56 protein-coding genes and 1 pseudogene are annotated in these 51,390 nt (G+C 60.8%); 41 read left to right on the forward strand and 16 right to left on the reverse strand.

Annotation, left to right across the window (positions count from 1 at the left end; all coding sequences use genetic code 11):
• The 31 genes and pseudogenes from J4E53_RS09320 to bfr all read left to right on the forward strand — a co-directional run.
• Positions 1-80, forward strand: a pseudogene (locus J4E53_RS09320) (elongation factor Tu); the annotation flags it as partial.
• 155 nt (positions 81-235) lie between these two features.
• The gene (gene rpsJ / locus J4E53_RS09325; protein WP_003186070.1) at positions 236-547 is read left to right on the forward strand and encodes a 30S ribosomal protein S10; all 312 of its coding nucleotides are present in this window, start codon (positions 236-238) and stop codon (positions 545-547) included.
• 80 nt (positions 548-627) lie between these two features.
• A complete protein-coding gene (gene rplC, locus J4E53_RS09330; RefSeq protein ID WP_003186059.1) occupies positions 628-1,263 on the forward strand; it encodes a 50S ribosomal protein L3 in 636 nt (211 codons plus the stop codon).
• A gap of 12 nt (positions 1,264-1,275) precedes the next feature.
• The gene (gene rplD / locus J4E53_RS09335; RefSeq protein ID WP_003186057.1) at positions 1,276-1,878 is read left to right on the forward strand and encodes a 50S ribosomal protein L4; all 603 of its coding nucleotides are present in this window, start codon (positions 1,276-1,278) and stop codon (positions 1,876-1,878) included.
• On the forward strand, positions 1,875-2,174 hold the full coding sequence (rplW, locus tag J4E53_RS09340) for a 50S ribosomal protein L23 (protein ID WP_002555488.1): 300 nt from the start codon (positions 1,875-1,877) through the stop codon (positions 2,172-2,174). The genes rplD and rplW overlap by 4 nt, the downstream gene beginning before the upstream one ends.
• Positions 2,175-2,188: 14 nt before the next feature.
• Positions 2,189-3,013, forward strand: a complete 825-nt coding sequence (rplB, locus tag J4E53_RS09345; protein WP_003186055.1) for a 50S ribosomal protein L2 — start codon at positions 2,189-2,191, stop codon at positions 3,011-3,013.
• A gap of 16 nt (positions 3,014-3,029) precedes the next feature.
• Positions 3,030-3,305, forward strand: a complete 276-nt coding sequence (rpsS, locus tag J4E53_RS09350) for a 30S ribosomal protein S19 (RefSeq protein WP_002555486.1) — start codon at positions 3,030-3,032, stop codon at positions 3,303-3,305.
• Between the two features lie 11 nt (positions 3,306-3,316).
• Positions 3,317-3,649, forward strand: a complete 333-nt coding sequence (rplV, locus tag J4E53_RS09355; protein ID WP_003103908.1) for a 50S ribosomal protein L22 — start codon at positions 3,317-3,319, stop codon at positions 3,647-3,649.
• Positions 3,650-3,662: 13 nt separating this feature from the next.
• Entirely contained in the window at positions 3,663-4,349 is a 687-nt protein-coding gene (gene rpsC, locus J4E53_RS09360; protein ID WP_003176422.1) for a 30S ribosomal protein S3, read from the forward strand.
• A 12-nt stretch (positions 4,350-4,361) separates the two neighbouring features.
• The gene (gene rplP, locus J4E53_RS09365; RefSeq protein WP_025215754.1) at positions 4,362-4,775 is read left to right on the forward strand and encodes a 50S ribosomal protein L16; all 414 of its coding nucleotides are present in this window, start codon (positions 4,362-4,364) and stop codon (positions 4,773-4,775) included.
• Complete coding sequence (gene rpmC / locus J4E53_RS09370) at positions 4,775-4,966, forward strand: 50S ribosomal protein L29 (RefSeq protein ID WP_002555481.1); 192 nt, start codon at positions 4,775-4,777, stop codon at positions 4,964-4,966. Before rplP ends, rpmC begins: the two co-directional genes overlap by 1 nt.
• Before the next feature lie 2 nt (positions 4,967-4,968).
• Positions 4,969-5,235, forward strand: coding sequence for a 30S ribosomal protein S17 (rpsQ, locus tag J4E53_RS09375; protein ID WP_003194644.1), 267 nt, complete (start codon positions 4,969-4,971; stop codon positions 5,233-5,235).
• A 23-nt stretch (positions 5,236-5,258) separates the two neighbouring features.
• Positions 5,259-5,627, forward strand: coding sequence for a 50S ribosomal protein L14 (gene rplN, locus J4E53_RS09380; protein ID WP_002555479.1), 369 nt, complete (start codon positions 5,259-5,261; stop codon positions 5,625-5,627).
• 11 nt (positions 5,628-5,638) lie between these two features.
• Positions 5,639-5,953 carry a 50S ribosomal protein L24 gene (gene rplX / locus J4E53_RS09385; protein WP_003186046.1) on the forward strand — a complete coding sequence of 105 codons (315 nt, stop codon included), beginning with the start codon at positions 5,639-5,641 and terminating at the stop codon, positions 5,951-5,953.
• Between the two features lie 20 nt (positions 5,954-5,973).
• Positions 5,974-6,513 (forward strand): 50S ribosomal protein L5, encoded by a 540-nt coding sequence (rplE, locus tag J4E53_RS09390; RefSeq protein WP_003186044.1) that lies wholly within the window; start codon positions 5,974-5,976, stop codon positions 6,511-6,513.
• Between the two features lie 13 nt (positions 6,514-6,526).
• Entirely contained in the window at positions 6,527-6,832 is a 306-nt protein-coding gene (gene rpsN / locus J4E53_RS09395; protein WP_003186042.1) for a 30S ribosomal protein S14, read from the forward strand.
• 210 nt (positions 6,833-7,042) lie between these two features.
• On the forward strand, positions 7,043-7,435 hold the full coding sequence (rpsH, locus tag J4E53_RS09400; RefSeq protein WP_017848802.1) for a 30S ribosomal protein S8: 393 nt from the start codon (positions 7,043-7,045) through the stop codon (positions 7,433-7,435).
• Between the two features lie 12 nt (positions 7,436-7,447).
• On the forward strand, positions 7,448-7,981 hold the full coding sequence (gene rplF, locus J4E53_RS09405) for a 50S ribosomal protein L6 (RefSeq protein ID WP_003186039.1): 534 nt from the start codon (positions 7,448-7,450) through the stop codon (positions 7,979-7,981).
• A 10-nt stretch (positions 7,982-7,991) separates the two neighbouring features.
• On the forward strand, positions 7,992-8,342 hold the full coding sequence (rplR, locus tag J4E53_RS09410; protein WP_003186037.1) for a 50S ribosomal protein L18: 351 nt from the start codon (positions 7,992-7,994) through the stop codon (positions 8,340-8,342).
• Positions 8,343-8,345: 3 nt separating this feature from the next.
• On the forward strand, positions 8,346-8,846 hold the full coding sequence (gene rpsE, locus J4E53_RS09415; RefSeq protein ID WP_003186035.1) for a 30S ribosomal protein S5: 501 nt from the start codon (positions 8,346-8,348) through the stop codon (positions 8,844-8,846).
• A gap of 2 nt (positions 8,847-8,848) precedes the next feature.
• The gene (rpmD, locus tag J4E53_RS09420; RefSeq protein WP_003176408.1) at positions 8,849-9,025 is read left to right on the forward strand and encodes a 50S ribosomal protein L30; all 177 of its coding nucleotides are present in this window, start codon (positions 8,849-8,851) and stop codon (positions 9,023-9,025) included.
• Between the two features lie 3 nt (positions 9,026-9,028).
• A complete protein-coding gene (gene rplO / locus J4E53_RS09425) occupies positions 9,029-9,466 on the forward strand; it encodes a 50S ribosomal protein L15 (RefSeq protein ID WP_003186032.1) in 438 nt (145 codons plus the stop codon).
• Entirely contained in the window at positions 9,467-10,795 is a 1,329-nt protein-coding gene (secY, locus tag J4E53_RS09430; RefSeq protein WP_003186029.1) for a preprotein translocase subunit SecY, read from the forward strand. It abuts the gene before it with no gap.
• Positions 10,796-10,825: 30 nt separating this feature from the next.
• Entirely contained in the window at positions 10,826-10,942 is a 117-nt protein-coding gene (rpmJ, locus tag J4E53_RS09435; RefSeq protein WP_002555468.1) for a 50S ribosomal protein L36, read from the forward strand.
• Positions 10,943-11,072: 130 nt separating this feature from the next.
• Positions 11,073-11,429: a 30S ribosomal protein S13 gene (gene rpsM, locus J4E53_RS09440; RefSeq protein ID WP_003186020.1), complete on the forward strand. Its 357-nt coding sequence runs from the start codon at positions 11,073-11,075 to the stop codon at positions 11,427-11,429.
• Positions 11,430-11,459: 30 nt separating this feature from the next.
• The gene (gene rpsK, locus J4E53_RS09445) at positions 11,460-11,849 is read left to right on the forward strand and encodes a 30S ribosomal protein S11 (protein WP_002555466.1); all 390 of its coding nucleotides are present in this window, start codon (positions 11,460-11,462) and stop codon (positions 11,847-11,849) included.
• Positions 11,850-11,867: 18 nt separating this feature from the next.
• A complete protein-coding gene (gene rpsD, locus J4E53_RS09450; protein WP_003176404.1) occupies positions 11,868-12,488 on the forward strand; it encodes a 30S ribosomal protein S4 in 621 nt (206 codons plus the stop codon).
• A gap of 22 nt (positions 12,489-12,510) precedes the next feature.
• The gene (locus J4E53_RS09455) at positions 12,511-13,512 is read left to right on the forward strand and encodes a DNA-directed RNA polymerase subunit alpha (RefSeq protein ID WP_003186012.1); all 1,002 of its coding nucleotides are present in this window, start codon (positions 12,511-12,513) and stop codon (positions 13,510-13,512) included.
• A gap of 42 nt (positions 13,513-13,554) precedes the next feature.
• A complete protein-coding gene (gene rplQ, locus J4E53_RS09460) occupies positions 13,555-13,941 on the forward strand; it encodes a 50S ribosomal protein L17 (RefSeq protein WP_003186009.1) in 387 nt (128 codons plus the stop codon).
• A gap of 223 nt (positions 13,942-14,164) precedes the next feature.
• Positions 14,165-15,613 carry a catalase gene (locus J4E53_RS09465; protein ID WP_103308225.1) on the forward strand — a complete coding sequence of 483 codons (1,449 nt, stop codon included), beginning with the start codon at positions 14,165-14,167 and terminating at the stop codon, positions 15,611-15,613.
• A gap of 157 nt (positions 15,614-15,770) precedes the next feature.
• Positions 15,771-16,235: a bacterioferritin gene (gene bfr, locus J4E53_RS09470; RefSeq protein ID WP_003186005.1), complete on the forward strand. Its 465-nt coding sequence runs from the start codon at positions 15,771-15,773 to the stop codon at positions 16,233-16,235.
• Positions 16,236-16,392: 157 nt separating this feature from the next.
• Here bfr and uvrA read toward each other — a convergent pair whose 3' ends face one another.
• Positions 16,393-19,227: an excinuclease ABC subunit UvrA gene (gene uvrA, locus J4E53_RS09475; RefSeq protein WP_072410491.1), complete on the reverse strand. Its 2,835-nt coding sequence runs from the start codon at positions 19,225-19,227 to the stop codon at positions 16,393-16,395.
• A 179-nt stretch (positions 19,228-19,406) separates the two neighbouring features.
• Here uvrA and J4E53_RS09480 point away from each other — a divergent pair, with 179 nt between their 5' ends.
• Positions 19,407-20,804, forward strand: a complete 1,398-nt coding sequence (locus J4E53_RS09480) for an MFS transporter (RefSeq protein WP_053125859.1) — start codon at positions 19,407-19,409, stop codon at positions 20,802-20,804.
• A gap of 9 nt (positions 20,805-20,813) precedes the next feature.
• Positions 20,814-21,335, forward strand: a complete 522-nt coding sequence (locus tag J4E53_RS09485) for a single-stranded DNA-binding protein (RefSeq protein WP_003206078.1) — start codon at positions 20,814-20,816, stop codon at positions 21,333-21,335.
• Positions 21,336-21,459: 124 nt separating this feature from the next.
• Here the strand turns inward: J4E53_RS09485 and J4E53_RS09490 are convergent, their stop codons facing one another.
• From J4E53_RS09490 to J4E53_RS09500, 3 genes are all read right to left on the reverse strand, one after another.
• Positions 21,460-22,080: a hypothetical protein gene (locus tag J4E53_RS09490; protein ID WP_177431683.1), complete on the reverse strand. Its 621-nt coding sequence runs from the start codon at positions 22,078-22,080 to the stop codon at positions 21,460-21,462.
• A gap of 146 nt (positions 22,081-22,226) precedes the next feature.
• Positions 22,227-23,081 (reverse strand): hypothetical protein, encoded by an 855-nt coding sequence (locus tag J4E53_RS09495; protein WP_103308226.1) that lies wholly within the window; start codon positions 23,079-23,081, stop codon positions 22,227-22,229.
• A gap of 171 nt (positions 23,082-23,252) precedes the next feature.
• Positions 23,253-25,178: an MAC/perforin domain-containing protein gene (locus tag J4E53_RS09500; protein WP_060740396.1), complete on the reverse strand. Its 1,926-nt coding sequence runs from the start codon at positions 25,176-25,178 to the stop codon at positions 23,253-23,255.
• Positions 25,179-25,389: 211 nt separating this feature from the next.
• Here J4E53_RS09500 and J4E53_RS09505 point away from each other — a divergent pair, with 211 nt between their 5' ends.
• Positions 25,390-28,689 (forward strand): AAA family ATPase, encoded by a 3,300-nt coding sequence (locus tag J4E53_RS09505; RefSeq protein ID WP_103308227.1) that lies wholly within the window; start codon positions 25,390-25,392, stop codon positions 28,687-28,689.
• 81 nt (positions 28,690-28,770) lie between these two features.
• Here the strand turns inward: J4E53_RS09505 and J4E53_RS09510 are convergent, their stop codons facing one another.
• Positions 28,771-29,325 (reverse strand): cysteine hydrolase family protein, encoded by a 555-nt coding sequence (locus tag J4E53_RS09510; protein WP_103308228.1) that lies wholly within the window; start codon positions 29,323-29,325, stop codon positions 28,771-28,773.
• 98 nt (positions 29,326-29,423) lie between these two features.
• Here J4E53_RS09510 and J4E53_RS09515 point away from each other — a divergent pair, with 98 nt between their 5' ends.
• From J4E53_RS09515 to J4E53_RS09525, 3 genes are all read left to right on the forward strand, one after another.
• Positions 29,424-30,419 carry a GlxA family transcriptional regulator gene (locus J4E53_RS09515; protein ID WP_103308229.1) on the forward strand — a complete coding sequence of 332 codons (996 nt, stop codon included), beginning with the start codon at positions 29,424-29,426 and terminating at the stop codon, positions 30,417-30,419.
• Positions 30,420-30,751: 332 nt separating this feature from the next.
• Positions 30,752-31,855 (forward strand): DUF3182 family protein, encoded by a 1,104-nt coding sequence (locus J4E53_RS09520; protein ID WP_103308230.1) that lies wholly within the window; start codon positions 30,752-30,754, stop codon positions 31,853-31,855.
• Positions 31,845-32,603: a S9 family peptidase gene (locus J4E53_RS09525; protein WP_060740401.1), complete on the forward strand. Its 759-nt coding sequence runs from the start codon at positions 31,845-31,847 to the stop codon at positions 32,601-32,603. The genes J4E53_RS09520 and J4E53_RS09525 overlap by 11 nt, the downstream gene beginning before the upstream one ends.
• Positions 32,604-32,735: 132 nt before the next feature.
• Here J4E53_RS09525 and J4E53_RS09530 read toward each other — a convergent pair whose 3' ends face one another.
• Genes J4E53_RS09530 through J4E53_RS09545 form a run of 4 tightly spaced genes read right to left on the reverse strand, consistent with a single transcriptional unit; the run spans position 32,736 to position 36,751 of the window.
• Positions 32,736-33,737, reverse strand: coding sequence for a lysylphosphatidylglycerol synthase domain-containing protein (locus J4E53_RS09530; RefSeq protein ID WP_103308231.1), 1,002 nt, complete (start codon positions 33,735-33,737; stop codon positions 32,736-32,738).
• Positions 33,724-35,022 carry a cardiolipin synthase ClsB gene (gene clsB / locus J4E53_RS09535; protein WP_103308232.1) on the reverse strand — a complete coding sequence of 433 codons (1,299 nt, stop codon included), beginning with the start codon at positions 35,020-35,022 and terminating at the stop codon, positions 33,724-33,726. Before clsB ends, J4E53_RS09530 begins: the two co-directional genes overlap by 14 nt.
• A complete protein-coding gene (locus J4E53_RS09540; RefSeq protein WP_103308233.1) occupies positions 35,019-35,828 on the reverse strand; it encodes an endonuclease/exonuclease/phosphatase family protein in 810 nt (269 codons plus the stop codon). The genes clsB and J4E53_RS09540 overlap by 4 nt, the downstream gene beginning before the upstream one ends.
• Complete coding sequence (locus tag J4E53_RS09545; RefSeq protein ID WP_103308234.1) at positions 35,825-36,751, reverse strand: DUF72 domain-containing protein; 927 nt, start codon at positions 36,749-36,751, stop codon at positions 35,825-35,827. Before J4E53_RS09545 ends, J4E53_RS09540 begins: the two co-directional genes overlap by 4 nt.
• 257 nt (positions 36,752-37,008) lie before the next feature.
• Between J4E53_RS09545 and J4E53_RS09550 the strand changes: the two genes are divergently transcribed.
• Positions 37,009-39,096: a mechanosensitive ion channel family protein gene (locus J4E53_RS09550; protein ID WP_103308235.1), complete on the forward strand. Its 2,088-nt coding sequence runs from the start codon at positions 37,009-37,011 to the stop codon at positions 39,094-39,096.
• A 126-nt stretch (positions 39,097-39,222) separates the two neighbouring features.
• On the opposite strand, the gene J4E53_RS09555 is transcribed toward J4E53_RS09550, so the two are convergent.
• Positions 39,223-43,536 carry a DEAD/DEAH box helicase gene (locus tag J4E53_RS09555; protein WP_103308236.1) on the reverse strand — a complete coding sequence of 1,438 codons (4,314 nt, stop codon included), beginning with the start codon at positions 43,534-43,536 and terminating at the stop codon, positions 39,223-39,225.
• Positions 43,537-43,829: 293 nt separating this feature from the next.
• Between J4E53_RS09555 and J4E53_RS09560 the strand changes: the two genes are divergently transcribed.
• Positions 43,830-44,714: a sugar nucleotide-binding protein gene (locus tag J4E53_RS09560; protein WP_060740408.1), complete on the forward strand. Its 885-nt coding sequence runs from the start codon at positions 43,830-43,832 to the stop codon at positions 44,712-44,714.
• A complete protein-coding gene (locus tag J4E53_RS09565; RefSeq protein ID WP_060740409.1) occupies positions 44,707-45,636 on the forward strand; it encodes an NAD-dependent epimerase/dehydratase family protein in 930 nt (309 codons plus the stop codon). The genes J4E53_RS09560 and J4E53_RS09565 overlap by 8 nt, the downstream gene beginning before the upstream one ends.
• A 119-nt stretch (positions 45,637-45,755) precedes the next feature.
• Here J4E53_RS09565 and J4E53_RS09570 read toward each other — a convergent pair whose 3' ends face one another.
• The 5 genes from J4E53_RS09570 to J4E53_RS09590 all read right to left on the reverse strand — a co-directional run bounded on the left by J4E53_RS09570 (position 45,756) and on the right by J4E53_RS09590 (position 49,955).
• Positions 45,756-46,454 (reverse strand): OmpW family protein, encoded by a 699-nt coding sequence (locus J4E53_RS09570; RefSeq protein WP_060740410.1) that lies wholly within the window; start codon positions 46,452-46,454, stop codon positions 45,756-45,758.
• Between the two features lie 248 nt (positions 46,455-46,702).
• Positions 46,703-47,221, reverse strand: a complete 519-nt coding sequence (locus tag J4E53_RS09575) for a DUF3299 domain-containing protein (protein WP_025215734.1) — start codon at positions 47,219-47,221, stop codon at positions 46,703-46,705.
• An 11-nt stretch (positions 47,222-47,232) separates the two neighbouring features.
• Positions 47,233-48,498, reverse strand: a complete 1,266-nt coding sequence (locus J4E53_RS09580) for an ABC transporter permease (RefSeq protein ID WP_060740411.1) — start codon at positions 48,496-48,498, stop codon at positions 47,233-47,235.
• A 1-nt stretch (position 48,499) separates the two neighbouring features.
• Entirely contained in the window at positions 48,500-49,210 is a 711-nt protein-coding gene (locus tag J4E53_RS09585; RefSeq protein ID WP_103311299.1) for an ABC transporter ATP-binding protein, read from the reverse strand.
• A gap of 157 nt (positions 49,211-49,367) precedes the next feature.
• Positions 49,368-49,955 carry a DUF2796 domain-containing protein gene (locus J4E53_RS09590; RefSeq protein ID WP_103311301.1) on the reverse strand — a complete coding sequence of 196 codons (588 nt, stop codon included), beginning with the start codon at positions 49,953-49,955 and terminating at the stop codon, positions 49,368-49,370.
• Positions 49,956-50,075: 120 nt separating this feature from the next.
• On the opposite strand from J4E53_RS09590, the gene J4E53_RS09595 reads away from it, so the two are divergent.
• Positions 50,076-50,426, forward strand: coding sequence for a hypothetical protein (locus tag J4E53_RS09595; protein WP_103311303.1), 351 nt, complete (start codon positions 50,076-50,078; stop codon positions 50,424-50,426).
• A gap of 107 nt (positions 50,427-50,533) precedes the next feature.
• Here J4E53_RS09595 and trxA read toward each other — a convergent pair.
• Positions 50,534-51,390, reverse strand: an 857-nt coding sequence (gene trxA, locus J4E53_RS09600; RefSeq protein ID WP_207268130.1) for a thioredoxin, incomplete at its 5' end; no start/stop codon positions are given.

Raw genomic sequence — 51,390 nt, forward strand, 5'->3', positions numbered from 1 at the left:
TGGAAGACGGTCTGCGTTTCGCTATCCGTGAAGGCGGTCGTACCGTCGGCGCTGGCGTCGTAGCCAAAGTCATCGAGTAAGTCTCTTTTAGAGTCAGCTTGATGAGTTGAAAAGCCCCCGCTTAGCGGGGGCTTTTTTATTGGGTTGACACCTATCAGGGGCGTCTATAGAATTGCGCCTCCTTTTAACGGGCGTATTGCGCCCGGTGGGAATAGCAGCCGGAGTCTGAAATCCAATGCAAAATCAGCAAATCCGTATCAGGTTGAAGGCTTTTGACCATCGCCTGATCGACCAATCCACCCAGGAAATCGTGGAAACCGCGAAACGTACTGGTGCTCAAGTGCGTGGTCCAATTCCACTGCCTACCCGTAAAGAGCGGTTCACCGTTCTGGTCTCCCCGCACGTCAACAAAGACGCGCGTGACCAGTACGAGATCCGTACTCATAAGCGCGTTCTGGACATCGTCCAGCCAACGGATAAAACCGTTGATGCTCTTATGAAGCTTGATCTTGCGGCCGGTGTGGAAGTGCAGATCAGCCTCGGCTAAGACTCGGTCTTAGTCGTGTAACGCTCTGAAATGGGCGGCCATAGCGGGTGAAAGCCCCGTACACTCATGAGGTTTACAACATGACTATTGGTGTAGTCGGTCGTAAATGCGGTATGACCCGTATTTTCACCGAAGAAGGTGTCTCCATTCCGGTCACGGTCATTGAGATCGAGCCGAATCGCGTCACCCAGTTCAAAACTGAAGAGACCGATGGCTATCGTGCAGTGCAAGTCACTGTCGGCGAGCGTCGTGCTTCGCGTGTAACAGCAGCTCAGGCTGGCCACTTCGCCAAGGCGAACGTTGCCGCTGGTCGTACCGTAATGGAATTCCGCCTTGAAGAAGGCGAGTACCAGGCCGGCGATCTGATCAACGCTGAAATCTTCGCCGCTGGCCAACTGGTTGATGTAACCGGTCAGTCCAAGGGTAAAGGCTTCCAGGGTACGATCAAGCGTTGGAACTTCCGCGGGCAAGATAACACCCACGGTAACTCCGTATCCCACCGCGTTCCAGGCTCTATCGGCCAGTGCCAGACTCCTGGTCGTGTATTCAAGGGCAAAAAAATGTCCGGTCATATGGGCGCTGAGCGCGTGACCGTGCAGTCCCTCGAAGTAGTGCGCGTGGACGCTGAACGCAATCTGTTGTTGGTCAAGGGCGCTGTTCCTGGCGCTACTGGCGGCAACTTGGTTGTACGTCCAGCAGCCAAGGCTCGCGGTTAAGGGGAAGCTGACATGCAATTAAATGTAAATGACGCTCAAGCGATCGAAGTTTCCGAACTGACATTTGGCGGCGAATTCAACGAGACGCTGGTTCACCAAGCAGTCGTGGCCTACATGGCCGGCGGCCGTCAAGGTAGCAAGCAGCAAAAGACCCGTTCCGACGTTTCCGGTGGCGGCAAGCGCCCATGGCGTCAGAAAGGTACTGGCCGTGCTCGTGCCGGTACTATCCGTAGCCCAATCTGGCGTGGCGGCGGTACCACTTTCGCAGCTCGTCCTCAGGATCACTCCCAGAAGCTGAACAAGAAGATGTATCGCGCAGCAATGCGTTCCATCCTTGCTGAGCTGGTGCGTACTGATCGTCTGGTCGTGGTTCAGGACTTCGCTGTTGAAGCACCGAAAACCAAAGATCTGCTGAACAAGCTGAACGGCATGGGCCTGACTGACGTCCTGATCGTGTCTGACGCTGTTGATCAGAACCTGTACCTGGCTGCTCGCAACCTGCCACACGTCGACGTTCGTGACGTGCAGGGTTCCGATCCGGTCAGTCTGATCGCATACGACAAGGTGTTGATCACCGTGTCGGCCGTGAAGAAATTCGAGGAGCTGCTGGGATGAACCAGGAACGCGTATTTAAAGTTCTGCTTGGCCCGCACGTTTCCGAGAAGGCTACGGTTCTGGCAGACAAGAAAGGCCAGTTCGTTTTCAAGGTTGCTACCGACGCAACCAAGCTGGAAATCAAGAAGGCCGTCGAAAGCCTGTTCAGCGTGAAAGTAGAGCGCGTGACTACCCTGAACGTTCTGGGTAAAAGCAAGCGCACTGCTCGCGGTCTGGGCAAGCGTAATGACTGGAAGAAGGCAGTTATCTCCCTTCAGCCAGGCCAAGATCTCGATTTCAGCAGCAGTGCTGAGTAAGGAAGGGGTGCATCATGGCAATCGTTAAATGCAAACCGACTTCCCCTGGCCGCCGTTTTGTGGTCAAGGTGGTCAACCAGGAGCTGCATAAAGGCGCTCCTCACGCACCGCTGCTCGAGAAAAAATCGAAGTCTGGTGGTCGTAACAACAATGGCCGTATTACCACTCGTCACATCGGTGGTGGTCATAAGCAGCATTATCGTCTGGTCGACTTCCGTCGCAACGACAAGGATGGCATCGCTGCCACCGTCGAGCGTATCGAATACGATCCAAACCGTACTGCTCACATCGCTCTGCTGCTGTACGCAGATGGCGAGCGTCGCTACATCATCGCCCCTAAAGGCGTGAGTGCTGGCGACCAGCTGATCGCAGGTGCCCTGGCACCGATCAAGCCGGGCAACGCTCTGCAACTGCGTAACATTCCAGTTGGTAGCACCGTACACGGCATCGAATTGAAGCCAGGTAAAGGCGCACAGATCGCTCGTTCCGCTGGTGCTTCGGCTCAGCTGATCGCTCGTGAAGGTGTCTACGTGACCCTGCGTCTGCGTTCTGGTGAGATGCGTAAAGTACTGGCTGAATGCCGTGCGACCCTGGGCGAAGTCTCGAACTCCGAGCACAGCCTGCGTTCGTTGGGTAAAGCTGGTGCCAAGCGCTGGCGTGGCGTTCGCCCAACCGTTCGTGGTGTTGCCATGAACCCGGTTGACCACCCACATGGTGGTGGTGAAGGTCGTACCTCTGGTGGTCGTCATCCGGTATCGCCATGGGGCTTCCCGACTAAGGGCGCGAAGACTCGTGGTAATAAGCGTACCGACAAAATGATCGTCCGTCGTCGCAAGTAAATAGAGGGATACGACAGTGCCACGTTCTCTGAAAAAAGGTCCTTTTATTGATCTTCACCTACTGAAGAAGATCGAAGTGGCGGCGGAAAAGAATGATCGCAAACCAGTTAAGACCTGGTCGCGTCGTTCGATGATCCTGCCACAAATGGTCGGTCTGACCATCGCAGTACACAACGGTCGCCAACACGTCCCAGTTCTCGTGAACGAAGACATGGTCGGCCACAAACTGGGCGAGTTCGCCGGTACCCGCACATACCGTGGGCACGTGGCTGACAAGAAAGCCAAGCGTTAAGGGGTAAGGAAATGGAAGTAGCCGCTAAGTTGTCGGGCGCTCGAATCTCCGCCCAGAAAGCCCGCTTGGTCGCCGACCAGATCCGCGGGAAGAAGGTGGGCGAAGCGCTCAACCTGTTGGCTTTCAGCAGTAAGAAAGCCGCCGAGATCATGAAGAAAGTGCTGGAGTCGGCCGTAGCCAACGCCGAGCATAACGAAGGCGCAGACGTTGATGACCTGAAGGTCAGCACCGTTTTCGTCAACGAAGGGCGTTCGCTGAAGCGCATCATGCCACGTGCCAAAGGCCGTGCTGATCGCATCGTCAAGCGGTCTTGCCATATCACTGTCAAGGTTGCTGACAAGTAACGGAGTCGAAGAGATGGGTCAGAAAGTACATCCCATTGGCATTCGCCTGGGAATCGTCAAGGAGCACACCTCCGTCTGGTACGCAGACGGTCGGACTTATGCGGACTACTTGTTCGCTGATCTGAAGGTGCGTGAGTATCTCCAAGACAAACTAAAAAGCGCGTCCGTAAGCCGTATCGATATCCATCGTCCGGCGCAGACTGCACGTATCACCATCCACACCGCTCGTCCAGGTATCGTTATCGGGAAGAAAGGTGAAGATGTTGAGAAACTGCGTCAGGACCTGACCAAGCAAATGGGTGTGCCTGTGCACATCAATATCGAAGAGATCCGCAAGCCGGAGCTCGACGGTATGCTGGTTGCGCAGAGCGTAGCTCAGCAGCTGGAGCGTCGCGTAATGTTCCGTCGCGCTATGAAGCGCGCTGTACAGAACGCCATGCGCATTGGTGCCAAAGGCATCAAAATCCAAGTGAGCGGTCGTCTCGGCGGTGCTGAAATCGCACGTACTGAATGGTATCGCGAAGGTCGTGTGCCACTGCACACCCTGCGTGCCGACATCGACTATGCCAACTACGAAGCTCACACCACCTACGGTGTGATCGGTGTAAAGGTTTGGATCTTCAAAGGCGAAGTAATTGGTGGTCGCCAAGAAGAACTGAAGCCACAAGCACCAGCGCCTCGTAAAAAAGCTGCTAAGTAAGGGGTACGCCAAATGTTGCAACCAAAGCGTACGAAGTTCCGCAAGCAAATGACCGGTCACAACCGTGGCCTGGCATTGCGCGGTAGCAAAGTCAGCTTCGGCGAGTTCGCGCTGAAGTCTGTTGCTCGTGGTCGTCTCACCGCTCGTCAGATCGAGTCAGCGCGTCGTGCTCTGACCCGTCACGTAAAACGTGGCGGCAAGATCTGGATCCGTGTATTCCCGGACAAGCCTATTTCCAAGAAGCCACTCGAAGTTCGGATGGGTAAAGGTAAGGGTAACGTCGAATACTGGGTTGCCCAGATTCAGCCAGGCAAAGTCCTGTATGAAATCGAGGGTGTAACTGAAGAGCTGGCGCGTGAGGCTTTTGCCCTGGCTGCTGCAAAGCTGCCGCTCGCCACCGCCTTTGTTAAACGGACGGTGATGTGATGAAAGCGAATGAACTTCGTGAAAAATCAGCACAGCAGCTGAACGAGCAACTGCTCGGCCTGCTGCGCGACCAGTTCAATCTGCGTATGCAGAAAGCAACTGGCCAGTTGGGGCAGTCTCATCTGCTCTCGCAAGTTAAGCGTGATATCGCTCGCGTGAAAACTGTGCTCAACCAGCAGGCAGGTAAGTAATCATGGCTGAAGCCGAAAAAACTGTCCGTACGCTGACTGGCCGTGTTGTCAGCGACAAGATGGACAAAACCATCACCGTTCTGATCGAGCGTCGCGTTAAGCACCCGATCTACGGTAAATACGTTAAGCGTTCGACTAAGCTGCACGCGCACGACGAAACCAATCAGTGCCACATCGGCGACAAAGTCACTATTCGTGAAACTCGTCCGATGGCCAAGACCAAGTCTTGGGCGCTGGTTGATGTTCTCGAACGCGCTGTGGAAGTCTAAGGGCTAGGGGTCGGAGAAATTATATGATTCAGACTCAATCCATGCTCGATGTGGCCGATAACAGCGGCGCTCGCCGTGTTATGTGCATCAAGGTGCTGGGTGGCTCCCATCGTCGTTACGCTGGTATCGGTGACATCATCAAAGTTACCGTCAAGGAAGCAATTCCTCGCGGTAAGGTGAAAAAAGGCCAAGTGATGACTGCTGTCGTAGTCCGCACTCGCCATGGCGTTCGTCGTGCTGACGGCTCCATCATCCGCTTTGATGGCAACGCTGCTGTTCTGTTGAACAACAAGCAAGAGCCGATCGGCACCCGTATCTTTGGGCCAGTGACCCGTGAACTTCGTACTGAGAAGTTCATGAAGATCGTCTCGCTCGCCCCAGAAGTGCTGTAAGGAGATCCGACATGCAAAAGATTCGTCGTGACGACGAGATCATCGTGATCGCCGGCAAAGACAAAGGTAAGCGCGGTAAGGTGCTGAAGGTTCTTGCTGACAACCGTCTGGTTGTTGGTGGTCTGAACCTGGTCAAGCGTCATACCAAGCCTAACCCGATGTCGGGCGTACAGGGCGGTATCGTCGAGAAAGAAGCGCCACTGCACGCTTCCAACGTCGCCATCTTCAACGGCGAAACCAACAAGGCTGACCGCGTTGGTTTCAAAGTAGAAGACGGTAAGAAAATTCGTGTCTTCAAGTCGACCCAAAAAGCGGTTGATGCTTGAACACTGCTAGGTAGAAGACCATGGCACGACTAAAAGAGATTTACCGGAAGGAAATCGCACCGAAACTTAAGGAAGAACTTAAGCTTTCGAACGTGATGGAAGTTCCGCGCGTTACCAAAATCACCCTGAACATGGGTCTGGGCGAAGCGATCGGCGACAAAAAAGTCATCGAGCACGCTGTTGCTGACCTGGAAAAGATCACCGGTCAGAAAGTCGTCGTGACTTACGCTCGGAAATCCATCGCTGGCTTTAAAGTCCGTGAAGGTTGGCCGATCGGCGTCAAAGTGACCCTGCGCCGTGAGCGTATGTACGAGTTCCTGGATCGTCTGCTGTCGATCTCCCTGCCTCGGGTTCGCGACTTCCGCGGCCTGAATGCCAAGTCCTTCGATGGTCGTGGCAACTACAGCATGGGCGTTAAAGAGCAGATCATTTTCCCGGAAATCGATTACGACAAGATCGACGCTCTCCGCGGTCTGGACATTACCCTGACCACCACTGCTCGGACGGATGACGAAGGTCGCGCACTGCTGCGCGCTTTCAAATTCCCGTTCCGCAACTGATTGGAGTAGGAAAATGGCCAAGAAGAGCATGAAGAACCGTGAGCTGAAGCGTCAGCTCACCGTTGCCAAGTACGCCACCAAGCGTGCAGCGCTGAAAGCTATCATCGTTGATCTGAACGCAAGTCCAGAAGCGCGTTGGGAAGCTACCGTAGCCCTGCAGAAGCAGCCACGTGACGCAAGCGCCTCGCGCATGCGTAACCGCTGCCGCCTGACTGGTCGTCCGCACGGCGTGTACCGCAAGTTCGGCCTTGGCCGTAACATGCTGCGTCAAGCTGCAATGCGTGGTGACGTTCCAGGTCTGGTTAAAGCCAGCTGGTAAGCACTGTCAAAGTCGCGGCGTTCGGGATCGCAAGATCCTGACCGTCGGTGACCTTGAACTTGAATCAAGCCCCTATTGGGGCTTGATTCATTTGTGGGGTGTGTCTAGAATACCCGGCTCGCCTGAGCCCGTGTTTTTATTGCGCGGATGTGCTCGGCGACACGTACTAGCCGAAAGGCTAATTTTTTGTGTATTAGGAGCGTCTAGCCCATGAGTATGCAGGACCCGTTAGCGGACATGCTAACTCGTATCCGTAATGCCCAGATGGCTGAAAAGTCCGTCGTAAGCATGCCATCTTCTACGTTGAAGGTAGCTGTTGCCAAAGTCCTGAAGGACGAAGGTTACATTGCGGGTTATCAGATCAGCAGCGAAATCAAGCCTCTGCTGTCCATCGAGCTGAAGTACTTCGAAGGCCGTCCGGTCATCGAGGAAGTGAAGCGCGTTAGCCGTCCTGGCCTGCGTCAGTACAAGTCCGTCGAGGATCTGCCAAAAGTTCGTGGCGGCCTGGGCGTGTCTATCGTCTCCACCAACAAAGGTGTGATGACGGATCGTGCTGCGCGCGCTGCCGGTGTCGGCGGCGAAGTTCTTTGCACTGTGTTCTAAGGGGGGATAAGCATGTCACGCGTCGCTAAGAACCCCGTTAAGCTGCCAGCCGGTGTCGAAGTCAAATTCGCAGGCCAACAGCTTTCGGTGAAGGGTGCCAAGGGCACTCTGCAACTGAACATCCATTCGTCCGTTGAGATCGTTGAAGAAGCTGGTGAGCTGCGTTTCGCTGCTCGCAATGGCGATCAACAGACTCGCGCAATGGCTGGTACCACTCGTGCGTTGGTAAACAACATGGTCCAAGGCGTAAGCCAAGGCTTCGAGCGCAAGCTCCAGCTGGTCGGTGTTGGTTACAAAGCGCAAGCAAAAGGCACAGTGCTGAACCTGGCTCTTGGCTTCTCGCACCCAGTGGATTATGAACTGCCGGAAGGCATCACCGCTGAGACTCCTAGCCAGACCGATATCCTGATCAAGGGCATCGACAAGCAGCTGGTAGGTCAAGTGGCCGCCGAGATCCGCGACTTCCGTCCACCAGAGCCGTACAAAGGCAAAGGTGTGCGCTACGCGGACGAAGTCGTCCGTCGTAAAGAAGCCAAGAAGAAGTAGGGCATAGCAAATGACCGACAAAAAAGTTACTCGACTGCGTCGCGCTCGCAAAGCACGCCTGAAAATGCACGAACTCGAAGTCGTGCGTCTCTGCGTGTTCCGCTCGTCGCAGCACATCTACGCCCAGGTCATTTCGGCCGACGGCAACAAAGTCCTGGCAAGTGCCTCGACTTTGGATAAAGAACTGCGTGATGGCGCCACTGGCAACATCGACGCGGCCACTAAGGTTGGCCAGCTGGTCGCTACGCGTGCTAAAGCCGCTGGCGTCTCGCAGGTGGCTTTCGACCGCTCTGGCTTCAAGTACCACGGCCGCGTCAAGGCGCTGGCTGATGCTGCTCGTGAAGCTGGGCTGGAGTTCTAAGTTATGTCAAATAACGACCAAAAGCGCGACGAAGGCTACATCGAGAAGCTGGTTCAAGTTAACCGCGTAGCCAAAACCGTTAAAGGCGGCCGTATCTTCACTTTCACTGCGTTGACCGTAGTGGGTGATGGTAAAGGCCGTGTTGGCTTCGGCCGTGGCAAGTCGCGTGAAGTGCCTGCTGCGATCCAGAAGGCAATGGAAGCTGCTCGCCGCAACATGATCCAGGTTGATCTGAACGGCACCACCCTGCAGTACGCAATGAAGTCCGCCCATGGCGCTTCGAAGGTGTACATGCAGCCTGCTTCTGAAGGTACCGGTATCATCGCTGGCGGCGCTATGCGTGCTGTCCTCGAAGTTGCTGGCGTTCAGAACGTTCTGGCCAAGTGCTACGGCTCGACTAACCCGGTAAACGTGGTTCACGCCACTTTCAAGGGTTTGAAAGCAATGCAGTCTCCTGAATCCATTGCCGCCAAGCGTGGCAAAAGCGTCAAGGAGATCTTCTGATCATGGCTACCGTAAAAGTAACGCTGATCAAAAGCATGACCGGCCGCATCCCTAACCACAAACTGTGCGTTAAGGGTCTGGGTCTGCGTCGCATCGGTCACACTGTAGAAGTCCAGGATACTCCCGAGAATCGCGGGATGATCAACAAGGCTTACTACATGCTGCGTGTCGAGGGTTAATCGATGAAACTCAATGATCTGAGTCCAGCGCCGGGTTCCCGTCGCGAAAAGCATCGTCCGGGCCGTGGTATCGGTAGTGGTTTGGGCAAGACCGGTGGCCGTGGCCACAAAGGTCAGACCTCCCGCTCCGGTGGCACCATTGCTCCAGGCTTTGAAGGCGGTCAACAGCCGCTGCATCGTCGCCTGCCGAAGTTCGGTTTCGTTTCCCTGAAAGCCATGGACCGCGCAGAAGTGCGTCTGTCCGAGCTGGCCAAAGTGGACGGCGACATCGTCACCGTGCAGTCCCTGAAGGATGCCAACGTGATCAACCAGAACGTACAGCGTGTGAAAATCATGCTGTCGGGCGAAGTTGCTCGTGCTGTCACCATCGGAAAGGGAATCGGCGCCACCAAAGGTGCGCGTGCGGCTATCGAAGCAGCTGGCGGCAAGTTCGAGGAATAAATGGCTAAGCAAGGTGCTCTCTCTGCGCTCGGCAAAGGCGGTATGTCTGAACTCTGGGCTCGTCTGCGTTTTCTGTTCCTGGCGATTATCGTCTACCGAATAGGCGCACACATCCCGGTTCCAGGTATCAACCCGGACCGACTCGCGGACCTGTTTCGACAGAATGAGGGGACCATTCTTAGCTTGTTCAACATGTTTTCCGGCGGCGCGCTGGAGCGGATGAGCATCTTTGCACTGGGGATCATGCCGTACATTTCGGCATCGATCATCATGCAACTGATGAGCGCCGTCAGCCCGCAGCTGGAGCAGTTGAAGAAGGAAGGTGAAGCTGGCCGTCGCAAGATCAGCCAGTACACCCGCTACGGCACTGTCGTCCTCGCTCTCGTTCAGGCCATTGGCATGTCCATTGGCCTGGCGGGGCAGGGCGTTTCGTTCACTGCTGACTTCAGCTTTCATTTCGTTGCGGTAACCACGTTTGTGGCGGGCGCGATGTTCATGATGTGGCTGGGTGAGCAGATTACTGAGCGTGGTGTTGGCAACGGTATCTCGATGTTGATCTTCGCAGGTATCGTCGCCGGTCTTCCGAGAGCGATCGGGCAGTCTTTCGAGTCTGCGCGTCAGGGTGATATCAACATTTTCGCCCTGGTTGCCATCGGTCTGCTGGCAGTAGCGATTATCGGTTTCGTGGTGTTCATCGAGCGTGGTCAGCGGCGTATTGCCGTTCACTACGCCAAGCGTCAGCAGGGCCGCAAGGTGTTTGCTGCGCAGACCAGCCACTTGCCGTTGAAGGTGAACATGGCCGGCGTAATTCCGGCTATTTTCGCGAGCAGCATCCTGCTGTTCCCGGCTTCGTTGGGTGCCTGGTTCGGCCAGTCTGAAGGTATGGGCTGGTTGCAGGACATCTCGCAGTCGATCGCTCCTGGTCAGCCGTTGAATATTCTGCTGTTTAGTGCAGGGATTATTTTCTTCTGCTTCTTCTATACGGCGTTGATGTTCAATCCGAAAGACGTAGCGGAAAACCTGAAGAAGTCCGGTGCCTTTATTCCGGGCATCCGTCCAGGTGAGCAGTCTGCGCGCTACATTGATGGCGTTCTGACTCGCTTGACCATGTTCGGTGCTCTTTACATGACGGCCGTCTGTCTGTTGCCCCAGTTCCTGGTGGTTGCGGCAAACGTACCGTTCTACCTTGGCGGGACCTCGTTGCTGATCGTGGTCGTGGTTGTGATGGACTTCATGTCCCAAGTACAATCGCACCTCGTTTCGCACCAGTACGAATCCCTGATGAAGAAAGCCAACCTGAAGGGCTACGGCAGCGGCATGTTGCGCTGAGTAGCGTCCATAAGGTTCGAGGAGTTGGTGATGAAAGTTCGTGCATCGGTGAAAAAGCTGTGCCGCAACTGCAAGATTATTCGCCGCGAAGGTGTTGTTCGGGTAATTTGCAGCGCGGAACCGCGTCACAAACAGCGCCAAGGCTGAGTGTGATTGTGCTTTAAGCCCGGCAGCTAGTGCGCTGCCGGGTTGATTATTTGTTATTACAGCGATATTATCTCGCGCCCTATTTCTTGGCTTCCGGGGCGTAGGTAGCTGTCAATTGGAGTCCCACTGAATGGCCCGTATTGCAGGCGTCAACATTCCAGATAACAAGCATACTGTTATCTCGCTGACCTACATCTATGGTGTTGGTCGCACTACTGCACAGAAAATTTGTGCAGTGACTGGGGTCAACCCAGCGGCAAAGATCAAAGATCTGAGCGACGAGCAGATTGAACAGCTGCGTGGCGAAGTGGCGAAGTTCACCACTGAAGGTGACCTGCGTCGCGAAATCAACATGAAAATCAAGCGCTTGATGGACCTCGGTTGCTATCGCGGTCTGCGTCATCGTCGTGGTCTGCCAGTACGCGGTCAGCGTACCAAGACCAACGCGCGTACCCGTAAAGGTCCGCGTAAGCCGATCCGCAAGTAATCGCCCCAGCGAATCGACAGGAATTTAATCATGGCAAAACCTGCTGCTCGTCCTCGTAAAAAAGTTAAAAAGACAGTGGTTGATGGCATCGCCCACATCCATGCTTCTTTTAACAACACCATCGTGACCATTACCGACCGTCAAGGTAACGCTCTTTCCTGGGCTACCTCCGGTGGTTCGGGTTTCCGCGGTTCCCGCAAGTCCACCCCGTTCGCTGCTCAAGTAGCTGCTGAGCGTGCTGGTCAAGCTGCGCTGGAATACGGCCTGAAAAACCTCGACGTGAACGTCAAGGGTCCAGGTCCAGGTCGTGAATCCGCAGTCCGCGCTTTGAACGGCTGTGGCTACAAGATCGCCAGCATCACCGACGTGACGCCAATCCCGCACAACGGGTGCCGTCCGCCGAAGAAGCGCCGCGTGTAATCCAGGAGATTGTAAAGAATGGCTCGTTACATTGGTCCAAAATGCAAACTCGCTCGTCGCGAAGGCACCGATCTTTTTCTGAAGAGCGGCGTGCGCGCGATCGAATCGAAGTGCAACATTGAAGCAGCACCTGGTATCCACGGCCAACGCCGCGGTCGCCAGTCCGATTACGGCACCCAACTGCGTGAAAAGCAGAAGGTCCGTCGTATCTACGGCGTTCTCGAGCGTCAATTCAGCGGCTACTACAAAGAAGCAGCTGGCAAGAAAGGCGCAACCGGCGAAAACCTGTTGCAACTGCTCGAATGCCGTCTGGACAACGTTGTATACCGTATGGGCTTCGGTTCTACTCGTGCCGAATCCCGTCAGCTGGTATCGCACAAGTCGATCAGCGTTAACGGTCAGACCGTAAACGTTCCGTCCTACCAGGTTCGTGCTGGTGACGTGGTTGCTGTTCGCGAGAAAGCAAAGAACCAACTTCGCATTGTCCAAGCTCTCGATCTGTGTGCCCAACGTGGCCGCGTAGAATGGGTAGAAGTAGACACTGAGAAGAAGTCGGGCGTTTTCAAGAACGTTCCTGCTCGCAGTGATCTGTCCGCCGACATCAACGAAAGCCTGATTGTCGAGCTCTACTCCAAGTAAGGGCTAGAAAATAGGTGCATCCATGCAGATTTCGGTAAATGAGTTCCTGACACCCCGCCATATTGATGTGCAGGTTGTCAGTCCAACCCGCGCCAAGATCACACTCGAGCCTCTCGAGCGTGGTTTCGGCCACACCCTGGGCAACGCGCTGCGCCGCATCCTGTTGTCCTCAATGCCCGGCTGTGCAGTAGTCGAGGCCGAGATTGACGGTGTGCTCCACGAGTACAGCGCCATCGAAGGTGTACAGGAAGACGTAATTGAAATCCTGTTGAACCTGAAAGGTCTGGCTATCAAGCTGCACGGTCGTGACGAAGTTACGCTGACCTTGTCGAAGAAGGGTTCGGGGGTGGTTACCGCTGCCGATATTCAGCTGGATCATGATGTCGAGATCGTTAACCCCGATCACGTAATCGCTAACCTGGCGTCTAACGGCGCCCTGAACATGAAGCTCACCGTAGCTCGTGGTCGTGGTTATGAACCGGCAGACTCGCGTCAGAGCGATGAAGACGAAAGCCGCAGCATCGGTCGCTTGCAGCTTGACTCTTCGTTCAGCCCGGTTCGCCGTATCGCATACGTGGTGGAAAACGCCCGTGTCGAACAGCGTACCAACCTGGACAAGCTGGTTATTGATCTGGAAACCAACGGTACCCTGGATCCTGAAGAGGCTATCCGCCGTGCTGCAACCATCCTGCAACAGCAGTTGGCTGCGTTCGTCGACCTCAAGGGTGACAGTGAGCCAGTGGTTGTCGAGCAGGAAGACGAGATCGATCCGATCCTGCTTCGCCCGGTTGACGATCTGGAACTGACTGTACGTTCGGCTAACTGCCTTAAGGCGGAAAACATCTACTACATCGGCGACCTGATTCAGCGTACCGAAGTAGAGCTGTTGAAGACTCCGAACCTTGGCAAGAAATCCTTGACTGAAATCAAGGACGTTCTGGCCTCCCGCGGTCTGTCCCTCGGCATGCGCCTCGACAACTGGCCGCCTGCAAGTCTTAAGAAGGACGACAAGGCGACTGCCTGATCGTCGTAATCACCGAACGTTGTGTTTGGTAAGGAATGAACCATGCGTCATCGTAAAAGTGGTCGTCACCTGAGCCGCACCAGCTCGCACCGCAAGGCCATGTTCCAAAACATGGCGGTGTCGCTGTTCGAGCACGAGCTGATCAAAACTACACTGCCGAAAGCCAAAGAACTGCGTCGCGTTGCTGAGCCGCTGATCACTCTGGCCAAGACAGATAGCCTGGCTAACCGCCGTCTGGCTTTCGACCGTACTCGTTCGAAAGCTATCGTTGGTAAGCTCTTCAACGACCTGGGCAAGCGTTACGCTACCCGTGAGGGTGGCTACCTGCGCATCCTCAAGTGCGGTTTCCGCGCTGGCGACAACGCGCCTATGGCGTACGTCGAGTTGGTTGATCGTGCTACCAGCGGTGAAGCTGTATCCGCTGAGTAAGTCGGCAACAAACGAAAAACCGGGCCTTGTGCCCGGTTTTTTGTTGCCTGCTGAAAAGTACCCGGACCGTTTCGCCTGGTTCGGCTATCGGCAAGTCTTCAGCATTAGATAATGACTATCGATGTCCATGATTTAATGAATTTGGATACTGTCACTAACATGATCGATACTCCTTTCCAGCCGATTAGCCGGCAGTTTGAAGACCGACCTAGGAAGATTGAGCATGAGCCAGATCAAAACGCTTACGACCGCCAGCGGCGCTCCTGTCGCCGATAACCAGAACTCTCGTTCCGCCGGCCCGCGCGGCCCGCTGCTGCTCGACGATTTTCACCTGATCGAAAAGCTTGCTCACTTCAACCGCGAGAACATTCCCGAGCGTCGCGTGCACGCCAAAGGATCGGGGGCCTACGGCACCTTTACCGTCACCCAGGACATCACCCAGTACACCAGCGCCAAGTTGTTCGAGTCGATCGGCAAGCAAACACCGACCTTCCTGCGGTTCTCCACCGTGGGTGGCGAGCGTGGTTCGGCCGACACTGAACGCGATCCGCGGGGTTTCGCCCTGAAGTTCTACACCGAGGAAGGCAACTGGGACATCGTTGGCAACAACACGCCGGTGTTCTTCATCCGTGATCCGTTGAAATTTCCGGATTTTATCCACACCCAGAAGCGTCTGCCGCAAAGCAACCTCAAAAGTGCCCAGGCGATGTGGGATTTCTGGTCCCATTCGCCTGAGGCGCTGCACCAGGTCACCATCCTGTTTTCCGACCGAGGTATTCCGGATGGCTACCGCCACATGCACGGCTTCGGCAGCCACACCTACAGCCTGATCAGCGCACAGGGTGAGCGGCACTGGGTGAAGTGGCACTACAAGACCCTGCAAGGCATCAAGAACCTTGCGCCGGCAGAAGCGGCACGCCTGGCGGGTACCGACCCGGATTATGCCCAGCGTGACTTGTTCGAGGCCATTGAGCGCGGTGACTTCCCGAAATGGCGCGTCTGCATCCAGATCATGAGCGAGGCCCAGGCCGCGGCCCATTACGAGAACCCGTTCGACGTGACCAAGACCTGGTCGCAGAAAGAGTTTCCGTTGATCGAAGTGGGTGTGCTCGAACTCAACCGCAACCCGCTGAATTACTTCGCTGAAGTCGAGCAGGCGGCGTTTGGCCCGAGCAACATGGTGCCAGGGGTTGGTCTCTCGCCGGATCGCATGCTGCAGGGCCGTGTCTTCGCCTACGCCGATGCGCACCGCTACCGTGTGGGCACCAATCACCAGCAGTTGCCGGTGAATGCGCCACGTAGCCCGGTCAACACTTATCAGCGCGACGGTGCCATGGCGTTTGGCAGCAATGGCGGGGCGGCTCCGAACTACGAGCCTAACAGCTATGTGGAGGCACCGAAGCAGGCGCCGCGTTATGCGGAGCCGGCACTGGCCCTCAGTGGCGCGGCGGATCGTTACGATCATCGCGAAGACACGGACTACTACAGCCACGCCGGTGCGCTGTTCCGTTTGATGAGCGACGAGCAGAAAGCGTTGCTGATCAACAATATCGCCGGCGCGATGGCCGGTGTATCGGCGGATGTCGTTGACCGTCAGCTCCAGCATTTCTTCAGGGCGGACGCCGCTTATGGAGAAGGTATCGCAAAGGCGTTGGGCGTACAGCTTAACTAAGTCTAAACGAGAAGCAGAACCGCCCTCATTTGGGCGGTTTTTGCGTTATTTAGCCCGGTTTTCTCGGATTTTCTTCACTTTTATTGCGATGAACGAGTGACCTCTCCGTCAGGTTGGTTCAAACTAGAGCCTTCAAAGCTTGTGGAGATGTAGGGCGATGCAAGGTCACCCAGATGTAATCGATTACCTCAACACGTTGCTGACAGGCGAACTGGCAGCCCGTGATCAATATTTCATCCACTCGCGGATGTACGAGGACTGGGGTTTCACCGAGCTCTACGAACGTATCAACCATGAGATGGAAGAAGAAGCCCAGCACGCCGATGCATTGATGCGCCGGATCCTGATGCTCGAAGGCACGCCGCGGATGCGTCCGGATGACTTGGATGTCGGGACCACCGTGCCCGATATGTTGGCCGCTGACCTGCGCCTGGAATACAAAGTCCGCGCCGCGCTGTGCAAAGGCATCGAGCTCTGCGAGCAGCACAACGACTATGTGACCCGCGAGATCCTGCGTATCCAGCTTAACGACACCGAAGAAGACCACACCTACTGGCTGGAGAAGCAGTTGGGTCTGATCAAGTTGATTGGCCTGGAAAACTACCTGCAATCACAGTTCTGATCGCGTGTGGAGCGAGCTTGCTCGCGATTGCGGTTAAATCGTCGCATAAATGCAAACTGACACCGCGCTATCGCGAGCAAGCTCGCTCCCACAGAAGAAAAGCAAAAAGCCCCTGCCATCGAAGAGATGACAGGGGCTTTTTCGTGCCCGGGTGAAATCAGTCCCGATCACGCTCCAGCAACGGCTTGAGGTAGTAACCGGTGTAGGACTGCTTCATTTCGGCCACTTGTTCAGGCGTGCCCACGGCAATGATCTGGCCGCCCTTGGAACCGCCTTCCGGCCCCAGGTCCACCAGCCAGTCAGCCGTCTTGATCACGTCCAGGTTGTGTTCGATCACCACCACGGTGTTGCCGTGATCGCGAAGGCGATGCAGCACGTCGAGCAATTGCTGGATATCGGCGAAGTGCAGGCCGGTGGTCGGCTCGTCGAGGATATACAGGGTCTTGCCGGTGTCGCGCTTGGACAGCTCGCGGGACAACTTGACCCGTTGGGCTTCACCGCCGGACAGGGTCGTTGCCGACTGCCCCAGCTTGATGTACGACAGGCCGACATCCATCAGCGTCTGGAGCTTGCGCGCCAGGGCCGGCACCGCATCGAAGAACACCCGGGCTTCTTCGATGGTCATCTCCAGGGTTTCGTGGATGTTCTTGCCCTTGTATTTGATCTCCAGGGTCTCGCGGTTGTAGCGCTTGCTCTTGCACACATCGCACGGCACGTAGATGTCGGGCAGGAAGTGCATTTCCACCTTGATCAGGCCATCGCCCTGGCAGGCCTCGCAGCGCCCGCCCTTGACGTTGAACGAGAAGCGCCCTGGGCCGTAGCCTCGGGAGCGGGACTCCGGCACGCCGGCGAACAGTTCGCGGATCGGTGTGAACAACCCGGTATAGGTCGCCGGGTTGGAGCGCGGCGTACGACCAATTGGGCTCTGGTCGATGTCGACCACCTTGTCCAGGTGCTCCAGGCCCTTGATGCTGTCGTGGGCGGCAGCTTCGAGGGTGGTGGCGCCGTTCAGGGCCGTGGCGCTGAGGGGAAACAGGGTGTTGTTGATCAGCGTCGACTTGCCGGAGCCGGACACGCCGGTCACGCAGGTCAGCAGGCCGATCGGGATTTCCAGGTCGACGTTGCGCAGGTTGTTGCCACGGGCGCCCTTGAGGGTCAGCGACAGCTTCTTGTTGCGCGGCGTGCGTTTGGCCGGGACCTTGATCTTGACTCGGCCCGACAGGTATTTGCCCGTCAGCGAGTCAGGGTGCGCCATGACTTCGGCAGCCGTGCCCTGGGCAACGATATGCCCGCCATGGACGCCCGCGCCCGGGCCGATGTCCACCACGTAGTCCGCCAGGCGGATGGCGTCCTCGTCGTGCTCGACCACGATCACCGTGTTGCCGATGTCCCGCAGGTGCTTCAGGGTCCCGAGCAACCGGTCGTTGTCCCGCTGGTGCAGGCCGATGGACGGCTCGTCGAGGATGTACATCACCCCCACCAGGCCGGCGCCGATCTGGCTGGCGAGGCGGATACGCTGGGCTTCGCCGCCGGACAAGGTGTCTGCGCTGCGATCGAGGGTCAGGTAGTCCAGGCCGACGTTCACCAGGAACTGCAGGCGCTCGCGGATTTCCTTGAGGATCTTGTCGGCGATTTCGCCACGACGACCGGTGAGCTTCAAGCCGCCGAAGTAATCGGTGGCGTCGCCAATCGGCAGGTTGGTCACCGCCGGCAGCGTCTTCTCGCCGACCCACACATGCCGCGCTTCGCGACGCAGGCGGGTGCCACGGCAATCGGGGCAGGGCTGGGTGCTGAGGAACTTGGCCAGTTCTTCGCGCACGCTGGCCGATTCGGTCTCGCGGTAGCGTCGCTCCAGGTTCGGCACGATACCTTCGAACGGGTGGGAACGCTTGACGATGTCGCCACGGTCGTTGAGGTATTTGAAGTCGACATTCTGCGAGCCGCTGCCGTGCAGGATGAATTTCTGCTGGTCGGCGGGCAACTCGTTGAACGGCTTGTCCAGGCTGAACTTGTAGTGGGCCGCCAGCGAACCGAGCATCTGGAAGTAATAGACGTTGCGCCGGTCCCAGCCGCGAATCGCCCCTTCGGCCAGGGTCAGCTCACCATTGACCAGGCGCTTGGTGTCGAAGAACTGCTTGACCCCCAGGCCGTCGCACGTCGGGCAGGCGCCCGCCGGGTTGTTGAAGGAGAACAGCTTGGGTTCCAGCTCGCTGATGGCATGGCCGCAGATCGGGCAGGCGAAGCGTGCGGAGAAAATGATCTCCTCGCCGGGCTCGTCGTCCATCGGTGCGACCAGGGCGATGCCGTCGGCCAGTTTCAGGGCGGTCTCGAAGGACTCGGCCAACCGCTGCTGCAAGTCGGCGCGGACCTTGAAGCGGTCGACCACCACATCGATCGAATGCTTCTTCTGTTTATCCAGCTTCGGCAGTTCGTCCAGCTCGCACAGCTTGCCGTTGACCCGGGCCCGCACGAAGCCTTGGGCGCGCAACTCTTCGAACACCATCAGGTGTTCGCCCTTGCGTTCGCGAACCACCGGGGCCAGCAGCATCAGCTTGCTGCCTTCGGGCTGAGCCAGCACCAGGTCGACCATCTGGCTGACGGTCTGGGCTTCCAGGGGAATGTCGTGGTCGGGGCAGCGAGGAATGCCGACCCGCGCATACAGCAGGCGCAGGTAGTCGTAGATCTCGGTGATGGTGCCGACCGTCGACCGCGGGTTATGGGAGGTCGACTTCTGTTCGATGGAGATTGCCGGCGACAGGCCTTCGATGGTGTCGACGTCGGGTTTTTCCATCATCGACAGGAACTGCCGGGCATAGGCCGACAGCGATTCGACATAGCGTCGCTGGCCTTCGGCGTACAACGTGTCGAAGGCCAGGGATGATTTGCCGGATCCGGACAGGCCGGTGATGACGATCAGCTTGTCCCGTGGCAGGGTCAGGTCGATATTCTTCAGGTTGTGGGTACGGGCCCCACGAATCAGGATCTTGTCCAAAGTGGCCTCGCTCGGCGGGCGTCGAAAACGTAGGAGTATACGGGCAAATACTGGATGGATGCACACTATTGAAGGCGCGATTGCAGCCATACATGAAGACTGCGCGGCAAACGGTCGCCATATACCCTCTCAATCGATGGGACTGGTAGAATCGCCGCCGGTTCACATGAGGTTTTTCCATGCAAGATCCCCACAGCGAACGCATGAGTCGTGGCGAGACACGCGCAGCAAGCGGTCTGGCCCTGGTGTTCGCCTTCCGTATGCTGGGCATGTTCATGGTGTTGCCGGTGCTGGCGACCTATGGCATGGACCTGGCAGGCGCCACCCCGGCCCTCATCGGCCTGGCGATTGGCGCTTATGGCCTGACCCAGGCGATCTTCCAGATCCCGTTCGGGATCATTTCCGACCGCATCGGCCGACGTCCGGTTATCTACCTGGGGCTGATCGTCTTCGCCCTCGGCAGCGTGCTGGCGGCCAATGCCGACTCGATCTGGGGCGTGATCGCCGGACGCATCCTGCAGGGGGCCGGGGCCATTTCCGCGGCCGTCATGGCGCTGCTGTCGGACCTGACCCGCGAACAGCATCGGACCAAGGCCATGGCCATGATCGGCATGACCATCGGTCTGTCGTTCGCTGTCGCCATGGTCGTAGGACCGTTGCTGACCCGTGCCTTTGGCTTGTCGGGCCTGTTCCTGGCGACCGGTGCCATGGCACTGGTGGGGATCCTGATCGTGGCGTTCATGGTGCCGCGCGCCACCGGGCCGTTGCAGCACCGGGAATCCGGGGTGGCGCGCCAGGCATTGATCCCGACGCTCAAGCACCCGGACCTGCTGCGCCTGGACCTGGGTATTTTCGTGCTCCACGCCATGCTGATGTCCAGCTTCGTGGCCTTGCCGCTGGCCCTGGTCGAGAAGGCCGGCCTGCCCAAGGAACAGCACTGGTGGGTTTACCTGACCGCGTTGCTGATATCGTTCTTCGCCATGATCCCGTTCATCATCTATGGCGAGAAACGACGCAAAATGAAACGAGTTTTGCTCGGCGCCGTCGTGACGCTGATGCTCACTGAGCTATTCTTCTGGCAGTTCGGCGATAGCTTGCGGGCCCTGGTGATCGGCACGGTGGTGTTCTTCACCGCGTTCAATCTGCTGGAAGCCTCGCTGCCGTCGCTGATCAGCAAAGTTTCGCCGGCGGGCGGCAAGGGCACGGCGATGGGGGTCTACTCCACCAGCCAGTTCCTGGGTTCGGCGTTGGGCGGGATCCTCGGCGGCTGGCTGTTCCAGCATGGCGGTTTGTCGGTTGTGTTCCTGGGATGCGCCGCGCTGGCTGCACTTTGGTTAGCCTTTGCTGTTACCATGCGCGAACCTCCCTATGTGACGAGCCTGCGCTTGCCCTTATCGCCCGAGGCGATTCGTGAGGCTGGCCTGACCGAGCGTCTGAAGGCCGTCGTTGGAGTAACCGATGCAGTGGTGGTCGCCGACGAGGCGGCCGTGTATATCAAACTCGACACCGAATTATTGGATCGCGCGACGCTCGAGCGCCTGGTGAACAACCCGGCCCCGACCACGTGCGAAGCCTAGGAGAACGTTATGGCCCGTGGGGTTAACAAAGTCATATTGGTCGGTACTTGCGGCCAGGATCCCGAAGTTCGCTACCTGCCGAACGGCAACGCCGTGACCAACCTGAGTCTGGCGACCAGCGAACAGTGGACCGACAAGCAGACCGGCCAGAAGGTCGAGAAGACCGAATGGCACCGCGTGTCGATGTTCGGCAAGGTGGCCGAGATCGCCGGCGAATACCTGCGCAAGGGTTCGCAGGTGTACATCGAAGGCAAGCTGCAGACCCGCGAGTGGGAAAAAGACGGCATCAAGCGCTACACCACCGAAATCGTGGTCGACATGCAAGGCACCATGCAATTGCTGGGTGGCCGTCCACAGGGCGACCAGCAACAAGGTGGCAACAACTACCAGCAGTCGGCTCCGGCCCCGCGTCAGCAGGCGCCTCGTCCACAGTCGGCACCACAGCCACAACGTGAGCGCCCGGCCCCACAACAGGCCGCGCCGCAACCGGCTCCGGATTTCGACAGCTTCGATGACGATATCCCGTTCTGATCCTCGCCTGAGCGCATTACGCAGGTAGGTCACGAAAGCCCCAAGCGCTCAGCACTTGGGGCTTTTTATTTGTCTGGCGCAAACCGATTCGTGAATTTGGGGACACGGGCAAGCCCGGCCTCGCTCACAGATCCAGATCCAATACCTCCTGCATCCTCTCGCCAATCGACTGACTCAACCACGCGGCATGAAACGCCATGTCCTGATCCGTCAGATCAACCCCTACCCGAAGTGCGATGGCCTTGCCATTGCCTCCGGCGAAGCCCACCACAAAGTGACAGATGTTGGCGGAAGCGGTCGTTTTGTAAGGCTTGATGTAATGGATGTCGCTGTACGGCACGCATTCTTCCGTGGTTTGCCGGGCAGGGCGGCGTTGGGTGAGGGTGAGGCGTTGCTGGCGTTCGTCAAAGCAGAAGCCGAGCACCTTAGGTTCGGATGCCAGCCAGTTGAGCACGCAGACGGCTGCGAATGCGCTGGTTAACATGAGTGCTATGAACAGAGGGTCCTCGATCACTCTTGTGTGGATGGGCGACAGGTTTTGTCCGACATGAAACAGCTTCGTCGATAGCACTGCCAGCCCGTAGATCGGCAAGGCCAGCAGTATCACCACGGCATACACCATCGTGCCCAGGTATCCCGGCCTCGATATCTCGCTTGAGCAATCCCACGTGGGCGGGTGCGGTGGCGCTGATGTAGCGGTCGGGAACGGGGATTCGACCAGGCGCGGCGGGCGTTTGCGTTTCATACGGCTGGCTCTTGGGAAAAATGCCCGGCCATTCTTATCGTCATTCTTCAAGTACGCCTAGTAAAAAACGGTTCGCCCGAGGTTGGGTTCTTCCTGGCCCCCGCCAATCCAGGTTTTATCTGTCTGACTTGCCGTGCTATCACCCCTCACGGCCGATAGTCCGCCGGTAATTCATGCCGCGTCGGCGCTTTTTCTTCGTGATAGTGCGGTTTGCCCTGGGGAGAGCTCATCAAGGTCGAATTGGCCAGGATTGTCTCCGTCAGCAAACAGTCTTCACCTTCCCCGAACCAGCAGGCCAGCGCCGAGTTTCGATTGCCGTGCAGGTCCACGACGGCTGGCCAGTTTTCGACGCCGTGGGCGTCACTGGGGGCGATGTCGGGGTAGTGCTTGGGCGGCAGGACCAGCGCATCGCCGGGCCGCAGCCACAGATCGGCCAAATGGATTTCCCTCGACGCAGGCCGCCAGCGGGCGACGCTGATCACCAGCGGCAGGCGGCCATAACGGGAAAAGAACGCGTGGGGGAAGTTGTGGTATTCGAGGTCGGTCGGGTTGTAGGTCAGCAACTCGCGCTGGCGCGCCGGGCCCAGGTAGGGCGACTGGTGGCCGGCCCATTTGCCATAGGTGTATTGGCCCAGGATCAGTTGGTCGTATTCGAAACGCAGGCATTCGCCGTTGCCGAGCAGGGTCAAGCCAAAGGCCTGCGCCGTTTCCTTGGTTGCCCAGATCGGTGCGTAGTGCACTTCGCTGGCGTGGAAGTCGAACGTCTTGATCCAGTAGGAACCGCTGTTCGTTGCAACCTCACGGTCCCGCCAACTGATGCCCGAGTAGCGAGTGCCCAGGGACAGGGCCGGGTTCTCGGGGCTGAGCTGGATCAGGTGGCCGCGCTCCTGGACACTCGGTCGTGCCAGGCCATGGTCGTTGAACAGGTAGGGAAACCGGCGGGGATCGAGGGCGGTTTCCACGCCATCGCCGATAAAGGGAACACTGTTGAAGACTTGCATCGTATGGGGACCACGCACGCAAGAAGGCTAGAGAAAAGGGCGCTCAATCGCCCGATGAACCTGTGGGAGCGAGCTTGCTCGCGATGGCGGCGGCACATTCAACATTGAAGCAAGCTGAAGCAGCGCTATCGCGAGCAAGCTCGCTCCCACAGGGGATGTCACTATCGGGTGTCAACTGTACGGACGATGCTGCTCACGCAACCAGTCCATGCCGTGAGGTTGGCGCCACGGCCGGACGGCGGCGCGCTTTTCAACCTGGGTCAGGCACAGGGCGTCCATCCAGTAGTAGACCATCAACAGGTGAAATACCTCATCGCCGCGTCGGTCCCAGATGACGTCGTCCTGCTGGCGACCCGGTTCGATGGGCTTGAGCCGGCAGTCGCCCTGGTCGTGCATGCCCTGCAGGCAGGTTCCCGTCTCGTAGTTGATCAGCAGCACCGGGTGGTTGATTTCCGGATAAGGTTTTTCCAGCTCGGGCATGTACCAGTATTGCCCTGGATTGTGCCTGTCCGGCGTCTGCATGGCGATACGGGTCCGGTTTTGCGGATCGACCGCCAGGGCCGGTTTGGCGTCGGTATTGTTGCGCACGATGTACAGCGCGGTGCGAGGGTCTTCCTCGGTCGTTGCGGTTTTTACCAACTTGACCTTGCCGAACGAGTCGTGGGAAAACCGAGCCTTGACCTTCACCGTTGGGTTGAGGTCCTTGCCTGCCTGGCCAAAACCGGCAATGAGTCCATCGACACCGGGTGCCTCGAAGTCATTTCCCGCCAGCACATAGGTCAGGCCGGACAACGGGTTGGGCTGCATGTGCTTGGTCAGCGTGTCCCAGCGCATCAGCGATACTTCGCTGGCGCCGTTGGACAGCAGGGCCTCACGCATGGCATACGTCGGGTAGTAGCGCGCGTCGCGCGGCCAGCGCTCAGTGGCCATCAGCAATTTTTGCCCGTTTTTTTGTCTCAGCAGCAGGGCCAGCGCATCCCAGAACTGTTCAAATTCCGTGGTCGATGCATTCGCGGCGGGTGGGTAGTGGAAGCTTTCGCTGGTTTCCTTGCTTTTGTTGTCGACGAACACCATTCGCAAGGCAGGGCGGGTTGCTTCGGCCTTGGAGGTGGCTTGCCGCCCGGAGCGGCCGAGGACAACCACCGAGTCTTGCCAAGTGGCTTCGATTTCCGCCTTGTAGCTGGTGTACCACTGGTAGGCCTGCTCCAGTGCCGTACGGGTCTCGCCTTCCTTGACGAAGCGATAGACCGGCGCGATTGCCAACTCCACGACGGTCGGGTCGTCGGGCAGCGATTCGCGCCATTTGCCGAACTCCGCATTGCAATTGTTCGGGTCCACTGAGTTGAAAGCAATGGCGTGCGTGCCACCCCGGGTGGTCAGGTTGGCGTTGCGATGGGCGATGTTTTTCTTGACCGTTTCCGAGACCGAGGTGGTCGCGCTGCCGCTGACAAAGGTGCCGTATTCGGCTTTGACCATGGCATCGAGGGTGTTGGTCTTGCTGAGGAAACTCTTGAGTGCGGTCATCGCATAGTTCAGCGAACCACCGACAGTCACTTCGCTGACGATATCGGCACCAAAGTCGACCAGGAAATTGAAGAATGGCGCCGGATTGCTCGAGTCGAAGGCCTTGGGCAACTCATCGATGCGCTTCTTGAACGCTTCCGTGGCATTGGCGGGGCTGACCTCGAGGGTCAGTTTCCATAACCGCACCGTGTGACTGTAGAGCGCGGCTTCACGCTCTTCGAGCGTCTTGATGTCGCTGCCGAAGGTGGCTTTGAAACCGGCAGAAAAGGCGCCGTATTTGCCGGAGGCTTCGACACTCGTCTGGGTATGTCTTTCGAATTCGTCGCGGGAGGCAAACGTCTCGGTGGAGAAGTTGTCGTTGGCCACGACCGTGGACATGGTGACGTTTTTCCCCACGTTGTAAGACGTTTTCCGGTACGGCACCGCACGTTTGCCCGACTCGGTATCGCCGACCTTCAGGCACTCCTTGCTGTCGCCGGCCCAATCGAGCCGGTTCAGTCCGCGCCCCAGTAATTGCGAGCCGCCGATATCCCGCACGTCATCGCCTGCGTTGCCCTTCAGTCCATCGCTCATCGCCTTTCTCCCATCGCTCAGGTTGTATCAACTGGGTGTCAATTGATGGGAGTGAGTATCGGGAGGGCGGTGATAGGCGGACAGTCCAGAGCGGTGTCAGTCCGGTATCAGTTTGGTATCAGGCAAAATGCCATCTTTTCATTAACCCGGGCGAGGCGCAGGAGTACACTCGATCGGCTGCCGTTGTCCCAGGGTTGAAAGGGCTATCGACATGGACTCCCGACCAAACACCTTTGTTGCCCTGCCCAGGCGTGATGCTTCGATATCCGACGGCCGTGTCCTGCTGGACGCCGTGTCGTTGAAAGGCCTGCGCAAACAGCATGGCCTGAGCCAGGAAACCCTGGCCGAGGCCTGCCTGAACCGGCATTTGTGCGTCTCGATCGCCTCCATCAAGCGGGCCGAAACCGGCAAGCCGGTGCTTTACCGCACGGCTCGGCACTTGGCGACGGCCTTCGGGGTCGATGTGAGTGAGCTGCTGAGCACTCCCGCCTCGGTGGCTTTGGCGCACATCCAACAGACGATGAGCGCGGTGCACCAGACGGCCTTTGCGCAACAGGCGCTGAAACAGGTCGATGACAGCGTCATCCGCTACGTGCTGGAGCTGTCCTTTCGGATCGATGGGCTGCCCGTGACGACGTTCATGGAAGAAATCGAGCGCCTGGTGCGTCAGTTTGGTGGCGTTCCACTGGGGATGACGCAGGATGTGGTGATCGCCCAGTTCGGTTCGCCACAGGCCTATCGCAGCGATAGCGAGCGGGGCCTGCTCTGCGCGCTGGCCCTGAGTCGGGAGCAATTCGTCACGTCCGGGCATGCCCTGTTACTGCGGCTTGTGCGCCTGAGTGCCGACACCATGGAGCCTGCGGTCGAGCCTGTCTTGCTCGCGCAAAAGCCGCTGTTGGAGCGTCATGGGCACGCGCCGGTGTATGTTGCGCAAAACCTGCTGGAACAGCTCGCTGCACGGTTTGAGTTTTCGTCCGGCGACGATGAGTTCCAGGCCTATCGCAAATGCCTGCGCCCGCGCAGCCTCGACGAAAACGCGCCGCGCCCGTTGGTGGGGCGGGCCATCGAGCTCTTGCAGTTCAAGGCGGTGATCGAGGCCACCCAGGAATGCCAGGACGGCCACATCGTCTATGTGCGCGGCATGGCGGGCATTGGCAAGACCCGTCTGGTCAGCGAGTTTTTCGAAATGGCCCGGCAGCGTGGCTTTGCCTGCCATCGCGGCGATGTGCTGGATTTCGGCATGGACAACAGCCTTTGGCCCCTGGGGCAACTGCTGGCCAGCCTGCTCAACCTGGGGGGTGCGGCGTCCGTCAGCGCCTCGCTGTTGGATGCCGCGTTGTCCCGCCTGAAAGTGGCCGCCGAACATCGCATGTTCTTGCAAGTGCTGACGGGGGTGTCGTCTGCCGAGCCTCCGGCCCTGTATGCCGCGATGAGCAACCAGGCCCGTACCCAGGGGCTGTTCCAGGCCTTGCTCGACGTGTTGCTGCGCAGCGCGGTGCAACAGCCTTTGCTGATCTGCGTCGAAGACCTGCACTGGGGCGATGCCACGCTGTTTATGCTGCTGGGCAGGCTGCTCGATGCCACTGACGAAGCGCCGGTGGTCTGGCTGCTGACGTCCCGTCCCGAAGGCGATCCGCTGGAAAGCGAAATCCGTACGCATTCCTCCAGCCCCATGAGTCTGCTCGACATCGCGCCGATCCGGGCGCGGGAGGCCACGGTCCTGGCGGAGCAGTTCACTGAGGTCGATCCGCGTTACCGGGCCGAATGTGTCGCCCGTGCCCAAGGCAACCCGCTGTACCTGACGCAACTGCTGTCGAGCCAGCAAGGGGTTTTCCCTGACAGCCTTAGGCATCTGGTCCAGACCCGCTTTGACAAATTGGCCCCCGAGCAACGTCGCGCCCTGCATTACGCCGCGGTGCTGGGCAATCGCTTCGAGCTGACGCTGTGGCGCGAAGCACTGGGGCAGCCCGGTTATCTGCCGACCGCGGACATGCGCCAGGGGCTGTTGCGGGAGGTCGAGCCAGGCAGCTATCTGTTTGTCCACGACCTGGTCATGCACTGCCTCTACGATTCAATGCCCACGTTGCTGCGCGAGCAGTTGCACGGTGAGGTGGCGAATCTCTATCGCGCGCACGATCGGGTGCTTTATGCCCAGCATTTACTGCGGGCCAACGATCCGGCGGCGTTCGACGCACTGTTGGTGGCCATGGGCGAAAAACGACTGGCCTGCCAGTACGACAGTGTCCTTGCGCTGGCCCGGCAATGCTCGGCGTTTGCCGAGCATGCGCAGGGCAATTTCCCCTTCGCGTTGCTGTGCGGCCAGGCGTGCTCGGGCCTGGGCCAGACCGTGGAGGCCCGGGCGCATTTCCAGCGCGCCTTGGCATTGGCCGAGCAGCCGCAGGATCGGATCGAGGCCGCGTTGGGGCTGGCGGCAGTCCTCAATACCCTCGATTGCCTGGACGAGGAGGAGCGCCTGATCGAGGACATGCTGCCCATCGCCCGGTCCATGCAGGCCCATGCGGCGCTTGCCCGGTTGAATCACCTGCGCGGGAATATCTATTTCCCACGGGGTGATTACGCCGAGTGTCGCCGCCTTCACGAAGAGGCTTTGTCTTCTGCTCGCATCGGCCGGGACCTGGAAACCGAGGCCAAGGCCTTGAGTGGCATTGGCGACTCCTACTACGCACAAGGGCGCATGCAGACCGCCTACGAGGTCTTCGATCAATGCGTACGCCTGTGCGAGCGCAATGGCTGGACACACGTGGAGGCGGCCAACCGCAGCGCCCGTGGATCGGCGCAGTTGTACCTGGGTCAGCCAGAGCCCGCCTTGCGTGACGCCATGGAAGCCATCGAATGCAGCGCCCGGCTGGGCAATCATCGAGCGCAGGTTTTCTCGCGGCTCACTGCGGCCTGGGTGCTGGTGGCGGGCGGCCAGGATGCCTTGGCGGAACAAGAGCTGAACAGTGCCCTGACGTTGGCGCGCAGCCTTGGCGCCAGCCGTTTCGAAGCGATCCTGCTGGAAGGGTTGGCGCGGGTGGCGTTGCGCCAGGGCGAGCGCGGGCTGGCGCAGACCTTGATCATGGAGGCGGCGAGCCTGGTGGAGCGCTTCGAGTTGCAGCGCTATATCGGGCCTTGGGTCTACGGCAGCCTGGCGATGATCAGCGATGACGGACCGTTCAGCCAGCAGGCCTTGGCGAAGGGCGAAGCCCAGCTCACCCAAGCCTGCCTGGCCCACAACGCCTTGCGCTTTCGCGTGGCTGCCGCTGAAACCTACCTGTTGGCGGGTAATACCGAAAAGGCTATCTGGCATGGGCAACAGATGGCGGCATTGCCCGAGTCGGCGTCGTGCGCCTGGATCAACCATCATGTGCGGTTGATCGATGTGGCGGGGCAGTGGCTGCGCAACGCCGATCAAGCCAGCGGCGAGAAGCTGAAGGGGATGACGCGCGAAGCGCAGCAGATGGGGTTCGTGGCGACGATGCCGCGGTTGTTGCTCGTGCTGGAGACTTGATCGCCTCCAGACACGCCGTTGATGCCCGAGGCAAAACCGCACTTGGGTGATGAAGCGCGGTTTTTTAGCTGTGCCGTGGGTTTACTGATGGTCGGCCAGGAATTGCTCGGTACTCACCACACTCGCGTAGGCAAACCCCAGCGCTGCCATGAACGCCGCATGCACCTGGGCAGCCGGCACGACCACGCCGTTGAATTCCAGGTCGAGGGTCGCGCAGGCGTCGTGGATCACCGTGACGCCGTAGCCCAGGTCCGCCGCCGCCCGCACCACGCCATCGACGCACATGTGGCTCATGCTGCCGACCACCACCAATTGTTCGATGCCGTGCTGGTCGAGGAGTGCTTGCAGTTCGGTTTCGCGAAACGAATTGACGAAGTGCTTGAGGACCACCGGCTCATCGGCGCGGTTGAGCACCTTGGGGTGCAACTGTGCGCCTTCGGAGCCTGGGGTGAAGAACGGCGCGTCGTCGGAGGTGAATTCGTGGCGGATGTGCACTACGTTGTCGCCGGCCTGGCGAAAGGCTTCGATCAACCGTGCGGCGTTATCGGCGGCGGCTTGAGCACCGACCAACGGCCATTTGCCCTGGGGGAAGTAGTCGTTCTGGATATCGACTACGATGAGCGCTTGCTTGGACATGAGGGCTTCCTTGATCAGGTGGGGTAGGGCGCCAGTATTGGCCTTTACCGCCGGTTCGAGGATTGGCCGCAACGACAATAAGCGAGGGAAAACTGACAATGGCGCAGCAAAGGGCAGTCGCCGAGCTTGGCGTGCTCATCTACCCCGGCGCGCAAATGGCGGCGGTGCATGGCTTGACCGATCTGTTCGCGGTGGCCCAGCGGATCGCGGCCGAGCACGCCAGTGCACCATTGCCACGGTTGCGGGTCAGTCACTGGCAGACCGACAACGGCGAGGCGCCGCGGCGGGTGTTCGACAGCGAAACCGGCCCGGCGGGCCATTTGGTGGCGTTGCTGATCCCGCCGTCCCTCGCCGGCTTCGATGACGACCTGGCCTCGCCGACGCTGATGGATTGGCTGCGTGCGCAGCATGCGGGCGGCACTGTGTTGGGCGGTGTGTGTGTTGGCTCGATCCTGTTGGCCGAAAGCGGCCTGCTCGATGGGCGCAGCGCCACCACCCATTGGAGCTCGGCCAAGGATTTCGCCGCCCGTTACCCGAAGATCAAACTCAACGCCGACAAACCGATTGTCGACGACGGCGACCTGATCACCACCGCCGGGCTGATGGCCTGGTCGGAACTGGGACTGCGCCTGGTGGACCGCCTGCTCGGGCCCAGCATCGCCACGCGCACCGCGCAATTTCTGGTGATCGAACACAGCGACAGCGCGAGCCAGTGCGGCAGTAACTTCGCGCCCATCCTCGGCCATGGCGATGCGGCGATTCTCAAGGTCCAGCATTGGTTGCAAAGCAACGGCGCGGTGGAGGTTTCCCTCGGTGCGATGGCCGAACGGGCCGGGCTGGAAGAGCGCACCTTCCTGCGCCGTTTCCGTGCCGCCACCGGGCTCAAGCCCACCGAATACTGCCAGCACCTGCGGGTCGGCAAGGCCCGGGAAATGCTGGAGTTCACCAATGGCACCATCGACCACATTGCCTGGACCGTCGGCTACCAGGATCCCAGTGCCTTTCGCGCGACGTTCAGGAAAATCACCGGGTTGGCGCCGAGTGATTATCGGGCGAGGTTTGGGGTGAGCCCGCTGGGCATTCCCAAAGGCTGACACTGGACCTTTTGTGTCGAGGGAGCCTGCTCCCGCTGGGCTGCGCAGCAGCCCCACCATCCTAACTGACACACTGCGGTGTAGGTTCCTTGGGGGCGCTTCGCACCCCAGCGGGAGCAAGCTCCCTCGCCACAGGGTGCTGCGTCTGCTGCTGGATATCGTGCAATTTGCGGGATGCCAAGCCTGTGTCGTGCAGAATGAAACAGGCCCGTTGCTATCAACTGCACACAAGTCGCCCGCTTGGCTGCCCCATCCTTGCCGATGACATCATTGGCCTGATCTCTGCACCTATCCTTACCTAAAGCCATCGAGCGCAGGAGGAAGGGCACCGCATGACATCAGTCAATCGCAACAAACGGGTCGTGGCCTATTCGGTCAATCCACAAGCGCCGCGCCATGAGGTCGAGACCAACCGTGCACTGGCCCAGTGGCTGGCGCAGATCCTGGGTTGGGAGTACGGCGACAGCCATGACCCCAGTGCCGGTCAGGATCTTTATCTGTTGCCCACGCAAACCCTGATCGGCACCGAAACCTTGATGCGCCTGGGGGTGAAGGGGCCGGAGGATGTGTGGGGTGGGTATGTCGAGCATGATTTTATCTGCACCAAGGCGATTACCCACGGTCTGTTGAATAAGGACGCGGTGGCGCCCAAAGGCTGGTCGCCGCTGTTTGCCAAGCTGACGCGAGGCGCGGTGCTCGACGGCGTGACGGTCTTTTCGCTCAAGGACGCCCGCCCGGCCGCCGAACATTTGCTCTACACCGGGCCGATCCGCATCAAGCCGATCCATGCCTGCGCCGGACGTGGTCAACGGCTGATCAAGAGCCTGGCACAGTTCGATGAAATCGCCGCCGGGCCCGACGCCCAGGCGCTGTTTGGTGAAGGCGTGGCGCTGGAACAGCACCTCAACGAGGTCAAGACCCAGAGCGTCGGCCAGAGCTTCATCAACGGCCAGGTCCTGAGCTATTGCGGCGTGCAACACCTGACCCACGACAGCGAAGGGCTGGAGGTGTACGGCGGGTCGGACCTGCTGGTGGTGCAGGGCGGCTACATCGAGCTGCTCAGGCTCGAACTGCCCGACGATGTGCGCGAGGCGGTGCGGCTGGCGCAAGTGTTCGATGACGCCGCCAACCAGGCCTACCCGAGCTTTTTTGCGTCGCGGCGCAATTACGACATTGCCCAGGGCCTGGATGCCGCCGGCCAGCCTCGTGGCGGCGTGTTGGAACAGTCGTGGCGCATGGGCGGGGCCAGCAGCGCCGAACTGGCGGCGTTGCAGGTGTTCGTCGAAACGCCTGAGACCAACGCGGTGCGGGTGTCTTCGGTGGAAACCTACCTCGACCAACCGCTGCCAGCCGGGGCCAGGGAGGTTTATCGCGGCGAGGCCCACAACAGCGACTTTCTTCTCAAATACGTAACGGTTCAATCCTATGACGGCTAGAAGTGAAACCATTCAAATCGAAATCGACGATGAACGCATGGACGGGACGTTCCTGAGCCCCAAATCGAAGGTCCCTGGCGTGTTGTTCGTGCACGGCTGGGGTGGCAGCCAGGAGCGTGACCTGGAACGGGCCAAAGGCATCGCCGGCCTCGGTTGCGTGTGCCTGACCTTCGACTTGCGCGGGCACACCGGCGGGGCGGGCATCCCGTTGTCGCGAGTGACCCGTGAGGACAACCTGCGGGATCTGTTGGCGGCATACGACCGCTTGCTCGCCCACCCCGCCCTGGATACCTCGGCGATTGCCGTGGTAGGCACCAGTTATGGCGGTTACCTGGCCTCGATCCTGACGTCGCTGCGCCCGGTGCGCTGGCTGGCCCTGCGGGTGCCGGCGTTGTACCGCGACGAGCAATGGCACACGCCCAAGCGCGACCTGGACAAGACTGACCTGCTGGATTACCGCAGCACTCTGGTGCACGCCAGCACCAATCGCGCGCTGCACGCGTGCTCGCAGTTCACCGGCGATGTGTTGCTGGTGGAATCCGAGACCGATGCCTACGTGCCCCATGCCACCATCATGAGCTACCGGGCGGCGTGCCAGCAGACCCATTCGCTGACCCACCGGATCATCGACGGCGCCGACCATGCCTTGAGCGACCCCGTGTCACAACAGGCCTACACCTCGATCCTGGTGGACTGGATCACGGAAATGGTGGTGGGAGAGCGGTTGAGCATTATTCAGGCGCGCTGATCGTGGGGCCTCATCGCGAGCAAGCTCGCTCCCACAGGAGGGTGTGTGGCGATCGAGATAGGTGTGTTCACGACCGATCCAATGTGGGAGCGAGCTTGCTCGCGATGAGGCCAGGCCAGGCAACCCATCACTTCACTTGACCCCAGGCTTGACCCGCAACGCCTTGGCCTTCGCCTCGATCACCAGGTACATCACCACGGTAATCAGCAACGGCAGGATGAAATAGATCGCCCGGTAAGCGATCAGCCCCGCCAGCAGACTGCCCCGCGACACCTCATGTTGCAGCAGGGCAACGAACACCGCCTCCAACACCCCGAGCCCCGCCGGAATGTGAGTGATGACCCCGGCAATGCTGCTGATCAGCAACACCCCGAGCACCATCGGGTAATCCAGTTTGCTGGGCAGCAAGGTGAAAATCACCGCCGCCATCAACGACCAGTTCAGTGCGCCCAACGCCAGTTGCAGCACCGCCATGCGCAGCGACGGCAGGTTGATCTCCATGCCGCGGATGGTCCAGGCCCGACGCTTGGAAAACCTGCAGGCCGCCAGGTACCCGGCACTCGCCAGCAACAACAGCACGCCCACGCCTTGCAACGCATCGCTGCTGAGTTTCCAGCCTGGCGGCATGGTCACCAGGCCGCTGCTGAACACCACCCCGGCCAATGTCATGTAGCCGAACCAGTTGGTGGCCAGGCTCAGGCCGAGGATCTTGGCGATGTTCCCGCTGCTGACGCCCAGCCGCGAATACAGGCGATAGCGCATGGCGATACCGCCTACCCAGGCGCTGAGGTTGAGATTGAAGGCATAACTGATCACCCCCACCGGCAAAATCTGCCGCCAACCGAGTTTCTGGCGGATGTAGGTGCGTCCGATCAGATCGAAGCAGGCGTAGGTGATGAAGCTGGTGATGGTCAGCGCAGCGGCGATGATCAAGGTGCGCACTTTGAAATCGGCCAGGGTGGCGAACACCTCGGACCAATCGATGCGCCGGGCCAGGGCGGTGAAGAGCACGATCAACAGCAGGAAAAACACCAGGGTCAGCGGTCTTTTCCAACGGCTCCAGCGGGATTTGGGCTTGGCCTGTTCCGGCGCATGGGCATCTCTCGGCGCGGTGTGCGCTTCAGAGTGGTTCATGGGGTTCGCTCCGGACCGCCGTCGGCGGTGAAAAAGGTTTCAGGCGTGGTTTATGGGCCGGCAGCCAGCCGGCCCAGGCCGGGAAATGGCGCAAAAAGTGGAACACCATGAAACCGATGGTCATGCGCCACAGCAGGCCCCGCGGCGCATGGTTTTCGGGCATGACCGTGCAATGGTTGCGGCTCAGGTAGTCGAGGCGCTCGAACAGCTCACGGTTGAACGTCCGGTCCCGGATCAGCACGTTGGCCTCCAGGTTCAGCGACAGGCTCAGTGGGTCGAGGTTGCTTGAACCCACCGTGCTCCAGTCCTCATCCACCAAGGCGACTTTGCCGTGCAGCGGCCGCTCGCAGTATTCGTAGATCACCACGCCGGCCTTGAGCAGGTAGCTGTAGAGCATCCGGGCCGCGAGCTTGGCGATCATCATGTCCGGTTGCCCTTGCAGGATCAGCCGCACCTCCACGCCGCGCCGCGCCGCGTTGCGGATCTCGCGCAGCAACCGGTAGCCGGGGAAGAAATACGCGTTGGCGATCACCACCCGCCGCTGGGCGCTGCGTAGCACCTGCAGGTAGACCTCTTCGATGTCGGTCTGATGCTCGTGGTTATCCCGGTAGACCAGGCGCACCTGGCCGTCATGGTCGTTGACGGCCAGCTCATTGCGGCGGCTGCGGCGGCGTTGCCACCAATACTTGGCCCGGGACGGACGGCCGCTTTGCAGCAGGGCGAAGTGATGGATGTCCACCACCGCCGGCCCCTTGATCTCCACGGAATAGTCCTGCTTGGCCTCGGGGCCGAAATCCCCCAAGTGGTCGGCGGAAAAGTTGATCCCGCCGATGAAGGCAATCACCCCGTCCACCACCACGATCTTGCGGTGCAGGCGGCGGAACCAGTTGGTGCGGATGCCCAAGCGCCGGGGTGCCGGATCGAACATCTGCAAGCGCACCCCGGCGTCGCTCAACGAGGCCAGGAAAGCGGTGGTCAACTCACCGCAGCCGAAGCCATCGAGGCTGACGGTGATGCGCACGCCACGCTGGGCGGCTTCCACCAGCAGGTCCCGCAGTTCGTAGCCGACCTTGTCCTCGAACAGAATGAAGGTCTCAAGCAGGATTTCTGTTTCGGCCCGGCGAATGGCCTCGAAGACCCTGGGGAAATATTCCTCGCCGTTTTCCAGCAACGTGACGCGATTGTTGCCGTGCCAGCCGTATTCGATATCGGCCAGCGCCGGGTCGCGTTCGGTGGGCGTCGTGTCGACCTGTTCTACCGTCGCCTTGTCCATCGTCGCGCTCATAATTCGATCTCCACCGACAGCGGTGCATGGTCGGAAAGGTGCGACCAGGGTCGTACGTTCAACACCTTGGGATGATGGGCCTTGAGGTTGCGCACGTAGATGCGGTCCAGGCGCAGGATCGGCAGGCGCGCCGGAAAGCTGCGGGCCGGCTTGCCCCACTGCTCGGCGAACACTTCCCGCAGGCCGCAGGGTTCGAGCAGTTCACTGGCTTTGCCGCGCCAATCGTTGAAGTCGCCGGCAACGATCACCGGTGCATCGGGCGGCAGTTCGCTCAAGCGTTGGCGAAGCAGCTTGAGTTGCTCGACACGATGACCTTCGCGCAGCCCCAAGTGGACGCAGATGGCATGCACATCCTGCCCATCGCCCGGCAGGCGCAGCACGCTGTGGAGCATGCCGCGGTTTTCATGGCCGCTGATGGACACGTCCAGGTTGTCGTGGCGGATGATCTGGAATTTCGACAACAACGCATTGCCATGATCGCCCGCCGGGTACACCGCGTTGCGCCCATAGGCGAACTGTGGCCAGAGGGTGTCGGCGAGGAATTCGTATTGCGGCATGCTCGGCCAGTTGCTGTAGCGCTGGGGATGGTGTTCGTGGGTGCCGTGGACTTCCTGCAGGAACACCACGTCGGCGGACACGCTGCGCACCGCTTCGCGCAGTTCCGGCAGGATGAAGCGCCGGTTCAGGGCGGTGAAGCCCTTGTGGGTGTTGACGGTCAGCACGGTGAAACGGCTGACCTTGTCGAGATCCTGAGCCCCTTGTCGGGTCGGCTCGCAGGTCGCTTCGCTGGTTTGCGGACGGTTCATGGCAACACCCCTTCAGCTGGTCGCTGGCCGGGCGCGGTGGCGAGGTCCTTGTCCAGATGGAAATGTTCCAGCAAATGGCGTGCGTCGTAGGGCGCGCGGACTTTGATGTCGTTGTCGAAATAGCAGAATACTTCCCGGCTCTGGCGTGCCCGGGGTTTCTTGTCCGGGTCGATCAGGTGCGCGTCGCTCGGCTGCTTGCCGTGGCTCCAGGCCTCGATCCGGTCGCCCCAGCGCTTCAACGCCTCGTCGGTGTAGCCGCTGGCGTACAGCTCCTCGGCGCCATGCAGGCGCAGGTAGACGAAATCGCTGGTGACGTCTTCACGATAGGGCCATTTGCCGGCTGTGTCGGCGATCACCAGGGCCACGTCGTAGCGCTTGAGCAACGTGATGAAGTGCGGGTCGATGAAACTCTCATGACGGATTTCCACGGCGTGGCGCAGTGGGCGCTTTTTGTCAGTCGTGGTGCTGGCGTGGCCGTCCAGGCGCGGCTCATGCTCCCGGGCCAGGGCGGCGGCGCCTTCGGTGTCGTGGGGCAATTGCTTGAGGAAATCTTCAAACAGCTCGGGATCGAATTTGAAGCTGGGTGGAAACTGCCAGAGGATCGCCCCCAATTTCTCCTTGAGCTCCAGCACGCCGGAGGCGAAGAAGTTGGCCAAAGGCTTGCGGATGTCCCGCAGACGCCTGATGTGGGTGATGAAGCGCGGGGCCTTGACGCTGAACACGAAGCCGGACGGTGTCTCGGCATACCACTGGGCATACCGTTCGGGGCGTTGCAGGGCGTAGAACGATCCATTGATTTCGATACTGTTGACCGCTCGCGAGGCAAATTGCAGTTCCCGTTTCTGGGTCAGCCCCTTGGGGTAGAAATCTCCCCGCCAAGGCGTGTAGCGCCAGCCGGAAATACCAATGTGGATCGCCGTCATGTATCCCTCCCGTGCCAATGACCTCGTACCGCCTGTGTCTTTTGATGACTGTTGCGCGGCCCGGAAAGTTTCGATGGGATGCCCGGCGGCAGTGAACCTGTGGCGAGGGAGGCGCAGCAGTCCCAAAAACAGGGCCGCTGCGCGCCCCAGCGGGAGCAAGCTCCCTCGCCACAAGGTTTGTATTGGCCTTGCGAGCGAACTTGCTGGCGCAATATTGATCAGTTCCTTACCGATCCCGCGTGAAGGAGCCTCGCGTTTTGTCTCGATTGAGCACTGTATTGCTGCTGTTCTTGCTGGCGCTGACCGGCACCAGCGCCTACGGGACCGCCGCCGTCCCTGGCACCTCCAAGCCCGATGAACCGCCCGCCGAACCTGCGCCGCTAGTGCAGGGCGGTTTATTGGGGGCCATCAGTTCGAGCATCGACGACGTCCAGGACAAACTCGACCTCAACCAAAGCCTGGTGGATGCCTGGCGCCTGCGGGCGGACCGGGCGGCGGATGAGGTGGACCGGCTGGTGGACCAGACGTCCCGTTCGTCCTGGCGCGTGGCGGGGGATTTCCTGTTGTTGTCCAGTGTCTGGCTCGGCGCGTTTGCGCTGATCTGGTCCGCGGCGCGGTTGCTGTTGCGACATCTGGGCCACCGGCGCTGGCTGCGCACCCGCCGGCGCGTGCGCGACCTGCTCGGTTATCTGCTGCCGTACACCGCTGCGGCATTGATCTGCCTGCCGTTGACCCTCTATGTCAGTCACTTTCTGCAAGTCTCGGTCGGTCGCGCCCTGGCGTTATGCTTCGCCTACGCCACCAGCAGCGGTATTTTCTCCACCTCGGTGTTGCTGTGCGTGATCGTGATGTTCAACGCCGGCCACAAACGCCGGGCGGTGGCGATGATCCGGCGTTTCAGCCCCCGACCGTTGTTCCTGATCGGCTTTCTCGCCGCCCTCAGCGATGCCCTGACCAGCCCGCAGATCGCCCGGCAACTGGGCGGCAACATCACCAGCAGCGTCGCGGTGTTCACCGGGTTGTCGGCGTCGATGATCTTTGGCTGGCTGGTGATCCGCATGCGCCGCCCGGTGGCGCACCTGATCCGCAACCGTCCGCTGGCCCAGCGCTTGAAACAACCGGCCTTGCAGGAGTCGCTGCGGATTTTTTCCGGGCTCTGGTATTGGCCGATCCTGTTGATGGTGCTGGTGTCGGCGGTGAGCCTGATCGGTGTCGGCGAGGACAACCAGAAAGCCCTGCGTTGCGCGCTGTTCACCACCATCCTGCTGATCGCCACGGTGTTTCTCAGCACGGTGTTCCAGCATGTCTTCAAGTCGCCCAAGGCCGAGGCTATCCAGCACAACAGCGCCTACAAGGGGCGGCTGTTGAGCCTGTTGCACGCTTTGTTGCGGATCGTCATGGCGGTGGTATTCATTGAAGTCCTCGGGCGGATCTGGGGCATTTCCCTGTTCGAGTTCGCCTCGCGCAACGCCATAGGCCGGGCGATCAGCGATTCCTTGAGCCGCATCGGCCTGATCTTCCTGATGACCTGGCTCACGTGGGTGGTGCTCGACACGGCGATCCAGGAAGCCTTGAAGCCGCCACTGAACAAGCGCGGGGCCCGCCAGCCCAGCACCCGGGTCAAGACCATCCTGCCGCTGTTGCGCAACGCAGCGAAAATCATCCTGGTGGTGATTTGCGCAATCACCACCATGGCCAACCTGGGCATCAACGTTGCGCCGTTGCTGGCCGGGGCCGGAGTGGTGGGGCTGGCGATCGGTTTCGGTTCGCAGCAACTGGTGCAGGACGTGATCACCGGGCTGTTCATCATCATTGAAGACACGCTGTCCATCGGCGACTGGGTGGTGCTCAGCTCGGGCCACGCCGGCACGGTCGAAGGCCTGACCATCCGCACCCTGCGCCTGCGCGACGGCAAGGGTTTCGTGCACTCGGTGCCGTTCGGCCAGATCAAGGCGGTGACCAACCAATCCCGGCAATTCGCCTTTGCGTTTTTCTCCGTGCAATTCACTTACGACACCGATGTTGACCAGGCCATCGAGCTGATCCGCGAAGCCGGGCGTTCGATCGCCGAAGACCCGTTCCTCAAGTTCAACCTGCAAGGGCCGCTGGATGTGTTCGGCGTGGACAAGATGGACCTCAACGGCGTGGTGCTCACGGCGCAGTTCCGCACCGTGTCGGGTGGGCAATATGCGGTGAGCCGGGCGTTCAACCAGCAGTTGAAGAAGCTTGTGGATAACCACCCGGCGGTGCACTTTGCGCAGACTTATCCACAGCAGGTGATGTTGCCCAAGCGGTTGGTTGAGGAGAGGAAAGAGGGGGAGGAGGTACCTGATCAACCTCGGTAGTGGGTGAGGTTTGTGGTGGGGTTGCCGGCCCTATCGCGAGCAAGCTCGCTCCCACAGTAGGTTTGTGGTGAATGTACAACCCCTGTGGGAGCGAGCTTGCTCGCGATAGGGCCCGTCCAGACACCCTCAACCTTTCTGAACAAGCTTGTTCCGGACCTCAGCCATCCCTTGAGCATCCAACTCGATCCAAAGATGCTGCTTGCCGGCAATCTGCGCCGCCACCGGCAAGCCGTCCCGATACACCAGCCGATTACTCGCCAGCGCCGGCACTTTCGCCCCCGGCAGCAAGGTGCCGGCCAGGTTCAGCGGGTCGACCCCGCACACCGCCACCAAGCTGCCATCGGTGGGGCGGCGGCGGGTTTCGCGCAGCAACGGAATCGCTTCGGGCAGGGCGAACTGTTCCCCCGCCAGGCCGCTGACAAACCGCCCGCCGCGAATCTCGCCCCGCGCCTCCAGGCGATGGAACGTGCGCAATAGCTCGCGCCAACTCGGCAGCCACTCGGCCTCCCGCTCCAGTAAGCGCCAGAACACCACGCCGTAACGGCGCAGCAGGGTCATGGCGATGTGTTCCAGGGTCTGCGGCGCGGTGGGCGCCGGGCGGTGGCCTTCCACGGGGGCGGGTTGGCTGCGGCGCAACAAGGCCCAGCGCCCGGCGTCGTCCATGCCGCCGACAAACGCGCCGCGCCCGCGCCGGCTGCTGCGGGCCTGGCGTTTGCTGGCCGGGGTGATCAGCGCGCGCAAGCCGGCAAAGCTGTCGGCATTCACCAACCCGGCGCCCACCAGTTCCTGCAAGGCGATTTCCAGTTCGCTGCGCAGCAGGTGGGCTTCATGGGCCAGTTCATCGAAAAACAGCGCGCCATGCTCCCTCAGGGCCTGATGGACTTTCTGCGTCTTGGGTGACAACTCATCAAGGGCTGTTTGCCCGGCCAGGCTGCTCCACAACGCCACCTGGCTGCGCGGCAGCAACACCACCGGCGTACTGCGCAGGGCACTGGCGGACGGCTTCTGGCGCGCGCTCAGGCGCGTCCATACCCACTTGCCGCTGCGGCACAACTCATCGAGCCAACTGGGTGAATAGTCCTTGATCCGCCCGGGCAACAGGTCGCTGTCCCAGGCCGAGGCGGCGGCCGGGTAGCCTTCGAACTGGCCGAGGATCGACGGCAGCACGGCATTGCCCCGGCCCTGGGTGGACGACGACAGGTGCTGCCAGTCGAACAGGAACCGCATGAAGTCCTGCAACATCACCGGCTCGATTTCCCGGCGCAGGCGCTTGACCGTGTAGCGATGGATCCGCGCCAGCAAATGCCGCTCGCACCATTCCTCCTGCCCGATGCCCGGCGTGAAGCGCCCGCGCAGCACGTAGCCTTGCTGCTCGAGCTGCGCCAGGGCCTGGGTGACCTGCGGGGTCGATAACCCCAGCGGGTAGGCGATGGCCTTCAACGGCAGCGGACCGAAGGCACTGAGCCGGGCGCGGAGTACTTCCACCAGGGCTTCGTCGACGTTCCAGGCTTCATCGAAATCGGCCGGTGGGGTCAGAGCCGGTTCCCAGCGAGCCTGTGGATAAAGGGCTTGCAAGCAGGTCAGGCGCTCCAGCGGTACCCACAGACCCCGCTCGGCGCTGATCTGTATGTGGCTGGCGCGACCACTCGCGGCCAGTGCCTGCAGCCAATCCCGCCACGATGGGTGGGCGTCGGCTTCGCTGTCGGCGATGCAGGCCAGGCTCATCAAGGCTTCGTGCATCTCATCGAGATTGGCCGGCGTCGGCCAGGCCTCATCCCGGACCGACTGGATGGCTTCGGCGTCCAGCGCGCCAAGGTCGTCGGTGGATTGTGGATCGCTCCAGCGCCGGTTGATCACCGCCTGGGTCCGCCGTTCTTCCAGCGGCGCGTCGTCGAGAAAGGTGTAGGGACGGGCGCTGAGGATTTCTGCCGCCAGCGGCGAGGGCGCCGGCAGGTCGCGGCTGATCAGGCGAATCTGGCCCGCTTCCATGCGCCGCAACAGCGTCAGCCAACCTTCGCTGTCCATGGCTTCGTGCAGGCAATCGTCGAGGGTCTGTTCCACCAGCGGGTGATCGGGGATCTCCCGCTCGCCGGCGAGGTTTTCCAGGCAGGCGATCTGGTCCGGAAACACACTGGCGATCAGGTCTTCGCTTTTCATCCGCTGGATCTGCGGGGCGACTTTGCGCCCGCCGGTGTAGCGCGGCAGGGCCAGGGCCACGCCGGCGTTCCAGCGCCAGCGCACGCCGAACAGCGGTGCATCCAGCACCGCCTGGACCAGGATCTGTTCGGCGCTGTGGCTGTTCAGGTAACGCCAGACCTCGTCCAGTTCGAAGCTGTGGCTGGTGGACAGCGAGAGCACGATGGCGTCTTCACTGGCGGCGGCCTGCAATTCGAAGTTGAAGGTGCGGCAGAAGCGCTTGCGCAAGGCCAGGCCCCAGGCGCGGTTGATGCGGCTGCCGAAGGGCGTGTGGATGATCAGTTGCGTGCCGCCGGACTCGTCGAAAAACCGCTCCATCAGCAGCGTGTCCTGGGACGGCAGGGCGCCGAAGGCTTGGCGCGCCGGGGCCAGGTAATCGACCAATTGTTCGGCGCTGGCGAGGTTCAGGCGCAAGGTGCCGGTCAGCCAGTCGAGGGCCGGTTGCAGGTTGCCCGGCGTGGCGCCGAGCAGGTGGTCGAGCTGGGCTTGCAGGCGAGCCACGGCCCAAGACAACTCGTCGCTGCGCCCCGGGGCCTCGCCGAGCCAGAACGGAATGGTCGGCGGTTGGCCCTGGGCGTCCTCGACCCGCACGCGACCGGTCTCGACGCGGATGATGCGGTAAGACGTATTGCCCAGTTGGAACACATCGCCAGCAATGCTCTCCACCGCGAAGTCTTCGTTGACGCTGCCGATGTTCAAGCCCTGGGGTTCGAGCAGCACGCTGTAGTCGGCGTTGTCCGGAATGGTGCCGCCGCTGGTCACCGCCGTCAGTTTGCTGCCCCGACGCCCGCGCAGGGTCCGGGTCACGGCGTCGCGGTGCAGGTAGGCGCTGCGCACGCCCTGGCGGCCATTGAGGCCTTCGGCGAGCATCTGCAACAGCGCCTGGTAATGCCCTTCGTCCAGCTCGGCGTAGGGCGCGGCGCGGCGGAAGGTCTCCAACAGCGCCTGTTCCGGCCATTCCTGGCAACTGACTTCGGCGACGATCTGCTGGGCCAGCACATCCAGCGGCGCCTTGGGGATGTGCAGGATGTCGAGTTCGCCGCGGCGCACGCAATCGAGCAGGGCGGCGCATTCGATCAAGTCGTCGCGGGTGGTGGCGAACAGGCGGCCCTTGGGCGTGCCGCCGACCTGGTGGCCAGAGCGTCCCACTCTTTGCAGGAACGCCGAGATCGAACGGGGCGAGGCAATTTGGCAGACCAGGTCGACATCGCCGATATCGATGCCCAGCTCCAGGGAGGCGGTGGCGATCAGTACCTGCAGTTCGCCGCGCTTGAGGCGTTGTTCGGCGTCGAGGCGAAACTCCTTCGCCAGGCTGCCGTGGTGGGCGGCCACGGCGTCCTTGCCCAGGCGTTCGCTCAGATGACGACTGAGGCGTTCGGCCAGGCGCCGCGTGTTGACGAACACCAGGGTGGTGCGATGCGCCCGGGCCAGCTCGGCGAGACGGTTGTAGACCAGCTCCCACACGTCATTGGCCATCACCGCCGACAGCGGCACCGGTGGCACCTCGATGTCCAGGTCCCGGGGACGGGCGTGGCCGATGTCGACGATTTCACAGGCGCGGCCTTCACCGACGAGAAACCGTGACACCGCTTCGATGGGCTTTTGCGTGGCCGACAGGCCGATGCGCATCAGGGGTTCGGCGCACAGGGCTTGCAGGCGCTCCAGGCTCAAGGCCAGGTGGCTGCCGCGCTTGCTGGCGGCGATGGCGTGGATTTCATCGACGATCACCGTGCGGGTGCTGGCGAGCATCTGCCGGCCGGAATCGGAACCGAGCAGCACGTAGAGCGATTCAGGCGTGGTCACCAGGATGTGCGGCGCGGTCTTGCGCATTGCCGAGCGGTCTTTTTGCGGCGTGTCGCCGGTGCGTACGGCGGTGGTGATCGGCAAGGGTGGCAAGCCCATTCGTTGCAACTGCTCGGTGATGCCGGCCAGGGGATTCTGCAGGTTGATCTGTATATCGTTGCTCAGGGCCTTGAGCGGCGAGACGTAGACCACCAGGGTCTGGTCCGGCAGGCCGCCTTGTTCCAAGCCGCGGTGCACCAGGTCATCGAGCACCGCGAGAAACGCGGTCAAGGTCTTGCCCGAGCCGGTGGGTGCCGCGACCAGCACCGAACGCCGCTGGCCGATCAACGGCCACGCCCGGGCCTGGGCGGCCGTGACCGCCGGGAAGGTCTGGCTGAACCAGGCGCGAACGGCGGGGTGAAAGCCTGCCATGGCGTGGTCGGCTGCAAGGGGCAGATTCATAGGGCAGTTTATGCGGACGGAGCGGGGGAGATGCAAGTATCGGCTGAGAGATCCATCGCCTGTCAGGGCCTCATCGCGAGCAAGCTCGCTCCCACACAAGATATCAGTGCCTATGCGATCCCTGTGGGAGCGAGCTCGCTCGCGATAGCGGCATCAAGGCGCACACAAATGCCGGATCCACACTTTACGGGTGACGGTTGCGCACTAAACCCGCAAAATGCAACGATTCCGGCAACGCCTGCGGGCGTTGTCGACCCAATTTTTTGTGCCAATAGAGTGGGCCTGCTGACTTTATGCGAATGCGCCTTATGTTACTGGGCGGCGGAAATGCCCTTGGGCAGGCGCTGATTCGCCTCGGTGCAGAAGAAGACATCGGTTTTCTTGCCCCCCGCCCGCCCGAAGACGGCTGGGATGCCGCGAGCCTGACGCAACTGCTCGACGACACCCGCCCGGACGCCTTGATCAACCTGGCGTACTACTTCGACTGGTTCCAGGCCGAGGCCGTCAGCGAGCAGCGCCTGGCCAGCCAGGAGCGCGCTGTCGAGCGTCTGGCCGGGCTGTGCCAGCATCACAACATCATCTTGCTGCAACCGTCGAGCTATCGAGTGTTCGACGGTTCCCGTGCCACCGCCTACAGCGAGAAAGACGAGCCCGTGCCCCTGGGCGTGCGCGGCCAGGCGCTGTGGCGGATCGAGCAAAGCGTGCGCGCCACCTGCCCGCAGCATGTGTTGCTGCGTTTCGGCTGGCTGCTGGACGACAGCGCCGATGGTACCCTCGGCCGTTTCCTGGCCCGGGCCGAGCAGCCCGAAGAACTGTTGCTGGCTGACGACCGCCGGGGTAATCCGACGCCCGTGGACGATGCCGCGCGGGTGATCATCTCGGTGCTCAAGCAGCTCGATTGCGCGGCGCCGCTGTGGGGCACCTATCATTACGCCGGGCATGAGGCGACCACGCCACTGGCGCTGGGCCAGGCGATCCTCACCGAAGCCCGCGCCCTGCATCCGCTGGCCATCGAGTCGCCCACGCCCCAGGCTCATGCCGCACGGCCGGACGCCGCGGAGGAACCGCAGCACGCGGTGCTGGCCTGCAAGAAAATTCTGCACACTTTCGGGATCAAGCCCCGCGCCTGGCGCGCCGCACTCCCGGGCTTACTGGATAGGTTTTATCGCCATGGCTGAAGGCCCTGTTTTAATCACCGGCGGCGCGGGTTTCATTGGTTCGCACCTGACCGACGCCTTGCTCGCCAAGGGGCATGCGGTGCGCATCCTCGATGACCTGTCCACCGGCAAGCGCAGCAACCTGCCGCTGGACAACCCGGCGGTCGAACTGATCGAAGGCGACGTCGCCGATGCCGCGCTGGTGGCCCGGGCCATGGCCGGTTGCAGCGCCGTGGCGCACCTGGCGGCGGTGGCCTCGGTGCAAGCCTCGGTGGACGACCCCGTGCGCACCCACCAGAGCAATTTCATCGGCACGCTGAATGTCTGCGAAGCCATGCGCCAGGCCGGTGTGAAGCGGGTGTTGTTCGCTTCCAGCGCAGCGGTCTACGGCAACAACGGCGAAGGCGAGTCCATCGACGAAGAAACCCCTAAGGCCCCGCTCACGCCCTATGCCTCGGACAAGCTGGCCAGCGAGTTCTACTTCGATTTCTATCGCCGCCAGCACGCGCTGGAACCGGTGGTGTTCCGCTTCTTCAACATCTACGGGCCGCGCCAGGATCCGTCATCGCCGTACTCCGGGGTCATCAGCATCTTCAGCGAACGGGCACAGAAAGGCCTGCCAATCACTGTATTCGGCGACGGCGAGCAGACCCGTGACTTTGTCTATGTCGAAGATTTGGTGGACTTGCTGGTGCAGGCCATCGAGAAGCCCGAGGTGGAAGTGGGCGCGGTGAACGTCGGCTGGAACCAGGCCACGACCCTCAAGCAGATGCTCCAGGCCCTGGCCGCCGTGGTGGGCGACCTGCCACCGATCAGCTACGGCCCGGCGCGTTCCGGTGACATTCGCCATTCCCGGGCCGACAACCACCGGTTGTTGGAGCGCTTCAGCTTTCCTCCGCAAACACCGATGAGTGTGGGGTTGGCGCGGTTGCTGGGGCGCTAAAACTGTGGGAGCGAGCTTGCTCGCGATAGCGCTGGGTCAGTCAGCATCATTGCTGGCTGATCCACCGTCATCGCGAGCAAGCTCGCTCCCACAGGGATATTCGTACCTTTAAGTTCGGCTTAGAACTTGTAGCCCAACCCCACCATGTAGATGAACGGATCCACGTCGACATCCACCTTGGCCCGGGTACCGCCGGCCACGGCGTTGTTGTCCACATAGGCGGTGGTATCGATGTCGATGTAGCGGATCTGGCCGTTGATCATGATGTTGTCGGTCAGCATGTAGTCGGCACCGACTTGCCAGGCCATGCCCCAGCTGTTTTTCGCCCGGAAGTTGCTGAAGCCATTGGCGCTGGCTTCGCTGCCCACGTGTTCGTCGTAGATCCAGGTGTAGTTGATACCGGCGCCGACATAGGGCTGGAACGCCGACTTGGCGTCGAGCGGGTAGTAGACCAGGCTCAGTGTGGGCGGCAGGTGCTTGAGGGTGCCGAGCTTGCCATTGGCCGCGCCGAGGGCGGTGCCTTTGATTTTCACGTCGTGCTCGAACGGCGAGGCCGCCAGCAGTTCGATACCCCAATTGTTGGTCAGCATGTAGGCGAAGTTCAGGCCCAGTTGCGTGTCGCTGCTCATGGTGGCCTTGCCACCCAGGTCGGCGCCGGCCAGCGGGCCACGGTCGACCTTGACGCTGGAGCTGTCGGCCTCTGGATTGACGGTGATAGCGCCGGCGCGAACGATGATGTCACCGGCCGTATGGGCCTGGGCGAGCGGGGCTGCGAGCGCGAGGGCAACGAGGGAAGCGCTGAGCAAGGACTTGTGCATGGGGGCTCCAGAGGACATTTCAAAATTGATGTCCCATGGTACGGAGCCGCCTGGCCCGGTCTTTTGACACAGCTCAATGAGTCTTGGTCGATTAATTGACCCAGCTCAATGAAATGATGATGAGCAAGCCTTGACGGCCCCATCGCGAGCAAGCTCGCTCCCACACAGGTCGCATAGGCACTGAGATCTCCTGTGGGAGCGAGCTTGCTCGCGATAGCTATCTGACGGACTGCCCATCACCACCCGATTCACTCCGGCAACTCATACACATAAATCTTCTGCGCCTCCATCTGATACCCAGCGTCGGCCAGTTCACTGGTGGACGGCTTGACCTGCATCGGCCCCTCGACCCAATACGGCTGGTACAACTCGTCGAGCTTCACGCCGACCTCGCTTTTCACATGCACGATCTGGTTCGACGGCGGTGGCGGCACGTGGATGCAGGCGCCGAAATACGGCACCAGCAGGAAGTCCGTGGTGCGACCTTCCTCACTGACTTCCAGCGGCACGATGTAGCCCGGCAAGCGAATCTGCTGGCCATCGAGGGCCTTGACCACCGGCGCGTTGGGCAAATCCTGCTTGGCGGCTGGAGCGGACTCGGCGGCCAGAGCGTCGCTCATCTTCGACAGGTCGTGCAGCGGCGTCATGTTCGGTACTTCCGGCGGTGCGTCCGGCGGGATCATTTCCGACCAGGCCAGGTCCCTCGGCTCGGCCGCCCACAGCGGCAGGGCGACCATCATCAACAGCGCTAGCAGGGCGCGGGGCATCTTCAAGGTCCTCATAGACGGATCGACAGGCCGTCGGCCAACGATTGGCGATACGCGCGCCAGGCCGGCACGCTGCCCATCAGCAGGGCGGCGACCAGGATGCCAGCCAGCAGCGTCCATTCATATTCGCTCGGCCACGCCAGTGGCAGGTACAGGCCATAGGCCGACTGCACGTAGCCCTGGGCGGCGGCGATACCGATGTACAGCAACGCCAGCCCGGCGGTGACCCCGGCGAGCGCTAGGGCAAAGGCTTCAAGTACCAGCAGCGTCGCGATATGCCACGGCCGCGCGCCCACCGAACGCAGGATCGCCATTTCCCGGCGACGCTCGTTGAGGCTGGTGAGGATCGCTGTGAGCATGCCGATCAACCCGGTCAGGACCACGAACAGCGAAATCACGAACAAGGCCTTTTCCGCCGTGCCCATCAGGCTCCACAACTCCTGCAGTGCTACGCCAGGGAGGATGGCCAGCAGCGGTTCGCCACGGAACTCATTGATCTCGCGTTGCAAGGCAAAGGTCGAAATCTTGCTGTTGAGGCCGAGCATGAACGCGGTGATCGCTTGGGGCGTGAGGTCCATGTTACGGGCTTGGTCGGCGCTGATGCGCCCATTGCCCTGGGCTGGCACGCCGTTCTTCCAGTCAATGTGAATCGCCTCCATGCCGCCGAGGCTGATGTGCAGCGTGCGGTCCACCGGGGTGCCGGTGCGCTTGAGAATCCCGACCACGGTGAAGGGCTTGTCGTCATGCTTGACCAGGCTGATCGCCGCCACGCCGTGGGCCAGCACCAGCTTGTCACCGAGCTTGTAGTGCAGCGCCTCGGCCACTTCGGCACCGAGCACCACTTCGAACGGATCGGTGGCGAAGGCCCGGCCATCGGCCAGTTCCAGGTGTTGCTGGCGGCCGTACTGGTAATGCTCGAAGTAGGCCTCGGTGGTGCCCATCACCCGATAGCCGCGATGAGAATCGCCCAGGGACATGGGGATCGCCCACTTCACTTTCGGGTTTTGGGCGAACTGTTCGAAGCTGTCCCAGCGGATGTTGTTGGTGGCGTTGCCGATGCGAAACACCGAATACAGCAGCAGGTTCACCGAGCCGGAGCGGGCTCCGACGATCAGGTCGGTGCCGCTGATGGTGCTGGCGAAACTGGCTCGCGCTTCGGTGCGCACACGTTCCACCGCCAGTAGCAGACAGACCGAGAGGGCGATGGCAAACGCGGTGAGGATCGCGGTGAAGCGGCGGTTCGCCAGGCTGGCCATGGCTAGACGGAACAAATACATCTCAGACCTCGAGTGGCGTGGCGGCGCGATTGAGATCGGCCAGCGAGAGGTGGCGGTCGAACAGCGGCGCCAGGCTCTGGTCGTGGCTGACGAACAACAGGCTCGACCCGGCCTCGCGGCATTCGGCGAACAACAGCCGCAGGAAGTTTTCCCGGGCGTCGTAGTCCAGGGCTGAAGTCGGTTCGTCGGCGATCACCAGTTCCGGTTGACCGATCAAGGCCCGGGCGGCGGCGACCCGTTGTTGCTGGCCGATGGACAACGAGTCGGCGCGACGCTCCAACAGGTTCGGGTCGGTCAAGCCCAGGTGGGCCAGCAGCGTGGCGGCCGCTTGATCGATACTGCCATGGCGCTGGGTGGCCCGCTGCGCGCGCAGTTTCGAGAAGTGGCAGGGCAGTTCGACGTTCTCGCGTACCGAGAGAAACGGCAGCAGGTTGAACTGCTGGAAGATGTAGCCGGTATGGTCCACGCGAAAGCGGTCGCGGCGGCCGGCGGCCAGTTCGCTGAGTTCCTGGCCGAGCAGGCGGATGCTGCCGCGATCCGGCGTTTGCACCCCGCCCAACAGCCCCAGCAGCGTGGTCTTGCCGCTGCCACTCGGGCCCTTGAGGAACAAGGTTTCACCCGCTTCCAGGCGAAACGCCGGGATATCCAGCAAGGGCGGATGCCCGGGCCAACTGAAGCCCAGGTCGGACAGTTCGATGAGTGCTTGGGTCATGTTTGTCGCTTCAAAGTGGAACCTGCGGGAGACCTGTGGGAGCTGAGCTTGCTCGCGATGAGGCCATCACCTTCAACTTGGATGTTGACCGTTGGACCGCTATCGCGAGCAAGCTTTGCTCCCACCAAGCTCGCTCCCACATCGGGTTTGCGGTGAATCAGAATTTCAGGGTTGGCGCCTTGGCCGTCACTTCCACGCCTTGTTGGCCACTCGGGCTGATCAGTTGTACCTGAATTTTCTGGGTGGCCGGGAAGGTTTTGAACAGTGTCGCCAGGTCCAGGTTCTTCAATGTACCAGCGGCGGCGCAGGTGAACTGGTAATGGGCATGGATCTCACTGTGCTCGTGATGTTCGTCGCCATCGGCGTCCTCATCATGGTCTTCGTGGTCCGGTTCATCGCCGAACAACGGGCTTTCCAGTTCCTGTTGGGCCACGGTGCACTTGGCGGCGGCCGGCAGGTTGAACAGTGCCAGCGGCTTGTCCAACTGCGCCCGTACCGCGGCGACCTTGGCCTTGTCGGCATCGCTGGTGGCGGCGTGTTCGAAGCCCACCAGGTTCATCGCCGGGCTTTCCAGTTCCAGCTCCAAGGTCTGACCATCCAGTGCCGCGTTCAGTCGAGCAACGCCGTGTTCATGGGCACCGAGGCTGCCATGTTCGTGATCATGGTCGTGGTCATGCTCCACCGCCGCATGAGCGACGGCCAATGGCAGCAGGGCGAACGGCAAAGCGAGAAGCAGACGACGCATGACGAGTCTCCGAAAAGGTTATGTAATCTTATAACGAAAGTGCGGAGAGTTTGACCGTCTGCTTGGCGTCGCGCAAGGGCCATGGGAGCATGCGTACATGAAATATTCAGGAGCACGGTGATGTTGCGGATACGCGGAACCGTCGGCGAGTGGCCGGTGGACTTGACGATCGAAATGGATGAGGGCGACTGGGCGCAGCTCGGCGCGCAGTTGCAAGTGGCCAAGTCCGAAGGCACGGCGGCACCGGCGGCCAAACCGACGAACCAGGACGATGCCCAATGGCAGATCGCCAAGGAACTGCTGCGCAAGGCCGGCCAACTGAGCGGTCCGGACCTGCTGGAGCAGCTCGAAGGCCTGACCGGAAGTGCCTCGGCGGGCAAGCGCCTGTTGGTGCGCCTGCGCCATAGCTCGGATGTAAAAGTCATCAGTGGCGGCGACACACCACTCTATAGCTGGCACGAAACCGCGTAGGAGCTGACGAGCGAAGCGAGGCTGCGATCTTTCCCCTGACGCTTGAGTCTCAAGCGAAAGATCAAAAGATCAAAAGATCGCAGCCTTCGGCAGCTCCTACAGGGGAGTCAATACAACGCCGCGAACAGCTTGCGGCGATAGGTCGTCACCAGCGGGTGATCGTTGCCCAGCAGTTCGAACACTTGCAGCAAGGTCTTGTGGGGCAGGCCTTCGCTGTAGCCGCGGTTACGCACGAACAGCTTGAGCAGCGCATCCAGGGCCGCTTCGTACTGTTGGCGCGCCAGTTGCTGGATCGCCAGTTGGTACACCGCTTCGTCGTCTTGCGGGTCTTTCGCCAGGCGCGCCTTGAGATCGGCGGCGTCCGGCAGGTGCTTGGCCAGGCCGAGGAACTGGATCTGCGCCTTGGCACCGGCGAGGGCGGCCTTGTGCTCATCGCTTTTCACCGCGTCGAGCACCGTCTGCGCTTCGTCCAGCTCGCCGCGCTCGGTCAGGCAGCGGGCATACAGGATCAGGGCCTTGGCGTTGGTGTTGTCTTCACCCAGCAAGACGGTGAGCACGGCTTCGGCGTCGGCGAAGCGACCGTCGTCGAACAGCGCCTGGGCCTGTTCGAACGGGTCGGCGGCGGCCGGCGGTGGCATCTGCACATGGGGTTCGAGCATCGTGCGTACCGCCGATTCCGGCTGGGCACCGGCAAAGCCATCAACGGGCTGACCGTCCTTGAACAACACCACCGTCGGCAGGCTGCGAATGCCGAAGCGGGCCACAATGTCCTGCTCGATGTCGCAGTTGACCTTGGCCAGCAGCAATTCGCCTTGATAGCTCTCGGCAATGGTTTGCAGCATTGGCATCAGAGCCTTGCACGGCGCACACCACTCGGCCCAGAAATCCACCAGTACCGGTTTGTGGAAAGAGTTCGCGATCACCGATTGGTCGAAATCGGCCGTGGTGGCGTCGAAGATGTAGG

This window comes from Pseudomonas sp. FW305-28 (assembly GCF_017351395.1).
Taxonomy (GTDB): domain Bacteria; phylum Pseudomonadota; class Gammaproteobacteria; order Pseudomonadales; family Pseudomonadaceae; genus Aquipseudomonas; species Aquipseudomonas fluorescens_AA.

Coding starts and splice junctions, on each gene's coding strand:
- rpsJ (WP_003186070.1), top strand. CDS start 236: ATGCAAAATCAGCAAATCCGTATCAGGTTGAAGGCTTTTGACCATCGC.
- rplC (WP_003186059.1), top strand. CDS start 628: ATGACTATTGGTGTAGTCGGTCGTAAATGCGGTATGACCCGTATTTTC.
- rplD (WP_003186057.1), top strand. CDS start 1,276: ATGCAATTAAATGTAAATGACGCTCAAGCGATCGAAGTTTCCGAACTG.
- rplW (WP_002555488.1), top strand. CDS start 1,875: ATGAACCAGGAACGCGTATTTAAAGTTCTGCTTGGCCCGCACGTTTCC.
- rplB (WP_003186055.1), top strand. CDS start 2,189: ATGGCAATCGTTAAATGCAAACCGACTTCCCCTGGCCGCCGTTTTGTG.
- rplV (WP_003103908.1), top strand. CDS start 3,317: ATGGAAGTAGCCGCTAAGTTGTCGGGCGCTCGAATCTCCGCCCAGAAA.
- rpsC (WP_003176422.1), top strand. CDS start 3,663: ATGGGTCAGAAAGTACATCCCATTGGCATTCGCCTGGGAATCGTCAAG.
- rplP (WP_025215754.1), top strand. CDS start 4,362: ATGTTGCAACCAAAGCGTACGAAGTTCCGCAAGCAAATGACCGGTCAC.
- rpmC (WP_002555481.1), top strand. CDS start 4,775: ATGAAAGCGAATGAACTTCGTGAAAAATCAGCACAGCAGCTGAACGAG.
- rpsQ (WP_003194644.1), top strand. CDS start 4,969: ATGGCTGAAGCCGAAAAAACTGTCCGTACGCTGACTGGCCGTGTTGTC.
- rplN (WP_002555479.1), top strand. CDS start 5,259: ATGATTCAGACTCAATCCATGCTCGATGTGGCCGATAACAGCGGCGCT.
- rplX (WP_003186046.1), top strand. CDS start 5,639: ATGCAAAAGATTCGTCGTGACGACGAGATCATCGTGATCGCCGGCAAA.
- rplE (WP_003186044.1), top strand. CDS start 5,974: ATGGCACGACTAAAAGAGATTTACCGGAAGGAAATCGCACCGAAACTT.
- rpsN (WP_003186042.1), top strand. CDS start 6,527: ATGGCCAAGAAGAGCATGAAGAACCGTGAGCTGAAGCGTCAGCTCACC.
- rpsH (WP_017848802.1), top strand. CDS start 7,043: ATGAGTATGCAGGACCCGTTAGCGGACATGCTAACTCGTATCCGTAAT.
- rplF (WP_003186039.1), top strand. CDS start 7,448: ATGTCACGCGTCGCTAAGAACCCCGTTAAGCTGCCAGCCGGTGTCGAA.
- rplR (WP_003186037.1), top strand. CDS start 7,992: ATGACCGACAAAAAAGTTACTCGACTGCGTCGCGCTCGCAAAGCACGC.
- rpsE (WP_003186035.1), top strand. CDS start 8,346: ATGTCAAATAACGACCAAAAGCGCGACGAAGGCTACATCGAGAAGCTG.
- rpmD (WP_003176408.1), top strand. CDS start 8,849: ATGGCTACCGTAAAAGTAACGCTGATCAAAAGCATGACCGGCCGCATC.
- rplO (WP_003186032.1), top strand. CDS start 9,029: ATGAAACTCAATGATCTGAGTCCAGCGCCGGGTTCCCGTCGCGAAAAG.
- secY (WP_003186029.1), top strand. CDS start 9,467: ATGGCTAAGCAAGGTGCTCTCTCTGCGCTCGGCAAAGGCGGTATGTCT.
- rpmJ (WP_002555468.1), top strand. CDS start 10,826: ATGAAAGTTCGTGCATCGGTGAAAAAGCTGTGCCGCAACTGCAAGATT.
- rpsM (WP_003186020.1), top strand. CDS start 11,073: ATGGCCCGTATTGCAGGCGTCAACATTCCAGATAACAAGCATACTGTT.
- rpsK (WP_002555466.1), top strand. CDS start 11,460: ATGGCAAAACCTGCTGCTCGTCCTCGTAAAAAAGTTAAAAAGACAGTG.
- rpsD (WP_003176404.1), top strand. CDS start 11,868: ATGGCTCGTTACATTGGTCCAAAATGCAAACTCGCTCGTCGCGAAGGC.
- J4E53_RS09455 (WP_003186012.1), top strand. CDS start 12,511: ATGCAGATTTCGGTAAATGAGTTCCTGACACCCCGCCATATTGATGTG.
- rplQ (WP_003186009.1), top strand. CDS start 13,555: ATGCGTCATCGTAAAAGTGGTCGTCACCTGAGCCGCACCAGCTCGCAC.
- J4E53_RS09465 (WP_103308225.1), top strand. CDS start 14,165: ATGAGCCAGATCAAAACGCTTACGACCGCCAGCGGCGCTCCTGTCGCC.
- bfr (WP_003186005.1), top strand. CDS start 15,771: ATGCAAGGTCACCCAGATGTAATCGATTACCTCAACACGTTGCTGACA.
- J4E53_RS09480 (WP_053125859.1), top strand. CDS start 19,407: ATGCAAGATCCCCACAGCGAACGCATGAGTCGTGGCGAGACACGCGCA.
- J4E53_RS09485 (WP_003206078.1), top strand. CDS start 20,814: ATGGCCCGTGGGGTTAACAAAGTCATATTGGTCGGTACTTGCGGCCAG.
- J4E53_RS09490 (WP_177431683.1), bottom strand. CDS start 22,080: ATGAAACGCAAACGCCCGCCGCGCCTGGTCGAATCCCCGTTCCCGACC.
- J4E53_RS09495 (WP_103308226.1), bottom strand. CDS start 23,081: ATGCAAGTCTTCAACAGTGTTCCCTTTATCGGCGATGGCGTGGAAACC.
- J4E53_RS09500 (WP_060740396.1), bottom strand. CDS start 25,178: ATGAGCGATGGACTGAAGGGCAACGCAGGCGATGACGTGCGGGATATC.
- J4E53_RS09505 (WP_103308227.1), top strand. CDS start 25,390: ATGGACTCCCGACCAAACACCTTTGTTGCCCTGCCCAGGCGTGATGCT.
- J4E53_RS09510 (WP_103308228.1), bottom strand. CDS start 29,325: ATGTCCAAGCAAGCGCTCATCGTAGTCGATATCCAGAACGACTACTTC.
- J4E53_RS09515 (WP_103308229.1), top strand. CDS start 29,424: ATGGCGCAGCAAAGGGCAGTCGCCGAGCTTGGCGTGCTCATCTACCCC.
- J4E53_RS09520 (WP_103308230.1), top strand. CDS start 30,752: ATGACATCAGTCAATCGCAACAAACGGGTCGTGGCCTATTCGGTCAAT.
- J4E53_RS09525 (WP_060740401.1), top strand. CDS start 31,845: ATGACGGCTAGAAGTGAAACCATTCAAATCGAAATCGACGATGAACGC.
- J4E53_RS09530 (WP_103308231.1), bottom strand. CDS start 33,737: ATGAACCACTCTGAAGCGCACACCGCGCCGAGAGATGCCCATGCGCCG.
- clsB (WP_103308232.1), bottom strand. CDS start 35,022: ATGAGCGCGACGATGGACAAGGCGACGGTAGAACAGGTCGACACGACG.
- J4E53_RS09540 (WP_103308233.1), bottom strand. CDS start 35,828: ATGAACCGTCCGCAAACCAGCGAAGCGACCTGCGAGCCGACCCGACAA.
- J4E53_RS09545 (WP_103308234.1), bottom strand. CDS start 36,751: ATGACGGCGATCCACATTGGTATTTCCGGCTGGCGCTACACGCCTTGG.
- J4E53_RS09555 (WP_103308236.1), bottom strand. CDS start 43,536: ATGAATCTGCCCCTTGCAGCCGACCACGCCATGGCAGGCTTTCACCCC.
- J4E53_RS09560 (WP_060740408.1), top strand. CDS start 43,830: ATGCGAATGCGCCTTATGTTACTGGGCGGCGGAAATGCCCTTGGGCAG.
- J4E53_RS09565 (WP_060740409.1), top strand. CDS start 44,707: ATGGCTGAAGGCCCTGTTTTAATCACCGGCGGCGCGGGTTTCATTGGT.
- J4E53_RS09570 (WP_060740410.1), bottom strand. CDS start 46,454: ATGCACAAGTCCTTGCTCAGCGCTTCCCTCGTTGCCCTCGCGCTCGCA.
- J4E53_RS09575 (WP_025215734.1), bottom strand. CDS start 47,221: ATGCCCCGCGCCCTGCTAGCGCTGTTGATGATGGTCGCCCTGCCGCTG.
- J4E53_RS09580 (WP_060740411.1), bottom strand. CDS start 48,498: ATGTATTTGTTCCGTCTAGCCATGGCCAGCCTGGCGAACCGCCGCTTC.
- J4E53_RS09585 (WP_103311299.1), bottom strand. CDS start 49,210: ATGACCCAAGCACTCATCGAACTGTCCGACCTGGGCTTCAGTTGGCCC.
- J4E53_RS09590 (WP_103311301.1), bottom strand. CDS start 49,955: ATGCGTCGTCTGCTTCTCGCTTTGCCGTTCGCCCTGCTGCCATTGGCC.
- J4E53_RS09595 (WP_103311303.1), top strand. CDS start 50,076: ATGTTGCGGATACGCGGAACCGTCGGCGAGTGGCCGGTGGACTTGACG.